52 protein-coding genes (2 of these 52 cut by a window edge) are annotated in these 56,822 nt (G+C 70.4%); 29 read left to right on the top strand and 23 right to left on the bottom strand.

The genetic code is table 11. The annotated features are described in order from the left end of the window. The 6 genes in view from E6A21_RS03135 to E6A21_RS03110 are tightly spaced (at most 48 nt apart) and all read left to right on the top strand, a layout consistent with a single transcriptional unit that may run on beyond the window. Positions 1-1,092, top strand: partial view of a fumarylacetoacetate hydrolase family protein gene (locus E6A21_RS03135; protein ID WP_171041232.1) — the 3' portion only. Its footprint begins 399 nt before the window's first position; 1,092 of the gene's 1,491 nt are visible here — the last part of the coding sequence; its start codon lies off the left edge, out of view; it ends in the stop codon at positions 1,090-1,092. Then, positions 1,089-1,799: a GntR family transcriptional regulator gene (locus E6A21_RS03130; RefSeq protein ID WP_138442632.1), complete on the top strand. Its 711-nt coding sequence runs from the start codon at positions 1,089-1,091 to the stop codon at positions 1,797-1,799. The genes E6A21_RS03135 and E6A21_RS03130 overlap by 4 nt, the downstream gene beginning before the upstream one ends. Before the next feature lie 48 nt (positions 1,800-1,847). Continuing rightward, on the top strand, positions 1,848-3,353 hold the full coding sequence (hpaE, locus tag E6A21_RS03125; RefSeq protein ID WP_138442631.1) for a 5-carboxymethyl-2-hydroxymuconate semialdehyde dehydrogenase: 1,506 nt from the start codon (positions 1,848-1,850) through the stop codon (positions 3,351-3,353). 38 nt (positions 3,354-3,391) lie between these two features. Continuing rightward, a complete protein-coding gene (gene hpaD / locus E6A21_RS03120) occupies positions 3,392-4,525 on the top strand; it encodes a 3,4-dihydroxyphenylacetate 2,3-dioxygenase (RefSeq protein ID WP_246036148.1) in 1,134 nt (377 codons plus the stop codon). Between the two features lie 3 nt (positions 4,526-4,528). Next, complete coding sequence (gene hpaH / locus E6A21_RS03115; protein WP_138442629.1) at positions 4,529-5,314, top strand: 2-oxo-hept-4-ene-1,7-dioate hydratase; 786 nt, start codon at positions 4,529-4,531, stop codon at positions 5,312-5,314. Beyond that, complete coding sequence (locus E6A21_RS03110; RefSeq protein WP_138442628.1) at positions 5,299-6,147, top strand: HpcH/HpaI aldolase family protein; 849 nt, start codon at positions 5,299-5,301, stop codon at positions 6,145-6,147. Before hpaH ends, E6A21_RS03110 begins: the two co-directional genes overlap by 16 nt. A 34-nt stretch (positions 6,148-6,181) precedes the next feature. On the opposite strand, the gene E6A21_RS03105 is transcribed toward E6A21_RS03110, so the two are convergent. Next, on the bottom strand, positions 6,182-6,793 hold the full coding sequence (locus tag E6A21_RS03105) for a DnaJ family domain-containing protein (protein WP_138442627.1): 612 nt from the start codon (positions 6,791-6,793) through the stop codon (positions 6,182-6,184). Between the two features lie 80 nt (positions 6,794-6,873). On the opposite strand from E6A21_RS03105, the gene E6A21_RS03100 reads away from it, so the two are divergent. Continuing rightward, positions 6,874-7,629 carry a phosphoribosyltransferase gene (locus tag E6A21_RS03100; protein ID WP_138442626.1) on the top strand — a complete coding sequence of 252 codons (756 nt, stop codon included), beginning with the start codon at positions 6,874-6,876 and terminating at the stop codon, positions 7,627-7,629. A 127-nt stretch (positions 7,630-7,756) separates the two neighbouring features. On the opposite strand, the gene E6A21_RS03095 is transcribed toward E6A21_RS03100, so the two are convergent. Further along, on the bottom strand, positions 7,757-9,268 hold the full coding sequence (locus tag E6A21_RS03095; RefSeq protein WP_138442625.1) for an APC family permease: 1,512 nt from the start codon (positions 9,266-9,268) through the stop codon (positions 7,757-7,759). 144 nt (positions 9,269-9,412) lie between these two features. Further along, positions 9,413-11,455: a primary-amine oxidase gene (locus tag E6A21_RS03090; protein WP_138442624.1), complete on the bottom strand. Its 2,043-nt coding sequence runs from the start codon at positions 11,453-11,455 to the stop codon at positions 9,413-9,415. A gap of 107 nt (positions 11,456-11,562) precedes the next feature. Here E6A21_RS03090 and E6A21_RS03085 point away from each other — a divergent pair, with 107 nt between their 5' ends. Continuing rightward, complete coding sequence (locus E6A21_RS03085) at positions 11,563-12,135, top strand: TetR/AcrR family transcriptional regulator (protein ID WP_138442623.1); 573 nt, start codon at positions 11,563-11,565, stop codon at positions 12,133-12,135. A 43-nt stretch (positions 12,136-12,178) separates the two neighbouring features. Then, positions 12,179-13,144, top strand: a complete 966-nt coding sequence (locus tag E6A21_RS03080; RefSeq protein WP_138442622.1) for an AraC-like ligand-binding domain-containing protein — start codon at positions 12,179-12,181, stop codon at positions 13,142-13,144. A gap of 13 nt (positions 13,145-13,157) precedes the next feature. Here E6A21_RS03080 and E6A21_RS03075 read toward each other — a convergent pair whose 3' ends face one another. Next, entirely contained in the window at positions 13,158-14,165 is a 1,008-nt protein-coding gene (locus E6A21_RS03075) for a squalene cyclase (protein WP_138442621.1), read from the bottom strand. A gap of 125 nt (positions 14,166-14,290) precedes the next feature. Between E6A21_RS03075 and E6A21_RS03070 the strand changes: the two genes are divergently transcribed. The 3 genes from E6A21_RS03070 to E6A21_RS03060 are packed head-to-tail and all read left to right on the top strand — an operon-like array spanning position 14,291 to position 18,362. Continuing rightward, entirely contained in the window at positions 14,291-15,631 is a 1,341-nt protein-coding gene (locus E6A21_RS03070; RefSeq protein WP_138442620.1) for an enolase C-terminal domain-like protein, read from the top strand. Next, the gene (locus E6A21_RS03065; RefSeq protein ID WP_138442619.1) at positions 15,628-17,142 is read left to right on the top strand and encodes an aldehyde dehydrogenase (NADP(+)); all 1,515 of its coding nucleotides are present in this window, start codon (positions 15,628-15,630) and stop codon (positions 17,140-17,142) included. Before E6A21_RS03070 ends, E6A21_RS03065 begins: the two co-directional genes overlap by 4 nt. Then, positions 17,139-18,362 carry a fumarylacetoacetate hydrolase family protein gene (locus E6A21_RS03060; RefSeq protein ID WP_138442618.1) on the top strand — a complete coding sequence of 408 codons (1,224 nt, stop codon included), beginning with the start codon at positions 17,139-17,141 and terminating at the stop codon, positions 18,360-18,362. Before E6A21_RS03065 ends, E6A21_RS03060 begins: the two co-directional genes overlap by 4 nt. On the opposite strand, the gene E6A21_RS03055 is transcribed toward E6A21_RS03060, so the two are convergent. After that, complete coding sequence (locus E6A21_RS03055) at positions 18,286-18,984, bottom strand: hypothetical protein (protein WP_138442617.1); 699 nt, start codon at positions 18,982-18,984, stop codon at positions 18,286-18,288. The two genes, E6A21_RS03060 and E6A21_RS03055, sit on opposite strands and share 77 nt — an antisense overlap. 159 nt (positions 18,985-19,143) lie before the next feature. Between E6A21_RS03055 and E6A21_RS03050 the strand changes: the two genes are divergently transcribed. From E6A21_RS03050 to E6A21_RS03005, 10 genes are all read left to right on the top strand, one after another. Continuing rightward, positions 19,144-20,886, top strand: a complete 1,743-nt coding sequence (locus E6A21_RS03050) for a dihydroxyacetone kinase family protein (RefSeq protein WP_138442616.1) — start codon at positions 19,144-19,146, stop codon at positions 20,884-20,886. Between the two features lie 83 nt (positions 20,887-20,969). Beyond that, positions 20,970-21,428 carry a ribose-5-phosphate isomerase gene (locus E6A21_RS03045; RefSeq protein WP_138442615.1) on the top strand — a complete coding sequence of 153 codons (459 nt, stop codon included), beginning with the start codon at positions 20,970-20,972 and terminating at the stop codon, positions 21,426-21,428. Between the two features lies 1 nt (position 21,429). Then, on the top strand, positions 21,430-22,206 hold the full coding sequence (locus E6A21_RS03040; protein ID WP_138442614.1) for a triose-phosphate isomerase family protein: 777 nt from the start codon (positions 21,430-21,432) through the stop codon (positions 22,204-22,206). A 41-nt stretch (positions 22,207-22,247) separates the two neighbouring features. Next, a complete protein-coding gene (locus tag E6A21_RS03035) occupies positions 22,248-23,816 on the top strand; it encodes a four-carbon acid sugar kinase family protein (protein ID WP_138442613.1) in 1,569 nt (522 codons plus the stop codon). Beyond that, a complete protein-coding gene (locus tag E6A21_RS03030) occupies positions 23,809-24,726 on the top strand; it encodes an NAD(P)-dependent oxidoreductase (RefSeq protein ID WP_138442612.1) in 918 nt (305 codons plus the stop codon). Before E6A21_RS03035 ends, E6A21_RS03030 begins: the two co-directional genes overlap by 8 nt. Positions 24,727-24,821: 95 nt before the next feature. Beyond that, entirely contained in the window at positions 24,822-25,757 is a 936-nt protein-coding gene (locus E6A21_RS03025; protein ID WP_138442611.1) for a sugar phosphate isomerase/epimerase family protein, read from the top strand. A 14-nt stretch (positions 25,758-25,771) separates the two neighbouring features. Further along, positions 25,772-26,794: a 3-hydroxyacyl-CoA dehydrogenase family protein gene (locus E6A21_RS03020; RefSeq protein ID WP_138442610.1), complete on the top strand. Its 1,023-nt coding sequence runs from the start codon at positions 25,772-25,774 to the stop codon at positions 26,792-26,794. 16 nt (positions 26,795-26,810) lie between these two features. After that, the gene (locus E6A21_RS03015; RefSeq protein ID WP_138442609.1) at positions 26,811-27,578 is read left to right on the top strand and encodes an SDR family NAD(P)-dependent oxidoreductase; all 768 of its coding nucleotides are present in this window, start codon (positions 26,811-26,813) and stop codon (positions 27,576-27,578) included. Positions 27,579-27,755: 177 nt separating this feature from the next. Then, positions 27,756-29,123: an MFS transporter gene (locus tag E6A21_RS03010; protein WP_138442704.1), complete on the top strand. Its 1,368-nt coding sequence runs from the start codon at positions 27,756-27,758 to the stop codon at positions 29,121-29,123. 51 nt (positions 29,124-29,174) lie between these two features. Beyond that, positions 29,175-29,867 (top strand): GntR family transcriptional regulator, encoded by a 693-nt coding sequence (locus E6A21_RS03005; protein WP_138442608.1) that lies wholly within the window; start codon positions 29,175-29,177, stop codon positions 29,865-29,867. Positions 29,868-29,938: 71 nt separating this feature from the next. On the opposite strand, the gene hpaB is transcribed toward E6A21_RS03005, so the two are convergent. After that, positions 29,939-31,390 carry a 4-hydroxyphenylacetate 3-monooxygenase, oxygenase component gene (gene hpaB, locus E6A21_RS03000; RefSeq protein ID WP_138442607.1) on the bottom strand — a complete coding sequence of 484 codons (1,452 nt, stop codon included), beginning with the start codon at positions 31,388-31,390 and terminating at the stop codon, positions 29,939-29,941. Between the two features lie 48 nt (positions 31,391-31,438). Further along, a complete protein-coding gene (locus E6A21_RS02995) occupies positions 31,439-31,969 on the bottom strand; it encodes a flavin reductase family protein (protein WP_138442703.1) in 531 nt (176 codons plus the stop codon). A 293-nt stretch (positions 31,970-32,262) separates the two neighbouring features. Here E6A21_RS02995 and E6A21_RS02990 point away from each other — a divergent pair, with 293 nt between their 5' ends. Further along, positions 32,263-32,973 (top strand): IclR family transcriptional regulator, encoded by a 711-nt coding sequence (locus tag E6A21_RS02990; protein WP_138442606.1) that lies wholly within the window; start codon positions 32,263-32,265, stop codon positions 32,971-32,973. Between the two features lie 14 nt (positions 32,974-32,987). On the opposite strand, the gene E6A21_RS02985 is transcribed toward E6A21_RS02990, so the two are convergent. From E6A21_RS02985 to E6A21_RS02970, 4 genes are all read right to left on the bottom strand, one after another. After that, positions 32,988-34,211: an MFS transporter gene (locus E6A21_RS02985; protein WP_425471502.1), complete on the bottom strand. Its 1,224-nt coding sequence runs from the start codon at positions 34,209-34,211 to the stop codon at positions 32,988-32,990. A 180-nt stretch (positions 34,212-34,391) separates the two neighbouring features. Continuing rightward, positions 34,392-37,610, bottom strand: a complete 3,219-nt coding sequence (locus tag E6A21_RS02980) for an AAA family ATPase (RefSeq protein ID WP_138442604.1) — start codon at positions 37,608-37,610, stop codon at positions 34,392-34,394. Then, positions 37,607-38,770: an exonuclease SbcCD subunit D gene (locus E6A21_RS02975; protein WP_138442603.1), complete on the bottom strand. Its 1,164-nt coding sequence runs from the start codon at positions 38,768-38,770 to the stop codon at positions 37,607-37,609. Before E6A21_RS02975 ends, E6A21_RS02980 begins: the two co-directional genes overlap by 4 nt. A gap of 64 nt (positions 38,771-38,834) precedes the next feature. Continuing rightward, positions 38,835-39,851, bottom strand: coding sequence for an aquaporin (locus E6A21_RS02970; protein WP_138442602.1), 1,017 nt, complete (start codon positions 39,849-39,851; stop codon positions 38,835-38,837). A 223-nt stretch (positions 39,852-40,074) separates the two neighbouring features. On the opposite strand from E6A21_RS02970, the gene E6A21_RS02965 reads away from it, so the two are divergent. Continuing rightward, positions 40,075-41,046 carry an ADP-ribosylglycohydrolase family protein gene (locus tag E6A21_RS02965; protein WP_171041231.1) on the top strand — a complete coding sequence of 324 codons (972 nt, stop codon included), beginning with the start codon at positions 40,075-40,077 and terminating at the stop codon, positions 41,044-41,046. Between the two features lie 56 nt (positions 41,047-41,102). On the opposite strand, the gene E6A21_RS02960 is transcribed toward E6A21_RS02965, so the two are convergent. Both E6A21_RS02960 and E6A21_RS02955 read right to left on the bottom strand, forming a co-directional pair. Beyond that, complete coding sequence (locus E6A21_RS02960; protein WP_138442600.1) at positions 41,103-41,630, bottom strand: DUF4395 domain-containing protein; 528 nt, start codon at positions 41,628-41,630, stop codon at positions 41,103-41,105. Between the two features lie 65 nt (positions 41,631-41,695). Next, positions 41,696-42,700: a 3'-5' exonuclease gene (locus E6A21_RS02955; protein ID WP_138442599.1), complete on the bottom strand. Its 1,005-nt coding sequence runs from the start codon at positions 42,698-42,700 to the stop codon at positions 41,696-41,698. A gap of 69 nt (positions 42,701-42,769) precedes the next feature. Here E6A21_RS02955 and E6A21_RS02950 point away from each other — a divergent pair, with 69 nt between their 5' ends. Beyond that, a complete protein-coding gene (locus E6A21_RS02950) occupies positions 42,770-43,522 on the top strand; it encodes a VTT domain-containing protein (RefSeq protein ID WP_138442598.1) in 753 nt (250 codons plus the stop codon). Then, positions 43,523-44,734 carry an MFS transporter gene (locus tag E6A21_RS02945; protein WP_138442597.1) on the top strand — a complete coding sequence of 404 codons (1,212 nt, stop codon included), beginning with the start codon at positions 43,523-43,525 and terminating at the stop codon, positions 44,732-44,734. It begins immediately after the preceding gene. Positions 44,735-44,750: 16 nt separating this feature from the next. On the opposite strand, the gene rdgB is transcribed toward E6A21_RS02945, so the two are convergent. Together rdgB and rph are read right to left on the bottom strand one after the other, a co-directional pair. Then, complete coding sequence (rdgB, locus tag E6A21_RS02940; RefSeq protein WP_138442596.1) at positions 44,751-45,389, bottom strand: RdgB/HAM1 family non-canonical purine NTP pyrophosphatase; 639 nt, start codon at positions 45,387-45,389, stop codon at positions 44,751-44,753. Beyond that, a complete protein-coding gene (rph, locus tag E6A21_RS02935; protein WP_138442595.1) occupies positions 45,386-46,156 on the bottom strand; it encodes a ribonuclease PH in 771 nt (256 codons plus the stop codon). The genes rdgB and rph overlap by 4 nt, the downstream gene beginning before the upstream one ends. A gap of 207 nt (positions 46,157-46,363) precedes the next feature. Here rph and lgt point away from each other — a divergent pair, with 207 nt between their 5' ends. After that, the gene (gene lgt, locus E6A21_RS02930; protein WP_246036147.1) at positions 46,364-47,266 is read left to right on the top strand and encodes a prolipoprotein diacylglyceryl transferase; all 903 of its coding nucleotides are present in this window, start codon (positions 46,364-46,366) and stop codon (positions 47,264-47,266) included. Here lgt and E6A21_RS02925 read toward each other — a convergent pair. Genes E6A21_RS02925 through clpS form a run of 4 tightly spaced genes read right to left on the bottom strand, consistent with a single transcriptional unit; the run spans position 47,231 to position 49,958 of the window. Beyond that, entirely contained in the window at positions 47,231-48,028 is a 798-nt protein-coding gene (locus E6A21_RS02925) for an MBL fold metallo-hydrolase (RefSeq protein WP_138442593.1), read from the bottom strand. The genes lgt and E6A21_RS02925 overlap by 36 nt on opposite strands. Then, positions 48,025-49,029: a glutamate racemase gene (gene murI, locus E6A21_RS02920; RefSeq protein ID WP_138442592.1), complete on the bottom strand. Its 1,005-nt coding sequence runs from the start codon at positions 49,027-49,029 to the stop codon at positions 48,025-48,027. Before murI ends, E6A21_RS02925 begins: the two co-directional genes overlap by 4 nt. Before the next feature lie 4 nt (positions 49,030-49,033). Beyond that, entirely contained in the window at positions 49,034-49,648 is a 615-nt protein-coding gene (locus tag E6A21_RS02915) for a DUF2017 domain-containing protein (RefSeq protein WP_138442591.1), read from the bottom strand. After that, on the bottom strand, positions 49,641-49,958 hold the full coding sequence (gene clpS / locus E6A21_RS02910; RefSeq protein ID WP_138442590.1) for an ATP-dependent Clp protease adapter ClpS: 318 nt from the start codon (positions 49,956-49,958) through the stop codon (positions 49,641-49,643). The genes E6A21_RS02915 and clpS overlap by 8 nt, the downstream gene beginning before the upstream one ends. 74 nt (positions 49,959-50,032) lie before the next feature. On the opposite strand from clpS, the gene E6A21_RS02905 reads away from it, so the two are divergent. Both E6A21_RS02905 and E6A21_RS02900 read left to right on the top strand, forming a co-directional pair. Then, positions 50,033-51,376 carry a nicotinate phosphoribosyltransferase gene (locus tag E6A21_RS02905; protein ID WP_138442589.1) on the top strand — a complete coding sequence of 448 codons (1,344 nt, stop codon included), beginning with the start codon at positions 50,033-50,035 and terminating at the stop codon, positions 51,374-51,376. A gap of 17 nt (positions 51,377-51,393) precedes the next feature. Next, positions 51,394-51,978, top strand: a complete 585-nt coding sequence (locus tag E6A21_RS02900; protein WP_138442588.1) for an isochorismatase family protein — start codon at positions 51,394-51,396, stop codon at positions 51,976-51,978. Between the two features lie 124 nt (positions 51,979-52,102). On the opposite strand, the gene E6A21_RS02895 is transcribed toward E6A21_RS02900, so the two are convergent. From E6A21_RS02895 to E6A21_RS02880, 4 genes are all read right to left on the bottom strand, one after another. Then, positions 52,103-53,893: a DEAD/DEAH box helicase gene (locus tag E6A21_RS02895; protein ID WP_138442587.1), complete on the bottom strand. Its 1,791-nt coding sequence runs from the start codon at positions 53,891-53,893 to the stop codon at positions 52,103-52,105. Beyond that, positions 53,890-55,308, bottom strand: coding sequence for an MFS transporter (locus E6A21_RS02890; RefSeq protein WP_138442586.1), 1,419 nt, complete (start codon positions 55,306-55,308; stop codon positions 53,890-53,892). The genes E6A21_RS02895 and E6A21_RS02890 overlap by 4 nt, the downstream gene beginning before the upstream one ends. Then, positions 55,309-55,626, bottom strand: a complete 318-nt coding sequence (locus tag E6A21_RS02885; protein WP_138442585.1) for a DUF3039 domain-containing protein — start codon at positions 55,624-55,626, stop codon at positions 55,309-55,311. Positions 55,627-55,689: 63 nt separating this feature from the next. After that, positions 55,690-56,822 carry the 3' portion of a transporter gene (locus E6A21_RS02880; protein ID WP_138442584.1) on the bottom strand. It continues 445 nt past the right edge of the window, so 1,133 of the gene's 1,578 nt are visible here — the last part of the coding sequence; its start codon lies beyond the right edge, outside the window; the stop codon is at positions 55,690-55,692.

Below are 56,822 nucleotides of genomic sequence, written 5' to 3'. Positions count from 1 at the left end.
GAGCTCGATCCGACGAACCTCCGCGTCCGCACCTGGCGGAACGGGGAGCTCGTGCAGGAGGACTCGACCTCGACCCTGCTCTTCCCGTTCGCCCACCTCATCGCGGACCTCTCGAGGCTCATGACCCTCCACCCAGGGGACATCATCCTCACCGGCACCCCCGCCGGCGCGACAGTGGCCCAGCCCGGCGACGTCCTCGAGGTCGAGGTGGACGGCGCAGCCTTGGACGGAACGCCGGTGAGCACCGGACGCCTCTCGAACAAGGTGGTCCAGTCCGATCTGGTCCTCTCCCCCATCGGCGCGATGCCGAAGGTGAACGACGCCGAGCGCATCGACGCGTGGGGCTCCGCCGAGGCCGCGGGCGTCGCCCCGCACGACAGCCGCCCGGCGAGCGTCCTCACCCCAGAACTCGAGGCGAGCCTCCGTTCCGTCGGGACCGCGACGCTGAGCGTCCAGCTCCGGAAGCGCGGCATGCAGAACTGCCACATCGAGGGCCTCACCCCGACCAAGCCCGGCGCGAAGATCGTGGGCACCGCCCGCACACTCCGCTATATTCCCGCCCGGGAGGACCTCTTCGTGGCGCACGGCGGCGGCTACAACGCGCAGAAGCGCGCGGTCGACTCCCTCCGCCCCGGCGACGTCCTCGTCATGGAGGCCCGCGGCGAGAAGGGATCGGGCACGCTCGGCGACGTCCTCGCCCTCCGCGCCCAGGTCCTCGGGGCCGAGGCGATCATCACGGACGGCGGCATCCGCGACTTCGGCCCCGTCTCCGGAATGGACATCCCCGCCTGGGGCGCGAACCCCCACCCAGCAGTCCTCGGCAGGAAGCACGTCCCGTGGGCCGTCGACGAGACGGTCGCATGCGGCGGCGCCGCCGTGCAGCCGGGCGACGTGATCGTGGGCGACGAGGACGGCATCGTCGTCATCCCGCCGCAGCTCGTCGAAGAGGTCGCGAACGACGCCGCCGCCCAGGAACGCGAGGAGGCGTGGGTCGCGGAGCGGGTCGCCGAAGGCTATCCGGTGGACGGCCTGTTCCCCATGAACGCCGGGTGGCGCGAGCGCTACGAGGCTGAAGCGGGGCGGCGGCCATGAGCGGGCAGGCCGGAGCGATGGCAGCCTCGCCCGCTGCAAGCAAGTCCCAGCTCGCCTACGAATGGATCCACGGCCGGATCGTCTCGGGAGCGCTCGGGCCGGGGTCCCGCCTCGTGCTCTCGCAGGTCGCGGCCGAGCTCGACATCTCGGTCGTGCCGGTCCGCGAAGCAGTCCGGCGACTCGAGGCCGAAGGCCTCATCACGTTCGAGAAGAACGTCGGGGCGACTGTCGCCGGCATCGACCCGGTCGAGTACCTCTACACGATGCAGACCCTGAGCCTCGTCGAAGGCGCGGCGACGGCCCTCTCCGCACCCTCCGTGCGACGGGCCGACCTCGACGCCGCACGGGAGGTGAACGGCCGCATGCACGCGATGCTGGCGGACTTCCCGGAGAACTTCGACCCGGTCAGGTTCACGCAGCTCAACCATGACTTCCACAGCGTGCTGTTCGAACACTGCCCGAACCCGCACATCCTGGACCTCGTCCACCGCGGCTGGAACCGGCTCACGGCCCTCCGCGGCTCGACGTTCAGCTTCGTCCCCGAGCGCGCACCCGAGTCGGTCGAGGAGCACGAGGTGCTCCTGCAGCTCATCGAGCGAGGGGCCCCGACGGCCGAGGTCGAACTTGCCGCCAGGCGCCACCGCTCGGCCACCCTCGACGCCTACCTCGCGCGGACCGACGCTCACCCAGCCTTCCCCGTCCTCTGACCAACCCGATCACCCTCGAGACCCCGCTCTAAACGCCTAAGGAGCACCATGAGCAAGCACTTCGTGCCGGAGAACCTGCCCACCCACCTGCAGCACTACATCGGCGGCAAGCGCGTCGACTCGATCGGCGCTGAGACATTCGAGGTCCTCGACCCCGTCACCAACACCACGTATGCGACCGCAGCGTCCGGCCAGAAGGCGGACATCGACGCTGCCGTCGCCGCCGCGACCGACGCATTCGAGCACGGTCCGTGGCCCCGCATGAAGCCGCGGGCCCGGGCACGGATCCTCAACGCGGTCGCCGACGCCGTCGAGGCGCAGGAAAGCCGGCTCGCCGAGATGGAGACCTTCGACACCGGGCTTCCGATCACGCAGGCGCGAGGCCAGGCGCAGCGCGCGGCCGAGAACTTCCGCTTCTTCGCGGACCTCATCGTCGCGCAGCAGGACAACGCCCTCAAGGTGCCCGGCAGCCAGCTCAACTACGTCAACCGCAAGCCCATCGGAGTGGCCGGCCTCATCACGCCGTGGAACACGCCGTTCATGCTCGAGTCCTGGAAGCTCGCGCCGTCGATCGCCTCCGGGTGCACCGTCGTGCTCAAGCCGGCCGAGTTCACGCCGCTCTCGGCGTCGCTGTGGGCAGGCATCTTCGAGGAGGCGGGCCTGCCCGAGGGCGTGTTCAACCTCGTCAACGGCTTCGGTGAGACCGCCGGCGACTCGCTCGTCAAGCACCCGGGCGTCCCGCTCATCTCGTTCACGGGCGAATCGTCGACCGGACAGCTGATCTTCCGCAACTGCGCGGAGAACCTCAAGGGAATGTCGATGGAGCTCGGCGGGAAGTCCCCCGCCGTCGTCTTCGCCGATGCGGACCTCGACGCCGCGATCGACTCCACGCTCTTCGGCGTCTTCTCCCTCAACGGCGAGCGCTGCACGGCCGGCTCGCGCATCCTCGTCGAGCGCAGCGTCTACGACGAATTCACCGAGCGGTACGCGGAGCGGGCCAAGAAGATCGTCGTCGGCGACCCGCACGATCCTAAGACCCAGGTCGGCGCGCTCGTGCACCCCGAGCACTACGAGAAGGTCATGAGCTACGTCGAGATCGGCAAGTCCGAGGGGCGCCTCCTGGCCGGCGGCGGCCGCCCCGAGCACCTTCCCGAGGGGCAGGAGGACGGCTCCTACGTCGCCCCGACAGTGTTCGCAGACGTGAAGCCCGACGCGCGGATCTTCCAGGAGGAGATCTTCGGCCCGGTCGTGGCGATCACACCGTTCGACGACGACGACGAGGCCCTTTCGCTCGCGAACAACACGAAGTACGGCCTCGCCGCCTACGTGTGGACGAACGACCTCAAGCGGGCCCACAACTTCGCCCAGTCGATCAACGCCGGCATGGTCTGGCTCAACTCGCACAACGTCCGCGACCTCCGCACGCCGTTCGGTGGCGTCAAGGCCTCCGGGCTCGGCCACGAGGGCGGCTACCGCTCGATCGACTTCTACACGGACCAGCAGGCCGTCCACATCACGCTCGGCGAGGTCCACACCCCGAAGTTCGGCGCCTGACGCCCACATCCCGAGAACGCTCAATGAGGAGAGACACCGTGACCGACAACACCGAATCCGCCCACCGTCCCACCAGCGACCCATCCGGCCTTGTGCCCTCCGTCCCCGCGCCCGATATTGTCCGCTGCGCCTACCTCGACCTCGTCGTCACCGACCTCAAGCGGTCCCGCGACTTCTACGTGGACCTCCTCGGCCTCCACGTGACGTACGAGGACGACGAGGCGATCTACCTGCGTTCCTTCGAGGAGTTCATCCACCACAACCTCGTGCTGCGCAAGGGACCGATCGCTGCCGCCGCGGCGTTCGCGTTCCGCGTGCGCACACCGGAGGACGTGGACCGCGCCGAGGCCTACTTCCGAGAACTCGGCTGCCGCACCGAACGCCGCAAGGAGGGCTTCGTCCGGGGCATCGGCGACGCCGTGCGCGTCGAGGATCCCCTGGGCTTCCCGTACGAGTTCTTCTACGAGGTCGAGCACGTGGAGCGCCTCCACATGCGCTATGACCTGTACTCGGCGGGCGAGCTCGTGCGCCTCGACCACTTCAACCAGGTCACTCCCGACGTGCCGCGGGGCCGCACCTACCTCGAGGGCCTCGGCTTCCGCGTCTCGGAGGACATCAAGGACTCCGAGGGCACCACGTACGCGGCCTGGCTGCACCGCAAGGAGACCGTCCACGACACCGCCCTCACCGGCGGCGACGGTCCGCGCCTGCACCACATCGCGTTCTCGACCCACGAGAAGCACAACATCATCCAGATCTGCGACAAGATGGGCGCGCTGCGCATGTCGGACCGGATCGAGCGCGGGCCCGGCCGCCACGGGGTGTCCAACGCGTTCTACCTCTACATCCTCGACCCGGACGGGCACCGTGTGGAGATCTACACGCAGGACTACTACACGGGCGACCCGGACAACCCCACCATCACGTGGGATGTCCACGACAACCAGCGCCGTGACTGGTGGGGCAACCCCGTGGTCCCCAGCTGGTACACGGAGGCCTCGCTCGTGCTCGACCTGGACGGGAACCCGCAGGAGGTCATCAAGCGCGAGGACAAGTCCGAGATGGCCGTGACGATCGGCGCCGACGGCTTCTCCTACACACGCGCGGGCGACGACGCGGGCTCCTACCGCGGCGAGGCCTCGAAGGGCTTCAAGCTGGGAAGCCAGGTCTGAGACGTGCTGGATCCCCAGACCATCGAGAAGATCGCCGACGAACTCGTCGAGGCCGGGCGGACCCGCACTCCCGTCGCACTCCTCCACACCCGGTACGAGGGCATGGACATCGAGGACTCGTACGCGGTGCAGAAGCTCTGGGCCTCTCGGCTCGAGGCTCAGGGCAAGCGTGTCGTCGGCCGCAAGATCGGGCTGACGTCCAAGGCGATGCAGGCCGCGACCGGGATCACGGAGCCGGACTACGGAGTCATCTTCGACGACATGGTCCTCGGGAACGCGGCAGTGGTCGAGTGGAAGCGTTACACGCATCCCAGGATCGAGGTCGAGCTCGCGTTCCGGCTCAGCCAGGACCTCAAGGGCCCGGGCGTCACGCTCTTCGACGTCCTCGACGCCACGGACTACGTGGTCCCGGCCCTCGAGATCCTCGACTCCCGCATCGAGATGCAGGGCCGCACCATTGTCGACACGATCTCGGACAACGCGGCGATGGGCGCCATGGTGGTCGGCGGGCGCCCGGTGCGGCCGCACGACGTCGACCTCCGCTGGGTCTCCGCTCTCCTCTACCAGAATCAGGAGATCGTCGAGACCGGGGTTGCTGCCGGCGTCCTCAACCACCCTGCGAGCGGGGTCGCGTGGCTCGCCGACAAGCTCGCCCAGCACGGGCAGTCCCTGAGGGCCGGCGACCTCGTCCTCGCCGGATCCTTCACTCGGCCCATGTGGGTGTACGAGGGAGACACCGTGTTCGCCGACTACGGACCCCTGGGGACAGTGACATGCCGTTTCGCCTAGAGCCCGAGCGGACGTTCCGGCACGCGCTCGCCCAGCCGGAGGGACAGGACAAGGCCCAGGGAGGCGGCGAAGCGCGAGCGAAGATCGGCCTCTGGGTCTGCTCCGGCAGCGCTCTCGTCGCCGAGATCATGGCGGGTTCCGGTGCGGACTGGATCCTCATCGACACCGAGCACAGCCCCAACTCGCTCGAGTCTGTCCTCGCGCAGCTTCAGGCCGTGCACGGCTACCCCGTCCTGCCCATGGTGCGCCTGCCGTGGAACGACGTCGTGCTGATCAAGCAATACCTCGACCTCGGCGCGCAGAACCTCCTCATCCCGATGGTCAACGACGCCGAGCAGGCGCGGGCCGCCGTCGCCGCCGTGCGGTACCCGCCGCACGGCGTGCGCGGGGTCGGGTCCGCGCTGGCGCGTGCGGCCCGCTGGAACCGGATCCCGGACTACCTCGCCCGGGCCGACGAGACCATCTCGCTCGCGGTGCAGATCGAGACGGCCGAGGCGGTGGGCAACGTCGACGAGATCCTCGCCGTCGACGGCGTCGACGCGATCTTCATCGGCCCGTCCGACCTCGCTGCGTCGATGGGCTACCTGGGCCAGCAGGAGCATCCCGAGGTGGTCTCCGCCGTCGAACGCTGCCTCGCCGCCGCGCAGACGGCGGGGAAGCCCGCAGGCGTCAACGCGTTCGTCGAGGCGACGGCACGCCGGTACATCGAGGCGGGCGCCCGCTTCGTCCTCGTGGGCGCGGACGTCGCCATCCTCGCGCGCTCGAGCGAGGAGCTCGCCGTCCGCTTCTCAGACCCGGGCACGGACGACGCCGAGCGGCCGGCGGGCTACTGACACCTCGCCTGGCGGGGGCGGCCAGGCACATGGCCTAGTGCTGCCCCCGCCAGAGCCGCCGCCACCATGTGCGCTGCTTCCTCCGCACCTCCTCCTCGGCCGCAGCCTCCTCCTCATCGCTCCGAGCCGCGGCCGACCGTTCTTCCCGCCGCTCGCGCCACCGCTGCACCTCGCCGTCGACGTCCCGGGTCTTCGTGATCACGGGCGGCCCGCCCTCGAGCTGCCGCCGCGCATCGATCACCCTCGCGTTGAAGTCCTCCACGGCCGCGCGCACCTCGCGCTCGCTCGAGAACGTGTCGAGGCGCTCGTCCATCTGCGCGTCCTCGACGCGCAGGAGCAAGGCCTTCGGCCCCAGGCCGGTCAGCTGCTCGCGCTGGATGAGGCCTTTGATCCACCAGTCGGGATCGTACGTCCCGCCCAGTCCCGGGATCGGCTTCCCGGCGTATTTGAGGTTGTCGAACTCGCCGCGCGCCATCGCGTCCCGCACGAGGTACTCCGCTCGGACCGCAGGGTCGAACTTCAGGCGCTTCTTGCGCAGCTCCTCCTCGGCGGCCTGCTCAGGATCGCTCTCCGCGTCCCCGGCCGCCCTGAGCTCGGCGGCGCGTTCAAGGCGCCGCCTCAGCTCGTCAGCTCCCCCAGGACTCACAGCTCATCACCTCGCACCACCAGAATCGACTGGAGCATCCTTACCCGGACGCCGGCGGCCTGAGCGCGCATACTGACATCATGGCCTCATCCCCGGGGGCTGGACCAGCGGATGAGGGCACGGGCCTCTACCTGGACCGCGCCCACGCGGGGCGCGTCCTTGCGTCGGCGCTCAGGGGCACCGTGTTCCGAGAGAGCCCGACCGGAGACAGCCTGCCGGGATCGGGGCACCTCCCCCTCGTCGTCGGCCTGAGCCGCGGCGGGGTCGCGGTGGCTGCCGAGGTGGCGCGTGCCCTTGGCCTGCCGTTCGACGTCGTGCCCGCCAGGAAGCTGGGCATCCCGGGCCACGAGGAGGTCGCCTTCGGGGCAATCGCCTCGTGCGACGGCGAGCGCTGCGCCGATGTGGACATGCCCCTGGTCCGCCGCCTCCTCGCTGCGGGATTCGCGAATGCGTCGCTCGAGAGGGGGCGCCAACGTGAGATCTCCGAGCTCGAGCGTCAGGAGGCCCTCTTCCTCGCTGGTCGCCGCCAGGGGGCGGCCGGTCGCACGGTCATCGTGTGCGACGACGGCGCCGCGACCGGGGACACCGCGAGGGCGGCGATCGCCGCAGTCCGGGCGGCGGGTGCGCGCGCCGTCGTCCTCGCCCTGCCGGTCGCTCCGCCGGGAGTCGTCGAGGATCTTGCCGAAGTGGCGGATCGGGTCGTGTGCCCGCACCAGCCTCCGGCCTTCCTCTCGGTCGGCGGGGCCTACAAGGGCTTCCCGCAGTGCAGCGACGACGAGGTCCGCGGATTGCTCGAGCACCGGGACGCGCCCCTGGACAGGCCAGCGCCCGGGTAGGCCAGCATGGGCACAGGCCAGCGTGGACTCGCCCGGCTGGGTACCGCTACCTACCCTGCACCGAGGCGAGCCCACGCCACTTCCAAACTGTCTCCTTCAGGGATGCATCGGCTAGGGCGTTCAGACCCTAGTCGTCCTCGCCCAGGTGGTGCGCCCTCGTCTCTTCCTCGCCATGCCCGATCCGCTGGTACACGGCCGGATCCACGCGGCGGATCCGGAGCGCCCAGAAGATCCCTGCCACCCCCGGGACGATGATCAGGGCCGGAAGGATGAAGCTCACGGGGCTGGACTCCGTCTGGCCGAGCAGCACGTCGAAGTTCGCGACGATGAAGCCGAAGATGACCGCGAGGGCGACCGCGCCGATGGCGGGGGCCACGACGGCCGACCACGCGCCCTGGGCGAGCCGACGGCGCCGCCGGAAGAAGCCGATGACGGCCACCGAGACGACCGCCATGAGCAGTACAAGGCCCATCGCGCCGGCGTTCGTGAGCCAGGTGAACATCGTGAGCACGGGATAGAGCGGGTCGGCTCCGTTCCCGGCGATCGCGAAGGCAACGGTCACGATGACGGCGATCCCGGTCTGGACGAGGGAGCCCGCCTTGGGCGCACCGTGGCGGCTCGTCGCCTCGAGCCATGCGGGGATGACGCGCTCGCGGCCGAGGGAGAAGAAGTAGCGCGCCACCGCGTTGTGGAAGCTCACGAGGGCCGCGAAGAGGCTCGTGCAGAACAGCACCTGTGCGATGTCCGCGACCAGCTGGCCGACGTGGCCGGAGAGGAAGCCGAAGACGAGGTCCGGCCCCTGCTTCCCTGCCGCGTCGAAGAGCTGCGACGGTCCCGTGCCCACGGCCATGGCCCACGAGGAGACGGCGTAGAAGACCGCGATGACGCCGACCGCGGTGTAGGTCGCGCGCGGGATGGTCCGCTGCGGGTCCTTGGCTTCCTCGCCATAGATCGCCGCGGACTCGAAGCCCATGAACGCGGCGACCCCGAACGAGAGGACCGCTCCCACGCCCGGGACGAACAGGCTGGCGGGCGAGAGCGGGGCCGCTGTGACACCCTCGGGGGCAACGGCGAATGAGACGACGTCGTACACGATGACGACGAGGAACTCGAGGGCGACAAGCCCACCCAGGACCTTGGCCGAGAGGTCGACGCGGTTGACGCCGAGCACTGCGACGACCGCGATGCAGATGATCACCGGAATCCACCACGGGACGCTGAGGCCGAACCTCGCGGACAGGAGCGAGGAGACCGTGAAGCCGAAGAGCCCGTAGATGCCGACCTGCATGAGGTTGTAGGCCATGAGCGCCACGAGCGAGGCCCCGACTCCGGCGGGGCGGGAGATGCCTTGGGAGACGTACGCGTAGAACGCGCCGGCGTTGGTGACGTGACGGCTCATCGCGGCGTAGCCCACCGCGAAGACGGCCAGCACGGCCCCCAGGATCAGATACGACAGGGGCACACCGAGGAGCCCTGTCACGGCGAAGGTCGTCGTCACGCCGCCGGCGAGGACAGTCAGCGGCGCGGAAGCGGCGATGATCATCATGGTCACCGACGCCACGCCGAGCCTACGCTCCCTTGCGTGTGCCACGGCTGGCGTGCCCCCCTTCGCGCGGTGCGAGCTCGTCTCGATGCTCATGGGTTCTCCAGTCTCAATAAGGATCGTTGGATGCGGCTGCGGCCGCAGCACCATCGTGCTGCGGCCGCGTGCCGTGTGACTTGTCCCACAGCGAACGCTTCTTGTCCTCGGGAGCGAGGCTCAGCGCGTGGGGCCAAGCCGCGACTAGGGGTGGCAGTGGCCGCCCTCGCGCGGGGCCGACGGGGGGACGTCGAGGACGGGGCTGCGGTCGAAGAATCCCTCTGGCCGGAGGCGGAACCCCACGTGGTCCACAGGCATGATGGGCCAGTCCTCAGTGCGGGGGAAATGGGTGAGGCCGAAGGTGTGCCAGACGACCAGCTGGGTGCCGTCGAGGTCGCGGTCCCGGGCCTGGAAGGCCGGGAGGCCTGCGCCGCCGGAGTGCTGGTTGACGAAGTCCCCTGTCGGATACCGCTCCGCCTCGTCATAGGCGGTGACCCACAGGTCCCTGATCGCGAACGCGGCGCGCCGAGCGACTGAGGAGGACGGGTCCGCGAGCAGCATGGGCTGCCCCTGCGGGTGCAGCTTGTAGCCGATCGGCTCCCCGAGCCTGTTGAGGGACTCGGGGTTGGACACGATCCACGTGCGGCCAGCCGCCATGTCGGCGCTGCGGGCCCCTTCGGACTCGCGGCGGATCACGGTGCGGCGGCGCGTGAACGCGTTGCCGCGCTCGTTGCCGGGACCAAGGGGGACGCGCACGGCGTCCTCCTCCTCGACCCGGTTCGGGCCGCCGTCGAGGGCGAAGTCGAGGCGTGCGCTGAACAGGTGCTGGTGGAAGGGCGCACCCAGGCCGGGGGCGAGCTCCGACGCGTACTCGTAGCCCTTGCCGGGGTACGCGCTCGTGAACACCACGCCGGTCGCCTTCGCCTCGAACTCGATCGTGCCGTCGAGGTAGAGGTACCAGTAGAAGCCGTAGTCGTAGTTTCCGATCGTGGTGAAGAAGCTGATGACGAGGCGACGGTTGCGCCGAACGTAGTCCACGCCCGCCCACAGGTCCGAGTGCTTGGCCAGGATCGACCAGTCCTCCTCGTGCATGCAGATGCCGTTGCGGATGGTCCTCGGGTTGCCGAACGAGTCGCTCACCACCGGGCTCAGGTACGTGATCTCGCCGAGGCAGTCGCAGCCCAGCTCGAGCGAGTTCGCGTACTGGCCGACGAGGTACTCGCCCGTGTCGAAGTAGTTCTGCCACGAGCGCACGGGCGACGGGTCCCCGTACGGGACGACCATCTCGGCGATCGAGGCCCGGTCCAGGATCCGCCGCCGACGCGGGGCGCTGGCCTTCCGCGGGGAGTCCGAGGCGACGTCGTCGAATGCGATGTTGTGCAGCACGAGGCCCTCGCGCACGTCGAAGCCGACATCGAGGCTCCACCGCTCCCACTCGACGTGGTTTCCCCCGGTGACCGTGAAGCTGGGCCCCTCGGGCTGTGTGATCTCGATCGGCCGCTGGCTTGTGCGCAGCGGACCGGTGAGCTCCGGGTCGGTGAAGTTGCCGTGCTCGGAAGGCACGGGGACGGGCCCGAAGTCCAGGATCTGGTCGACCGAGCGGTTGACGATGTCGACGTACGCGACGAGCCCGTCGACCGGGTGGGCCCAGGGAAGGTCCTCGGGGGACTCCTGGACGAACGCAAGCCCCCGAAGGATCCTGCGCCCCTTCTCCTCCGGGTACTCGAACACGCCCGCGGAGAGGGGCGCGACCCGGACCTTGGCGACGTCCAGCTCGCGGGCCGCGAGTGCCTCGAGCCAACGCCCATCCGCGTTGAGGATCTCCTCGACGGCCTCGAACTCCTCCGCCATGACCGGAAGCTCGCCCATGACGGCCGTGTCGAGTTCGACGTCGGAGACCAGGCTCCGGTGGGTCACGGAGACGACGACGTCGTGCGGCCGACCCCCGGAGATGTCGTGCACGAACGCCCGGAAGCGCCGGTCGACGGGAGCCTCGGCAGAAGCACCGTCGTGCTCGGCGTCGGCAGCCGAACGGCGCGGTGGGTCGACGAGCCCGAGGTACGCGATGCGGGTCGTCTCGCTCCATCGGCCCACCTCGGCGAGGACCTCGCGGACCGCGTTGATCTCCTCGGCGCTCGCCAGGGCGTAGGCGCTGCCTTCTGTCGCTTCCGCTGCCGCGCTGTGGCATGCGTGGCCGACTCCCTGGCTGGTCTCGTGGGTCTGGGACGTCGGCGTCTCGGTGCTCATGGTGCCTCCGGGCTGGAAGTCGGTTTTTTCTATAGACGTAGACAATAACCGCCTGTAAGCTGAATCACAACAGCCGTAGAAAAAAGATCGGGAGAAAGCGGAGGGCGATGCCGAAGATCGTGGACCACCACCAGCGCCGAGTGGAGCTCGTGGACGCGACCTGGCGGATCATCGCCGAGAAGGGCCTCGACGGCGCGACGATGCGGGACATCGCGGCCGCAGCCGGGTTCGCGAACGGTGCCCTCAAACCCTATTTCCCCACGAAGGACCACCTGCTCGACTTCGCGTTCGAGCACATCTTCGCCCAGACGAACCGGCGCATGAGGGAGGCCACCCAAGGCCTCTCGGGCCGGGCGGCCCTCCGCGCGTACTGCCACGAGATCCTGCCGCTCGACGACGAGCGGCTCAACGAGGCCCGGGTCGCCATCGCGTTCTGGCAGAAGGCCCTCCAGGACCCCGCGAAAGCCGCCGTGCACGACCGCGCCATGGAGCAGTGGCGCGAGTCCCTCAAGCTGCTGCTCGCCGACGCGGGCTACCGGGGCGACGACCCCGAGAACTCAGTCGGAGCCGTGATGGACCTCCTGCTCGGGGCGCAGATCACGGCCACCCTCTCCCCCGCCCACCACTCGCCCCAAAAGCTCGTCGCCCAGCTCGACACCCTTCTCGACGCCCTCGTCTAAAGACCCATCCAAGCTCGACGCCCTCACCCAAGGGAGGATCAGGATGACACCACCCACCACGTCCCCGGCGGCCGCCCTCGACCTCTCCGTCGCGCACGACGCCGACACGTGGCGCTGGGCGACCTCGGAGTCCTTTGTGCCGCTCAAGGTCACCGTCGACCGTCCCGCGGGCTTCCGAGGAACCATGCGGGGCAAGCGGCTCCTGCCCGACGACCTCGCCATGATCGAGGTCGACGCGAGCGGTCACGCCGTCCACCGGACCGAGGAGCTCATCGCCGCGTCCGAATTGAAGTACTTCAAGCTCGGCATCCAGCTCGCGGGCACGGGGCTCCTCCTCCAGGACGGCAGGGAAGCCGTGCTGCAGCCGGGAGACCTCGCGGTGTATTCGACTGACCGGCCGTACACGCTCGCGTTCGACGGCGACTTCCGCTCGCTCGTGCTCATGTTCCCGCACGCCGCGCTCGACCTTCCCGCGGAGGCCATGGCACAGGTGACCGCGACGGCCATCAGCGGCTCCAGTGGACTCGGGCTGCTCGTGAGCCCGTTCCTGATCCGCCTCGCGGAGAACCTCGAGGCGATCGCAGGGCCCAACGGCACCCGCCTCGTCCGCAACGCCCTCGACCTTGTGACCACACTGTTCAACGGCGAACTCGACATGCGGGCCGCTGCCTCGCGCGACCCGCACCAGATCCTCCTCGCGCGCATCCACGACTTCATCGAGGCCCGGCTCGGCGATCCCGAGCTCTCCCCCGGGTCGATCGCCGCGGCGCACTACATCTCGACCCGCCACCTGCACGACCTCTTCCGAGAGCTCGGCACGACCGTCGCGTCGTCGATCCGCGAGCGCCGGCTCGAGCGCTGCCGCCGCGACCTCCGGGACCCCGTGCTCGCCGACCGGCCAGTGACGGCGATCGCTGCGAGGTGGGGCTTCCTCGACTCCGCGCACTTCAGCCGCATCTTCCGGGCCGCGTTCGGCGAATCGCCCACGGGCTACAGGGCCAACGCGTAGACAGCGTCAACAGCTAGACCGCGTCAACAGGGCCAGGCCTCCGGGCCCCAGCCGCCCCGTCCCACCACTCGAGGACCCGAGAGCCGAAGAACGTCAGCCACTTCGACGGCTCGCCCTCCGGCACGTCGACTTCGAACCACACGCGGCCCGGGGTCACGCTCCCCTGGAGCCACGTCCCGTCGTTCCGCCGTTCGGCACGGACGACGGCGATCGCCTCCGCGAGGCGCTCATCGGGCGCGATGCCGTCGTGACGGGCGGCGCACCTGAAGTAGTCGAGGGCACGCAGCGCGCTGTACTGCCAGCGGAACGGGTAGGCGAAGCGCGTGGCCCAGGGACCGACGGTCTCGCCCGTCGTGAGCCTCCGGAGCAGGTGGCGCTCGAGGAGGTACTCCTCCCCCGCCTTGCGCGCGCTCCGGAGCGTTCGGGTGCCGCCCGTCGCGGCTTCGTAGTAGAGGAGACCCCGGAGGGCGTTGAGGGTCGAGTGGAATGAGGACCGCCTCGATCCGTTGACCCACTCGCAGTTCCACCCGCCGTCGTCCATCCTGTGCCCGAGGAACCAGTCGGCGATCCCACCGACATCCGCGCCGAGCCACGCGCCGTTGGCCAGGGTGTAGGCGTTGATGCAGCAGTCGACCTCGCCGCCCCAATACGGGAGGCCGCCGTAGTCCCAGCGGCTGTTGGCGGCGAGGCGCTCCGCGGTTCCGCTGAGCGCTGCCGCGTCGAGGCCCCAGTCGCGGAGCGCGTTGAGGCTCCACGTCGTTGCCGTCCACGGCTGCCCCGCACCCTCGGCGGCTTCCGGGCCGTGGAAGTCGAAGTCGCCGGGAAAGTAAGATCCCCCTGCCCACTGGCCGTCCGGCTCCTGGAGGGCGAGCAGGCGGCCGCCGAACCCCTCGTCGGCAACCCGGGCGCGCGTCGCGGCCCACGTACGACGAGGAGAGCCGAGGAGGTCCCGCTCGACCTGCCAGCGGAGAGCCGGGTCTGATTCCACGAGCCATGCGAGGACTGGGTCGGGAACCGCCATGGCCACAGGCTAGTCAGTGCTGGTCCGCTCGTAAACGGTCCCGCCCTAGCCCTCGGAGAGGCTATTCGATATCCTATAGGATCAGTAGCTGACAAGGATCAGCACCCCAACGACGAGGGAGTCCCATGGCCCGCATCTCCTCCATCACGACTCAGGACATCCGCTTCCCCACCTCGCTCGAGCTCGACGGCTCCGACGCCGTCAACGTCGACCCGGACTACTCGGCCGCCTACGTCGTCATCCGCACGGATGCAGGCGAAGAGGGCCATGGCTTCGTCTTCACGGGCGGTCGCGGCAACGAAATCGTGGTCAGAGCCATCCAGTCCTACGGCGAGCTGCTGACCGGCCTCGACGCCGACGCCCTCGTGGCCGACCTCGGCGAGGCGTCCCGACGCCTCGTCCACGATTCCCAGCTCCGCTGGCTCGGCCCGGAGAAGGGGGTGAGCCACATGGCATGCGGCGCACTCGTCAACGCGCTGTGGGACCTCAGGGCCCGCCGCGAGGGCAAGCCGCTCTGGCTTCTCCTGAGCGAGCTGAGCCCGGAGGAGATCGTCGACGTCATCGACTTCACCCACATCTCGGACGCCCTCTCCCCCGCCCAGGCACTCGACCTCCTGCGGGCCGGGCAGTCCGGCAAGGAAGAGCGGATCGCAGCGCTCCAGTCGGACGGCTACCCTGCCTACACGACCTCGCCGGGCTGGCTCGGCTACAGCGACGAGAAGCTCGTGCGGCTCAGCCGGGAAGCCGTCGCCGACGGCTTCTCCATGATCAAGCTCAAGGTCGGCGGAAGCGTCGAGGACGACCGCCGCCGCCTCGGCCTCGCGAGAGGGGCCGTGGGCACGCTGCCCATCGCCATCGACGCCAACCAGCGCTGGGACGTCCCCGAAGCCATCGAATGGGTCAAGGCGCTCGCGGAGTTCGAGCCGTACTGGATCGAAGAGCCGACGAGCACGGACGACATCCTCGGCCATGCCGCCATCCGGAAGGGCGTCTCCCCGATCCGGGTCGCGACCGGCGAGGCAGTGGCCAACAGGATCGTCGTGAAGCAGCTCCTGCAGGCCGGCGCGATCGACGTCCTCCAGATCGACTCCACGAGGGTCGCCGGCGTGAACGAGAACATCGCCAACGTCCTCCTCGCGGCCCAGTTCGGCGTGGCCGTCTGCCCGCACGCCGGCGGCGTCGGGCTCTGCGAGCTCGTCCAGCACTTCTCGTTCTTCGACTACGCGGCCGTCTCCGGAACCCAGGAGGACCGCATGATCGAGTACGTCGACCACCTCCACGAGCACTTTGCCGACCCCGTCCGGATCGACCGCGGCAGATACCTCGCGCCCCAGCGCCCAGGCACGGGGGCCGAGATCCTCGCAGCCTCCCGCGAGCGCTGGGAGTTCCCGTCCGGGCCAGGCTGGCTCGAGGTCGGGTCACGCGCTGCCGTCTCCTCCCCGAGCCTGGCGGGAGACGCGCGATGAGCCAGGGCGCGATCAGAGAGCAGACGACGGCGGCAGATCTCGCCGAGACCGTCGAGGCGGCCCACCGGGCCTTCCTCGAGGGCAGGAGCGCGGATCCGAGGACGAGGTCCGAGTGGCTCGATTCGGTGGCGTCCGCACTCGAGGCCGACGCGGAAGCGCTCGTCGAGGTCGCGTCACGGGAAACGCACCTCGCCGAGCAGAGGCTCACGGGTGAACTGCGCCGCAGCGTCTTCCAGCTGCGGCTCTTCGCAGCCGAGATCCGGGCCGGGGAACACCTGGACGCGACCATCGACCACGCCGATCCCCAGTGGGGCATGGGCCCCCGCCCCGACATCCGCCGGATGAATGTCCCGCTCGGAGTCGTCGGCGTGTTCGGGGCCTCCAACTTCCCGTTCGCGTTCAGCGTCGCCGGCGGCGACACCGCCTCGGCGCTCGCGGCCGGCTGCGCCGTCGTGCACAAGGGCCACGAAGCCCACCCCGAACTCGCCGTCCTGACGGCCGCCGCCGTCGTCCGCGGCCTCGAGGCGGCGGGTGCGCCGACGGGCCTCTTCGGCCTCGTCACGGGACGCGAAGCCGGCATTCAGCTCGTCCAGCATCCCCTCGTCAAGGCGATCGGCTTCACGGGCTCGACCGCAGGCGGACGCGCCCTCATGGACCTTGCGGCCAAGCGCCCCGAGCCCATCCCGTTCTACGGCGAGCTCGGCGGGATCAACGCCGTGGTCGTCACGCCCAGCGCGTGGCAGAAGCGCCGCAGCGAGGTGCTCTCCCAGTACGTGGGCTCCTTCACGTTGGGCATGGGGCAGTTCTGCACGAAGCCCGGCCTGCTGTTCGTCCCCGCCGGCGAGGACGAGGAGCTCGAACAGCCCCTCCGCGAGGCGCTTCGCGGGGTCACCCGCCACCCGCTCCTCAGCGAGCACCTGGCCGCCGGCTACGAGAAGGCTGTCGACGCCATGTCGTCGCTCGAGGGCGTTCGCACCCTGATCCCGGGCAGCTTCGGCCCGGCACCGGAGCCGACCGTCCTCGAGGCCGAGGCAGGCGCCGCCTTCGCCGACCCCGAACTGCTCCGCCGCGAGATGTTCGGGCCGGCCAGCCTCGTGGTGCGCTATTCCGACGACGACGAGCTCCTCCGGCTCGTCGGCCTGCTTGAAGGGCAGCTCACGACGGCGATCCAGGGAACGGCCGACGACGTCTCCCCCACGCCCGGCGAGCTCACGGGGCAGCTGGCCGAGAGGCTCGTCGAGCGCAGCGGGCGCGTCCTCTGGAACGAATGGCCCACGGGCGTGACCGTCAGCTACGCCCAGCATCACGGCGGCCCCTACCCCGCGACGTCGAGCAACACGACCTCGGTCGGGACTGCGGCCATCCGCCGCTTCCTGCGCGCCGTTGCCTTCCAGGGGTGGCCCGAGGATCGGCTGCCCGAGCCGCTGCGGGACGCCAACCCGTGGCGCGTCCCGCAAAGGGTCGACGGCGTATGGAAGCGGCCGGAGATAGGACAGGGAGAGGCAGAATGACGGAGCTCGAGAACATCCTGCCCGAGGACGCGGACGCCGCGGTCCTCGTCGGCCGAGTCTGGGATCCCGAGGCCGGCGGGCCGCGCGTCGTCGCGGTCCGGGGACGGGACGTCTACGACCTCCAGGAGGGGGCACCCACGGTGGCTGGCCTCCTCGCCACACCCGACCCGGCCGACGTCGTCCGCCGCGCCGTCGCCCGCCACGACGCACCGCGCTGGTCCACGGCCGAAGTGGTCGAGGCAGCCGAGGCGGGCGACCGCTCGCGCCCGCATGTGCTCGCACCGATCGACCTCCAAGTGGTCAAGGCGTGTGGCGTGACGTTCGTGGAGAGCATGATCGAGCGCGTCATCGAGGAGCGCGCCGCGGGCGACCCCGCTAGGGCGGCCCAGCTCCGCGAGCGGGTGGGCGCGGCACTGGGCGGCAGCCTCGACGGGGTGCGCCCGGGCAGCGCCGAGGCTGAGAAGGCGAAGGCCGTCCTCAAGGAGGAAGGCCTGTGGTCCCAGTACCTCGAAGTCGGCATCGGGAAGGATCCCGAGGTGTTCAGCAAGGCCCCGGTGCTCGCGTCCGTGGGCCACGGGGCGAAGATCGGGATCCTGGACGCGTCGGAGTGGAACAACCCGGAGCCCGAGCTCGTCCTCGTCGTCGCTCCTGACGGCCGCGCGGTGGGCGCCGCCTTGGGCAACGACGTCAACCTTCGCGACATCGAGGGGCGAAGCGCCCTCCTGCTCGGAAAGGCCAAGGACAACAACGCGTCCTGCGCCCTGGGCCCCTTCATCCGCCTCTTCGACGGCAGCTTCACGCTCGACTCACTGCGGAACGAGGAAATCCTGCTCGATGTGCTCGGCGCGGATGGCTTCCGCCTCGAAGGGCGGAACAGCCTCGCCCACATCAGCAGGCCGTTCGAGGAGCTCATCTCGGCCACGGTCGGCCGCCACCACCAGTACCCCGACGGCTTCGCGCTCTTCACCGGGACCCTCTTCGCACCCGTACAGGACCGCGGTGAACCGGGGAAGGGCTTCACCCATCAGGTCGGGGACCGCGTGGCGATCTCGAGCCCGAGGCTCGGGACGCTCGCCAACGTCGTGGGGCGGTGCGAGGACCTTCCGCCGTGGGAGTACGGCCTGGGCGAGTTCTTCGCCTATCTCACAAGGACGGCACTGCGCGGGAACGGCATGAGCTGGTCGAGCACGGCTCCCGCCGGCCGCGGCGTCGAGGCCTGAGGCTGGCCCCTCGGCCCTGGCCCTGAACTCGGGTCGTCGCGAGGGACGACGACCGCCGGATCCAGCTCGCAGCCAGCATGGCGGCCGCGAAGTCCGCGCCGACGACGGCAAGCATCGAGAGCTCGCCGTCGGCAGGATCCGAGGATCCGGGTCCGACGGCGGACGACGACGGTCCGGGGCTGGCGGACGGAACCGCCGTCTGCGCTGGGGCTGTTCCGGCGTGGCCGGACCCGGAGTGGGCCATCCCGGCTTGCCCCATCCCCGCGTGAGCCATCCCCGCGTGAGCCATCCCCGCCTGGGCCATCCCCGGCGTGACGCCGAGCAGCAGCGCTCCGTGCAGAAGGGCCATTCCGAGCGACATGCCCACGAGGATGCGGGCCGAGCGCAGCGACGGCGCGCGCCACATGCTCCAGGCGCAGGGGGCGCAGGCCGCTGCCATGACGACCGCGGCCCAAGCCATGAGGCCGCCCGAGGCCACCATCGCCAGGTGGGCGGCAACGCCGCCCCCGGCGGCCGCTGCGGCCCATCTGGCGTGGTGGCCCGCGGAACGGGACCGATCTGCTGTGCCGCGTGCCCGGAGGCGGAGGGTGGGAGGTGCGGCCCTGAAGGCGGTGTCAGCCATAGGTCCAGACTGGCCTCTCCGGATCGATGGCGCCTTCACAGGAGCGCACGGCGCTTGACGAGGAGAGAATGGTGGCGGATCTTCTCGGGCGAGCCTTTCCAAGTGTTCCTATATCCTATAGGATCGAGGGAAAGTGACTCAGAGTGGAGGCAGCAGCTCATGACACGGCTCTGGAACGACCCAGCCGATTTCGCAGATGACATGGTGGAGGGCTTCGTCCGCGCAAACAGCCGCTGGGTGCGCAAGGTCTACGGCGGCGTGACCCGCAGCACGCAGGCGGCGGAGCCCGAGGTTGCGCTCGTCATCGGCGGCGGGAGCGGCCACTACCCGGCCTTCGCCGGGCTCGTGGGCCCGGGCCTCGCCCACGGTGCCGCGATGGGGAACCTGTTCGCCTCACCGTCCGCACATCAGGTCGAGTCCGTTGCCCGGGCGAGCCACCGCGGTCGCGGCGTCCTGCTCAGCTACGGGAACTACGCGGGAGACGTCCTGCACTTCACGGAGGCGCAGGACGCACTGCGCGCAGACGGCATCGACTGCCGCACAGTCACCGTGACCGACGACATCTTCTCGGCCCCTCCCGAGGAGGCCGAGAAGCGCCGCGGCATCGCCGGGGACCTGACCGTCTTCAAGGTCGCGGGTGCTGCGGCGTCGCTCGGCTACGACCTCGACGGGGTCGAGCGCGTCGCACGGCTCGCCAACGACCGGACCCGTTCGCTCGGGGTCGCCTTCTCCGGCTGCACGATGCCGGGCGCCGCCGAGCCGCTCTTCACCGTTCCCGAGGGCCGCATGGCGGTTGGCCTCGGCATCCACGGTGAGCCGGGGCTCGACGAGACCGACATCCCGACGGCGGACGGCCTCGCCGAGCTGTTCGTCGGCCAGCTCCTTGCCGACGCCGAGGTTCCCACGGAAGCCGCCAAGGCAGGCGGGCGGGTCGTGCCCATCCTCAATGGACTCGGATCGGTCAAGTCCGAGGAGCTCTTCATCGTGTACGCCCGGGTGGCCGAGCTCCTCGAGTCCGCCGGCCTCACGATCGTCGACCCCCAGGTCGGCGAGTTCTGCACGAGCTTCGACATGGCGGGCGTCTCGCTCACGCTCCTGTGGCTCGACGACGAGCTCGAACGGCTCTGGCTCGCTCCCGCCGACACTCCCGCGTACCGGTGCGGCGCGGTGGACCACGCAGCGCTTTCACCGACGGCCGACGACGCCGATGCGGACGAGCGGGCGACCGTGCCTTCCGCATCGGCCGCCTCCAAGGAGGCATCGCGGCTCATCGCCGAACTGCTCAACGCGACCCGCGAGGTGATCGACGCCCACGCCGACGAGCTGGGCCGCATCGACGCCATCGCCGGCGACGGCGACCACGGCATCGGGATGCAGCGGGGAGCCCGGTCTGCAGCGGCCGAGGCTGCGGCCCTCGTCGACCTGGGAGCCGGAGCGGGCACGCTTCTCTCCCGTGCAGGCGATGCATGGGCCGACCACGCTGGAGGGACCTCCGGCGCCCTCTGGGGCGTCATCCTCCGGACCCTCGGAGCGCATCTGGGCGACACCGAGCCCGTCTCCGCCGAGGTCGTCAGCGCGGGGGTGCTCGCCGCCTCCGACGCCGTCCGGTCCTATGGCAAGGCCCGCGTGGGCGACAAGACGCTCGTCGACGCCCTCGTGCCCTTCGCCGACACTCTGGCCGCCCGGGTGAAGGGCGGATGCGGGCTCTCCGCGGCGTGGGAGGCCGCCGCGCAGGCGGCGAACACAGCAGCCGAGCGCACGTCGGACCTCATGCCCGGGCTCGGCCGGGCGCGGTCGCACGGCGAGAAGGCCCTCGGCGTCCCAGACCCCGGGGCCGTCTCGCTCGCACTCATCGTGACGACGGTCGGCTCGCGCCTCGGCACTGCAGACGTAGCCCAGTAGGGAACCGGCCGGCGCCAACAGGGAACCGGCGCCAACAGGGAACCGGCGCCAATAGGGAAGAAACCAACAGAAAAGGTGACACCATGCCACAGTGGCGAATCGTCGTCGGCTCCGATGATGCCGGCTTCGAATACAAGGAAGCCATCAAGAAGGACCTCGAGGGAAGCGACCTCGTCGTCTCGGTCACGGACGTGGGCGTGACCGCCGAGGGCCACACGAACTATCCGACCATCGCAACGACGGCGGCGGAGATCGTGGCCCGGGGCGAGGCGGACCGCGCGGTCCTCATCTGCGGAACGGGCCTCGGCGTCGCGATCGCCGCGAACAAGGTTCCGGGAATCCGCGCGGTCACCGCCCACGATTCCTTCTCGGTCGAGCGCTCGGTGCTCTCCAACAACGCGCAGGTGCTGTGCATGGGCCAGCGTGTGGTGGGGCTCGAACTCGCGCGGCGGAACGTGCGCGAATGGCTCACGTACGAATTCGACGAGTCAAGCCCCTCGAACGAGAAGGTCCAGGAGCTCTGCGCCTACGAGGGCGTCTGACTTGGCGCCGTACCTCGTCGGGGTGAGCCTCAAGATGTACTTCAGCCACGCGAGGACCGTCGAGTGGTGCAGTGAAGTCGCGGAGCTCGCCCGGTCGCACCGAGCCGTGCGTGAGGGCACGGTCGAACTGTTCGTCGTCCCCAGCTACCTCTCCGTGCCGGCCGCGGTGGGCATCCTCCGCGGCCTCGCCGCGGTCGGCGCCCAGGACCTCGCGGCAGCGGACGAGGGTGCGTTCACCGGCGAGGTCAGCGGCGCCGAAATAGCGGAGGTCGGGTGCCGCCTGGTCGAGGTCGGCCATGCCGAGCGCCGGCGACTCTTCGGGGAGACGGACGCCGTCGTCCGCGCCAAGACGGACGCCGCGCTCCGCAACGGGCTCACGCCGATCCTCTGCGTCGGCGAGGCGCAGCGCGGGGAGCCAGCCGCCGCGGTGCGCGAGTGCGTGCGCCAGGTGGACGATGCCCTCGCGTCGGCCCGTGAGGCTGGCCGCGAGGCCACCGTCACTGTCGCCTACGAGCCCCATTGGGCGATCGGCGCGGAAGCCCCAGCCGAGCCCGAGCACATCCGATCCGTCTGCGAGGGCCTTCGCCTCCATCTGAAGTCGTCCCCGCATTCCGCCGGCTCGCGTGTCATCTACGGCGGGAGCGCCCGGCCCGGGATGCTCAGCGAGATCGCGGACGACGTCGACGGGCTGTTCCTCGGCCGCTTCGCCCACCGCGTCGAGGCCCTGGGCGAGATCCTCGACGAGGTCCTTGCTGTCGAGGCCGCGAGGACGGCCTAGAACTGCTTCCTGTCAACCTTCCCCTTCACGATGAGGTGCCTGTGATCCTCGAAGAAGCGCTGCTCGCGAACTTCCCCGACGACGTCCCCGTGCCAGCCGGCCTGGTCGCGGATTCAGTCTCCGCCTCGAAGCGGGTCCTCGTCGTGCTCGACGACGACCCGACGGGAACGCAGTCCGTCGCCGACCTGCCCGTCCTCACAGCATGGGAGCCTGAGGACTTCCGCTGGGCCTTCGCGCTAGGAGTGTCCGAGCCCGCGCCCGCCGGCAACGGCAGGCACGACGGCGTACGCCGCCCGGCGGCGGTCTACGTGCTCACGAACACGCGCAGCCTCGATCCGGCGGAGGCGGCCGAGCGGAACCGCGCGGTTGTCACGAACGCCCTCGCCGCCGCCGAGGATCTGGATCTCGAACTCGCCTTCACGAGCCGCAGCGACTCGACCCTGCGCGGCCACTTTCCGCTCGAGACGGACACGATCGCCGAGACCCTCGAAGCGCAGGACGGGCGCGCGACCGACGGGGTGGTCATCGTCCCGGCCTTTCCCGACGCAGGCCGGGTGACCATCGGCGGCACGCACTACACCCGCAGCGGCTCCGGGGCGCTCACGCCCGTCGCCGAGACCGAGTTCGCCCGCGATGCGACCTTCGGCTACTCCAGCTCGAGCCTCGCCGAGTACGTCCAGGAGAAGTCGGGAGGACGCTATCCCGCAGGCACGGTCATCGTCCTCGATCTCGCGATCCTGCGCACCGGGACCCCGGAGCAGAGCGCGATCGCGATAGCCGATGCGCTGGAGCCTGCCGCGGAGCGCACCCCGATCGCCGTCGACATCGTGACCGAGAACGACTTCCGACGCCTCGCCCTCGGCCTCGCAGAGGCCGAGCGGCGCGGCAAGAAGCTCGTCTACCGTGTCGGCCCACCGTTCGTGCGGGGCCGGATCGGCCAAGAGGTCCGGGCGCCGCTCAGCTCGGATGAGGCCCTCGGCGGTGACGCCCCGGAGCACGGCGGCCTCGTCGTCGTCGGCTCCCACGTGGGTCAGACGACCCGCCAGCTCGAGGCCCTCCTGCAGCGGCTCCCGTCCGTGCAGGTCGTCGAGCTCGACGTCGAACGCGTCCTCTCGGACGACGGCGCCCACGTCGCAGAGACCGCAGGCCGCGTTGCCGCGGCGCTCGCGACGGGCGACGTCGTCGTGCACACGAGCCGCACCCTGGTCACGGCCGCCGACGCCGCGGGGAGCCTCGCGATTGCCCGCCGCGTCTCGGCGAGCCTCGTCGAGGTCGTACGCCAGACGATCGCGGCCGTGCGGCCCCGGTTCGTCGTGGCCAAGGGAGGCATCACGTCGTCGGACGTCGCCGCCCATGGGCTCGGGATCCGCCGCGCAATGGTCCGCGGCCCCATGCTCCCCGGAATCGTCTCGCTCTGGGAGCCCATGGACGGCCCCGCCCTCGGCATCCCCTACGTCGTCTTCGCGGGAAACGTCGGCGACGACGCGTCCCTCGCCGACGTGGTCGGCAAGCTCAGCGGGCGCATATCCGGTGCACACGGCATATCCGGCGCAGACGGCACAGACGCAGACGGCACACCCAGCAGCCAGAAGGAACTCATCGATGACTGACTCCAGCAACTTCACGGTCGCGGTCCTCGGGCTCGGCGCCATGGGCCTTCCCATGGCCACCCGGCTCGCGACCCGCCTCGACGTCCGGGGCTTCGACATCTCCGAGGAACGCCTCGCCCTTGCGCGCGAGGCCGGCATCGAGACGTTCGGTTCGGCGGGGGAAGCAGCCAAGGGGGCGGACGGCGTCCTGCTCGCGGTCCGCAACGGCGCGCAGCTCGAGGATGCCCTGTTCGGCGAGGCGGGCATAGCCCCCGGGCTCGCACGCGGCGCCGTCGTGATCCTCACGAGCACGGTCGGAACCGAAGCCGTGGCCGGCGCCTCCGAGCGCCTGGCCGAATCCGGAGTCGAGCTCGTGGATGCTCCGCTCTCGGGCGGTCCGGTCCGCGCAGGGAACGGAGACCTCCTCGTCGTCGTGGGGGCGCCCCCGTCTGCTCTCGCCCGTGCCCGCCCCGTGCTCGACCTGCTGGCCTCGACGCTCTCGGTCGTCGGCGACCGCGCAGGGGACGGCCAGGCGCTCAAGACGGTCAACCAGCTCCTGTGCGGCGTGCACATCGCGGCGGCGGCCGAGGCGCTCGCCCTCGCGGACGCGCTCGGGCTCGACCGGGCACGCACCCTCGACGCCCTCACGGCGGGTGCCGCGAACTCGTTCATGCTGGAAGATCGCGGCCGCCGGATGCTCGATGCGTACGACGACGGGGGCGCGGCCGTGCTGAGCCGCCTCGACATCTTCGTGAAGGACCTGGGCATCGTGGGCGACGCCGCGCGGGCTGCCGGGCTCCCGACACCCGTCGCCGCGGCGGCAGAGCAGCTGTTCCTCGTAGGCCGGTCGATGGGGCTCGAGGCGGAGGACGATTCCGCCGTCATCCGGGTCCTCGCACCGGAGCTGCGGGGAACCGACCTTATAGTCTGAAACGTCACCTTGACTTCCCGGGTGACTTAGTTCACTCTATATCCTATAGGATCTACGATCAGGGAAGATCGACTTCCCCTACGCAACGGAGCATCATGCCGGAGAATCCTCACTACACCGCCGAAACCTGGCCGATTGCGACCTGCCTCCACGGCTTCCCCGCAGCCGATGCCAACGGCGTCAGAATGCACGACGCCGAGCCCGAGGTCTGGGACGACATGTTCGCCCAGATCGAGGAGGTCGGCTTCAACCTCGCCGAACTCGCCGACAGCCACGTCCGACCGGCGGACCTCTCGCCATCACGCCGCGACGAGTTCCTCCAGATCGCCGCGTCCCACGGCGTCGGCATCCCCTCCGTCCACCTGCAGCGGCAGAGCGTCATCATGCCCGGCCACGAGGAGCGGAACCTCGAGTACGCCCACCGGACCATCGACGCGGCCGCCGAGTGGGGCATGAAGGTCTTCTCGACCGGCCTGCACCAGCCTTTCAGCGAAGCCCAGCGCAGAGCCCTGTGGTTCTGGACTGCCGAGGGGCCCAAGGATCCAGACGACCGCGAGACGTGGGAACTCGCCGTCCGCCGCATCCGCGAACTCGGCAAGCACGCGGCCGAAGTCGGGCTGCCCGTCTCCCTCGAGCTCTACGAGGACACCTACCTCGGCACGGCAGACAGCGCTGTGCGGTTCGTCGAAGAGGTCGGCCTGGACAATGTCGGCCTGAACCCTGACGTCGCGAACCTCATCCGCCTCCACCGCCCCGTGGAGGACTGGCGCGAGCTGTACGCGAAGACGCTCCCCTACGCCAACTACTGGCACGTCAAGAACTACACCCGCGACGAGGCGGCCGACGGCAGCTGGGCGACCTCCGTGCCCTCGACCATGGAGGCCGGCCTCATCAACTACCGCCAGGTGTTCCGCGACGCCGTGAAGCTCGGCTTCAACGGGATCATCCTCACCGAGCAGTACGGCGGGGACAGCCTGGGCGTGTGCGCCACGAATCAGAAGTACATCCGCTCGCTGCTGCCCAAGGCCTAGGAAGGAACCCCAGCATGACAACGAACCCTGAGGCCCAGCCCCAAGCGGTCCAGACACAGTCGGCGCAGCACCGGATCGCCGTCGTCGGCTCCGGCTACATGGGAGGGGGCATCGCGCAGTCCCTCGCCCTTGCCGGCTCGACCGTCAAGATCGCGGACATCTCCGAGGAGATCGCCCGGAAGAACTACGACCGCCTCCTCGCCGAGGCAGCCGAGTTCGCCGAGCAGGGCCTCTTCCCGGCAGACGCCGTCGAGCGCATCCGTGCGAACGTCTCCCCCGCGCCGTCCATCGAGGACGCTGTCGCGGACGCTGACTTCATCGAGGAGGCCGTCCCCGAGAAGATCGAGATCAAGCACGAGACGCTCCGGCGGATCAGCGCCGCCGCCCGTCCCGACGCCGTGATCGGCTCCAACACGTCCACCATCCGCATCGCCGAGCTCGCGACTGCCGTCGAGCGGCCCGAGCGCTTCCTGGGCGTCCATTTCTCCAACCCGGCCCCGTTCATCCCGGGCGTCGAGCTCATCCCGCACGCCACGACCGATGAGGCCGTCATCCCGCTCGTAGAAGCGCTCGTTGCCTCTACGGGCAAGGAGAGCGCGCGCGTCAAGGATGCGACGGGCTTCGTGCTCAACCGGCTCCAGTACGCGCTGTTCCACGAGGCGACCCAGATCGTCGAGGAGGGCATCGCGACGCCCGAGGACATCGACACGATCGTCCGCACCACGTTCGGCTTCCGCCTCCCCGCCTTCGGTCCGTTCGCGATCGCGGACATGGCCGGCCTCGACGTCTATGCCTTCTGCTACGCCTCGCTCCAGACCCGCTGGCCCGAGCGCTTCGCGACTCCCGAGTCGCTGCGCAAGCTCGTCGACGCCGGCAAGTTCGGGACGAAGTCCGGAGCCGGCTACCTCGACGTCCCCGCCGAGCGGATCCCCGAGCTGGTCGCCTACCGCAACAAGGCCTACGTCGCCATCAAGAAGCTCATGGACGAGCTGGGGCCGGCGCCCATCCACGCCGATTCCGCAGAATCCGGAAACTGACCAAGGAGAGTCCGCTATGACAGCATTCCCCGAAGCCCGCACTGCGATCCTCACGGGTGCAGCCTCCCCGCGGGGCATCGGCCGCGCGACTGCCCACTACCTCGCCGAGCGCGGGTGGAACATCGGCATCATCGACATCGACGCCGAGGCCGCGAAGCGCGTCGCCGAGGAAATCGCCCTCGAACACGGCGTCCAGGCCGCCGGCGCGGGCGCGGACGTCTCGAACGAAGAGCAGGTTCGGGCGGCGTTCGACGAGCTCGAGGGCACCCTCCCCCAGGTGGTCGCGCTCGTGAACCTCGCGGGCGTCTCCTCGCCGGTCCCGTACCTCGAGGTCACCCCCGAGGAGTGGAACCGGGTGATCAACATCAACCTCAACGGCGTGCACTATGCGACCCACCGAGCGGTCGAGTCCATGGTCAAGCACGGCGTCGGCCGGGTTGTGAGCCTCTCGTCCGTCTCGGCGCAGCGCGGCGGCGGCACCTACAGCAAGACGGTCTATTCGGCTGCGAAGGCCGGCATCATCGGCTTCTCGCGGAGCGTGGCCCGCGAGCTCGGCCAGGACGGCATCACGGTCAACGTGATCTCGCCCGGCCCTATCGACACCGACATCATGGGCGGCACCCTCACCGAGGAGCGCAAGGCGAAGATGGCGGCCGACGGCGTCCTGCCGCGGATCGGGACCCCGCGCGACATCGCGGCGGCCATCGCGTACCTCATCAGCGAGGACGCCGGATTCGTGACCGGTCAGACGCTCAACGTCGACGGCGGCCTCTACATGCACTGACCTTCGTCATGCACTGGCTTCCCTCATAGCCAGGTCCCTGGCGAGAAGCCGGGCTCGAAGGAGCCCGGCTTGAAGAAGCACGTCCCGACGAAGCACGTCCCGACGAAGTCCAAATCAACGAAACCAACCCAAGAAGCACGGCCCAGAAGTTCAACTCGAAGGAGAGCTGAAGTGTCCATGCCCGCTGATGTGTCCTTGACCGCGCCGTCGACCCACGACGCGAAGCTCAAGTCCGCCATCTCCAAGGCCGCCCGGCATCTCATGCCGATGCTCGTCATCCTCTATTTCGTCGCGTTCCTCGACCGCACCAACGTCGGCTTCGCGCAGGCTGCACTGAAGGCCGACCGCGGCGTCGGCGACGCTGCCTTCGCCCTCGGGGCCGGCATCTTCTTCATCGGCTACGCCATCTTCGAGGTGCCGAGCAACCTCCTGCTCAAGCGGTTCGGGGCACGGTTCTGGCTCGCCCGCATCTCGATCACCTGGGGCATCGTGGCGGCGTGCTTCGCGTTCACGACCAACGACGTCATGTTCAACGTCCTGCGCTTCCTGCTCGGCGTGACCGAGGCCGGCCTGTTCCCCGGGGTCATCATGTACCTCTCGGAGTGGTTCCCGAACAAGGTGCGCGTGCAGATGTTCGCGATCTTCTACCTCGCCCAGCCGTTCTCGCAGATGATCGGCGCCCCGCTCAGCGGCGGCCTCATCAGCTTCGGCGACTCCCTGGGCTTCGCCCGCGGGTGGCAGGTCATGTTCCTCGGCGAGGGCCTCCTCGCCGTCGTCGCCGGAATCGCCGCCCTGTTCCTCCTCACCAACAGCCCGTCGAAGGCGAAGTTCCTCGACGACGGCGAGAAGCTCGCGCTCTCCGATGCGATGGCCCTCGAGGACCGCGCCCGCAGCCAGGACGGCCCGAAGGGCATCTGGGCGGCCATGGCGAACTGGAAGGTCTGGTACTTCACCGTCATCTACTTCGCCCTCCAGATCGCGGTGTACGGGACGACGTTCTACCTCCCCCAAGAGGTCGCGGGCCTTCTCGGCAAGAAGGTCGGCTGGGAGGTCGGCCTCGTCTCTGCCATCCCGTGGCTCGTCGGCCTGTTCGCCTGCTACTACCTCGGCCGCGCGGCCAACACCATCGCCCGCCGCCGCAACTGGGGAACGCTCCTCTACATCGGAACAGGGCTCTTCATCGTGGCGTCGGCGTGGGCCGGCGTAAGCGGGCAGCCGCTGCTCGGCATCGTGTTCATCACCCTCGCCGTCGCGAGCTTCCTCTCGGTTGGCCCCATCACGTGGGCGTACCCGACGTCGTTCCTCACGGGCGCTGCGGCGGCCGCAGGCATCGGGCTCATCAATTCGCTCGGCAACCTCGGCGGCTTCGTCGCTCCGCTCATGCGCACGGCCATCAACGCAGCCGTTCCCACCGCCAGCGGCGAGTGGGGCGTGGTCTCGCTCGGCGTCTTCGCATTCGTCGCCGCGGCGATGGTCTTCCTCACCAAGTTCTTCCGCGCTCCGAAGTCCGACGAGCTGCTGGAGGAACCCGTGATGCACCACTAGCCAGAGCTCTTCCGCCCGAGTCTTCGAGCCCATATCCGATAGGATTCGACCATGCCCGCCGTTTCGAGTAGCCGCCGGCCCGCCAACCGGCAGCTCCTGGCCGACTACGTGTACCAGGAACTCCTCGCGTCCCTCATGGACGGCCGGCTCGAGCCGGGCCAGGCCATCGGCATCGACCGGACGGCCCTGGAACTCGAAGTCTCCCAGACCCCGATCCGGGAAGCGCTCGCCCGGCTCGAGGCGACCGGGCTGGTCCGGCGGGAGGCGCTCAAAGGCTACCGGGTCGCACCCCTGTTCACCGCTGAGGAGCTCGACGAGCTCATGGCAGCGCGCGCCGTCATCGAACCGGCGATCGCCGAGCGTGCGTGCGCGCACGTCACCCCGGAGCTCCGGGCGCAGCTCGAGCAGGCCGTCGACGACCTCCGGGGCGCCCCCACCGGGCCGACCTTCGCCGAGTACGGAGCGTACTGGGAGGCGGACGAGCGCTTCCACCGCCTGATCGCCGAGAATGGGCAGAATCGCTTCATGCTCAATGCCTACAACGCCCTCGGCGGCCAGGTTCAGCGCTTCCGCTTCTTCGGGAACCTGGGCGTGACGGACGCGGAGAACGCGATCGACGAGCACACGAAGATCCTTGAGGCGTTCGAGTCGGGCGACCCCCGGCGCGCGCACGACGCGATGCTCGAGCACATCTCGCTCGTGCGGGACCGCGCCGTCAGGGACGCCGTCTCGACGCGCGGCTGAAGGCTCGACGCGCGGCTGAAGGGCAGCCCTTCCACCTTGGGGAGGGCTGCCCTTCAGCCTGTGGAGGCTCCTCAGTCCTCGCGGTGAAGCAGTTCCCGGACGCGGGCGCGCAGTGGTTCGCGGTCGTAGCTGTTCACGAGCGCGCTTGCCATGCGCACCGGGTCGCCGAAGAAGAAGTACTCGTAGAGTGCCTGCCGCCCGGCAAAGCCCGAGATCGACGCGTCGTAGGCGAGCTTGAAGAGGCGGATCCGTTCGGGGCCGGTCAGCGATTTGCCTTGGAGGTACTGCTCAATATCCTCGCGGGCCACGTCGAGGTCCGCCTCGCCGGGGAGGGCCATGAGACCCGAGGCGCAGAATTTGCGGATGATCTCCGGGTAGCGCTGCGACGCCTTCGGGTACCAGTTCCGGGCCGCGTTGAGCGTCGGCCAGTGCGGGAGCATGACGTCGTCGTCGCTCAGCTGGGCCTGGGCCTCAGAGGCGACGGCGAGCGCCTTCCCTATCTCGACGTTGCGGACGAGCTCTGCGAGGTCCTCCTGGATGTGCTGGAAGCCGTCGATCCCGATCGCCGCCGCGATCTCGGAGGCAAGCCCGAGGAAGAACTCGCTCTTCGCGACCGTGCGGGTCACGACCTGATGCGTCATGAGCGCCGCAGCGCCGGTCTCCGAGTACCACTGGTTGCACAGCTGGGGGTGGCCGAGCATGAACAGCCGCTCATCGGGGACGAAGACGTCGTCGAACACCACGACGGCGTCCACCTCCTCGAAGCGGCTCGCTAGCGGCTCGTCGTGGTGGCTCCCCCCGTGATGCAGTCCCGTACGGCACAGGTACCGCAGGCCGGGCGCGTCGTTCTGGATCGCGAAGGCGAAGGAGTAGGGCGCGTCTTCGGGCGCGCCGCGGAGCACGGTCGACGGGAAGACCAGCAGCTCGTCCGCGATGGGCGCGATTGTCGCGAGCATCCGCGCGCCCCGGATGACAACGCCGTCGTCGCGCTCCTCGACGACGCGGGCCGCAAGCTGGCCGCCGAGCTGTTCGGAGCCCGACACCGAGCGGTTGGCCTGGGGAGGGATGAGGGTGTGGGTCGCGAGGAGGTCGTTCTCCCTCGCCATCTCGTAGTAGGCCTCGATGCGCTCCCCGAAGGCAGGGTCGGCCCGCGCGAAGAACTTCTTCGCCGCGCTGAGCGCGGTGAGTGCCGAGTTCATGTAGTCGCCGGTGCGGCCGAGGAAGCCGTTGGAGTACTCGGCCCACACGGACATCGCGTCCCGCCGTCTCGCGAGGTCCTCCTTCGAGCGCGGGACGAGGAACGAGGCGTTGACCGGCTCGCCGGTGGTGGGCGACGGGTAGGTCAGGCGGTCCCGGAACTGCGGATCGTGCTGCATGTCGAAGAGCTTCGCGTAGGTGTGCGCGAGGCCCCTGAACGCGGGGTGTTCGGTGAGGTTCTCCGAGACCACCTCGCCGTCGATCACGAGGTGCGGCCGCATCGAGTCGAGCTTGTCCAGGAACTGCTGGCCGGTACGGATGCCCATGGTGCTTCTCCCGTCGTCGGATGGTTGGACCTGGAGGATCGTCGGGGGCTAGAGCAAGTCCTCCACCCCGAGCTGGCTCTCGGGGATCGTGGTGAAGCGTCCGCTCGCAAACGCGAGCGCGTCCCCGGACCGGTAGTTGAAATCGACGACCTCGCCCAGATACAGCGTGTGGTCTCCGCCGTCGTAGGCCGCCCAGGGCTTGCATTCGAAATAGGCGAGGACGCGGCTGAGGCGGGGAGCCACGGTCCCCTCGACCCATTGGGGCTCGGCCCCGGGAGTGCCGGCGAAGTGCATGGCCAGGGCCTTCTGTTCCGCCCCGAGGATGTTCACCGTGAAGGGACGCCCGGCAAGCTCGTCGTGCGCCCTCGTGCTGCGGGCGATGCTCACGAGGACGAGCGGAGGATCGAGGGAGACGGAGGTGAAGGAGTTGACGGTGATGCCGTGGCGTGTTGTCGACCCGTCGAAGGTCACGATCGCCACTCCGGTTGCGAAGCGGCCGAGGCTGCCGCGGAAATGGTGGGCGCGGCCGCTCACGGTCCGTCCCCTCTTCTCCGGCCCAGCACCGGGCTCACGGATCATCGTCACACCTCCTGGGCCTTCCTCTGCGCGTCCTGTGCCGTAGGACGCTTCAGGTCGCTTCCTCTGCGATCGGGCAGGACGTCACACTGAGCGCAGCCTCTGTCACGGCACCCCAGCCGGTTCTATAATCGGAAAAGACGTCCTTTTATCGAACACTCATCGAACACCCACTGAAGGATCCGCTGTGGGGCCTGCATAAGACTCTACGACGCCGAAGCCCTCGCTGGCCCCCCGCTACAACGCCTCCGTCGGATCGATCCTCTCGAACCAGACGCGCCCTCGGAAGGAACAGCATGCCGCAGTCAACCGAGACAGCTGCCCACTCCCAGACCCTCTCGCGGGGGATCCGCGCGCTCGAGGTTCTAGCAGACGCGCGTTCACCCCTGACCATCGCGGAGCTCGCAGAGTCCCTCGGAGTGCACCGCTCGATCGCCTATCGCATCATCCGCACGCTCGAGGACCACTCGCTCGTCGAACGCGACGACTCGGGACGCCTCCAGCCCGGCGCCGGCCTGGCCGTCCTCGCGCGCGGCGTCGCCCGCGACCTGCAGTCCGCCGCCGCTCCGGAGCTGGGACGCCTCGCGGAGGAGCTCGGGATGACCGCCTTCGTCGTCGTGTGGGACCACGCCGACTGCGTCACACTCGCCACCGTCGAGCCCCGGCACAACGGCACGACCATCGCGCAACGCCCGGGCACCCGGCACAGCGTCGCGTCGGGAGCCCCCGGAATCGCGATCCAGTCCGCACTCGGGCGCGCCGAGTGGGAGCGGCGGATGCCCGAGGTGCCGTATCGCGCGGAGGCAGACGAAGCCCGCGAACGCGGGTACGCGGTGAGCCACGACGAGGTGATCCCGGGTGTCTTCGCCATCGCAGCCCCCATACTGACCCCGCGCCAGCGGCCGTCCGCACTCGCCGTCGTGCACTTGGGCGGGAACATCGAGATCGAACCGGTCGGCGGGGCACTCAAGGAGTCCGCCCGCCGGATTGCCGCTGCGGTCGGCTGAGACGGGCTTTCAGGTCAGCGGCGGCGGACGACGGCGACTGCAGCCCCGAGCGCAAGCAGCGCGCCCGCCGCTGCGCTCGGCGCCACGAACGCAGCGGCAGATCCGCCTCCCGCGGCGAGCTGTCCGCCGAGGGCCGAGCCGAGCGCGGTGCCCGCGACGATCCCGCTCGCAAGCATCGTCATGACAGTGCCCGTCCGACCGTGGGGGGCCACGCGTCCGCCGATGCCGAAGACGGTCACCATGATCGGGCCAACCGGGATCCCCACGAGCAGCAGCGCAGCCGTCATCGACGGCAGCCCGTCCGGGATGAACAGGACGAGGCTGAAGACGAGCATGCACCCCGCGCACACGATCCAACGGGATGCGAGGCTGAAGGCCGGCGGCCAGACCGCGACACTGAGGGCCGCGATGGCGGACGTGAGGCCGACGGCGGCGTACAGCAGGCCGCCCAGGTCTGGGGAGCCGTGCTCGGCGGCGAACGCCGTCAGTGCCGCCTGAGTGCTTCCGAAGAACGTCCCCATTGCGATCATGGCCGCGACAGGAACGAGCACGATGGCCCACTCGCGGAGGCTCACGGGCGGGAGTTCGTGGCGCGCGATCGGGCGGACCGCCCTGGCCGTCGGGTGGAGGGCGAACGCCGTCACGGAAATGGCTGTGAGGAGGGCGGCGGCCGAGAGGGGCAGCCACGGCGCGACTCCCGCCCCCAGGAGGCCAACGAGGGCGGGCCCGAGCACGAACGTCAGCTCGTCTGCGGTGCCCTCGTACGAGAGGGCAGCGTCGAGCTCCAGGGCCCGCAGGGTCCGCCCCTCGGTGAGTCCCATCCACCGGGCGCGGGCGAACGGCCCGACCTGCGGCGTCGTCAGCCCGGAGAGCAGCGCCGAAACGACGACGGGGGCGCGGGCACCGCCGTCCGCATCCCCCAAGGTGAGGGCGGTGAGGACCAGAGCTGTCACGGCGACCGTGTTGAGGGCCGCGGCCGCGAGGAGCACCCGGGTCTGCCCGGCCCGGTCCGCGAGAGCACCGAGGATCGGCGCCCCGATCGCCGAGCCGATTCCGACGGCACCCGCGGCCATGCCCGCGAGGGCGTACGACTTGGACTCGACGGCGATGAGCGTGAGCGTCCCGACGGTGAGCATCGCGAGGGGGAGGCGGGCGAAGAGGCCCAGGGGTAGGAAGGCCGCGCCGGCGAGGTCAGGGAGGACCTTGTAACGCGACAGGACGGAGACTCGGATTGGCACGGGCACGCCTCAGCTCGTGCACGACGTCCCTGCCTCCCGTCGTGCGGTACCCGGATGCGCTCCCCATCGTAGCGGCTGGCTGGTCGTTGCGGGCTGGTCGTCGTTGCGGGCTGGTCGTTGCGGGGTGGTCGTTGCGGGCTGGTCGTCGTTGCGGGCTGGTCGTTGCGGGGGCTGCTCTGGTCAGATGGCGCCCGCGCGGACAGGCGAGTCGGTCGCGACAGGCGAGTCGACAGCGACCAACGCGTCCCCGCCCGCCACGACCTCGAGTTTCGAGCCCGAGCGTCCCTTCGTGACCCTAATCTGAGCGGGAATCCTCTGCTTGAGTTCGGCGACGTGGCTCACGAGACCCACGGTTCGCCCGCCGTCCCGCAGCCCCTCGATGGCCTCCATGACCTGTTCGAGCGTCTGCTCGTCCAGGCTGCCGAACCCCTCGTCGACGAACAGCGTCTCGATATCGATGCCCCCCGCCTCATGCTGCACGACGTCCGCGAGTCCGAGCGCGAGCGCGAGCGACGCCATGAAGGACTCTCCCCCCGACAGGGTCGAGGGGTCCCGCCGCTGGCCCGTCCACGCATCGAAGACCTCGAGCCCGAGGCCGGACGCCGCCCCCCGAGCGGCCAGGGCGTCACTGTGCTCGAGGCTGAACCGCGCGTCGCTCATGACGGCGAGCCGCTCGGTCGCGGCGAGAGCCACCTGCTCGAGCCGGGCAGCGAGGACATACCGGTGAAGCGACATCCTGAGGCGGTTCTCGCCGGACCCCCGGGCCGTCCGCTGGAGTTCGCCGAGCAGATCGGCCCTGGAGCGGGTCGTCTGCACGACGGGGAGGATGCGGGCGAACTCCTCGTGCAGTCGCTCGCAGCGTGCCCGCGCGGCCGACGCCGCGTGCTCGGCCGCGTGGGCCGAGGCGAGGCCTGCCTCCGCCTCGGCCAGCCCGTGCCGGCAGTCTTCGAGCCGCTGGGCGGCACTTTGACCCGGGTCGGAGCCGGCTGCCCTCTCGGCACCGAGGGCGCGGGTGGCGGCGGCGGACGAAAGCAGCCCCGCGATGGCCTGTTCCTCCGCGACGTGGGAGTCGACGGCCGACTGCAGGACCTCGGCTTCAACCTTCGTCAGGAGAGCGTCCCGGGCAGCCCGCGCATCCGGGAAGGGGCTGTTTCGAAGGGCTGCCGCGAGGGCCTCCGCCGCGACTTTGGCGTGGGCCCGCTCGGCGGCGGCAGCAGCGGCTGCATCCGCGAGCGGCTCGAGGGCGCGGACGAGGGCGCTCAGGGCGCGGTGTCTCGCGCCGAGGCTCGGCCAGCCGGCCCGCCATTCGACCAGATCGTTCTGGCACTGCTCGATCTCGCTGGCGAGTCGCGCGAGCGCCGCCTCGGCAACCGCGAGCGCGCTCGCCGCGGCCTCCCGCTCGGTCGCCGCGTCCCGCCGCCGCGCTTCGATCGCTGCAAGCCGCTGCGCGACGCTTCGCAGCCGTTCCTCGGCTCGACGCGCATCCTTCAGCCGGGCAGCAGCCTCGTCGAGGGCTCGGGCCGCCTTGTCGGGATCGGCGTCCCCGCCACGCGCCACGAGCGCGGACACCGCCGACTTGGCGTCCGCGACGGCCGCGGCGGCGGCACGCTCGCGCTCGACAGCTGCGTCCGCCTCGGCTGCGGCATCCTTCTCGCGATCCACGAGCCGCAATGGGTCGTCCGCGCCGATCGCGGGCCTCGGGTGGTCCGGGGAACCGCAGACGGGGCAGGCGACGCCGTCCTCGAGCCGGGCCGCCAGCTCGAAGGCCGTGTGGTCGAGGCGTTCCTGGCGCAGGTCGAGCCAGCGCTCCCGGAGCTCGAGCGCCTGCTTCCGGCACTTGAGCAGAAGCTGTTCCGCGGCCTCGAGCTGCGCGGCTGCGACCCCATACTCCTGGACCGCGTCGAGTACGGCGCGGGCCGCCTGCTCGTCTCGTTCATCCGCTGCTCGGGCCGCCGCGAGGGGCTGGATCCGCTCCCGCTCCGCCTCGAGTTCGGCCTCGAGCCGCTCGGCCTCGGAGCGCTCGGAATCGAGGTGGGAGAGAGCCTCGCGCCCGCGCTGGGCCGCGGACTGCGATTCCCGCTGCTGCACGATGAGCCTGTCGAGCTCGTCCTCGAGCGGAATGCGTTCGGCGAGCACCGCCGTCTGGGCACGCGTATCCCCTGCCTCGGCACGGAGCTCGTTCGGCGAGAGCACGGCCTCGTCGGCGCCGGTCCACCCTGCGGCTGTCGCGGCGCTCAGTGCAGCTCGGAGTTCCTCCTCGGCGCCAGCCCAAGCTGCCGCGGCCCGACGATCCTCCTCGAGCTCGGGTCGCAGCGCGGCTGCCGCCCGTGCTCGCTGCAGCCTTTCGAGCCGCGCCTCGTGCTCCGCGGCCTTGGCCTCCCAGCGGGCCCTGCGCTCCCGTGCGGCGGCGAGCTCCGCGGCGTCGTCCGCCGCACGCCGGCACTCCTCCTCGGCGAGGCGAGCGACTGCGACCTCGCGGCGGGCGCGCTCGATCGCAGTCCCCGCCTGCTCAGCGAGCCTTTCGAAGCGGGCGTCCGCAAGCCGGAACCACTCCTCGGCCTCGGCGAGGACCAGCCCGTCGGGCACGGTATCCCCCAAGGCCAAGGACCCGCTGAGTCGCTTCGCCTCGTCTCCCCCGGCGAGCTCGACGACGCTCTCACCGGGCTCGCCGTGGCCGGCCGGCTCGCCGTGGCCGGCGGACTCGTAGTGGCCGGCGGACTCGTGGTGGGCGGCGAGCTCGGCCGCGAGCTGTCGGAGGGGTATCCGCATGGAGTTCTCGGCTTCGGCGGCGCGCGCCTCCGCTTCCTGCGCCATCGCCGCAAGCTGAGCCTCGACGTCCGCGTAGCGCCCGGTCGCAAAGAGGCTTTCGAGGAGCTTCTCGCGGTCTTTGGGGTCTGCCCGCAGGAACGCAGCGAACTCGCCCTGTGGGAGCATCGCGACACGGGTGAACTGCTCGCGGTCCATTCCGAGCACCTCGCGGAGCAGGGCGGCTGCCTCGTCATTCCGAGTCGAGACCGCGTACCACTCGCCATCGACCAGCTCGCGCAGCTGGGTGCTTGCCTGCTGGGACGTGAAGCCGTTCTTGGAGCGCGCACTCGGCCTGTCCCAGGCGGGACTGCGGCGGACTTCGAACCGCCGGCCCTGTGCGCTGAACTCGAGCTCCACGAACGGCTCGGCCGAGGCGTCTGCGTGATGGCTCTTGAGGGATTTGCTCCCCTGCCGGGCGCCCGGCAGCCCGCCGTACAGGGCGAAGCACACGGCGTCGAGGACGCTCGTCTTGCCTGCCCCGGTGGCCCCGTTGAGGAGGAAGAGTCCGTGCTCGGCGAGTGCGTCGAAGTCGACGCACTGCCGTGTGGCGAACGGACCGAAGGCGGCCAGCTCGAGACGGTGGAGCCTCATTGGGCGGCCTCCGTGAGCCGCACCCTCTCGAGGGCCTCGGTGACGGCAGAGCTTTCGGGCCCGTCCAGGCCTCGGCCACGCACGTGCTCGAAGAACCCGCAGCACACGTCGAGCTCGTCGCGAGCGGCGGCGAGGCGGCCGCTGTAGGTGGACGAGGCGCGGGAAGCCGCGCCTTCCGGGTCGAACTGGAGCGAGAGTGCGAGCGGGAAGCGGGCCCGCAGCCTTTCCATCGCCCGCTGCGGCCGCTCGGCGTCGGTGAGGGTGATGTGGCAGCAGGCTTCCTCCGCGTCGCCGAGCCCCGCGTCGGCAAGGAGTTCCTCCAGCTTCCCCCGCAGGACGGCGAGCCGATGGGTCGTCGGCCAGCCCACCTCCGTCACCGACTCCAGGCCGGAGGGCGAGAAGTCGAGCAGCCACGCGCCCTTGGACTGCTTGGCCTCGCCGAAGGAGTAGGCGAGCGGGGAGCCCGAGTAGCGGACGGTATCGGTGAGGCGCTGACGACCGTGCAGATGGCCGAGCGCCGCATAGTCGAAGCCTTCGAAGAGCTCGGCCGGGACGACGTCAAGGCCGCCCACTGCGAGAGCACGTTCGCTCTCGGCGGGCACGCCGCCCGAGGCGAAGGTATGGGCCATGACGACCGAATGGATGGTGCCACCGGCCCGACGCTTCTCGAGGTCCGCGCGGACTCGGTCGAGGGCCGCCCGCGTCACGGGGACATGCCCCGAGCCCTCAGCCTCGAGCTCCGCCGCGACAAGCCTGGGCTCGAGATACGGCAGTCCGTAGACGGCCACCTCAGTCCCGTCCGCTCCCTTGAGCAGCACAGGGACGTCGATTTCCGGGATGCGCGTGCGCACGTGCACGCCGGCGCGCTCCAGGAGCCGGGAGCCGAAGCCCAGTCGGACCGCCGAGTCATGGTTCCCGCTTGTGAGCACCACCTGCGCGCCGGCCTGCGTGAGCCGCACGAGCACCTGATCGAGCACAGCGACGACGTCCACGGCCGGGAGCGCCCTGTCGTACACGTCGCCGGAGACGAGCACGGCGTCGATCCTCTCGGCCGCGACGAAGTCCACGAGGCCGTCGAGCCATTCGCCCTGCGCGGCGAGCAGTCCGAGCCCATGGAACGAACGCCCCAGGTGCCAGTCGGAGGTGTGCAGGATCTTCATGCTGGGAGGCTAACGGGTGGCACCGACAATTCCCGGTGCCACCCGCGCAGATGCATCAAACGGCTTACTTGTTCTGGTCGAAGAAGTTCTTCGCGTCATTCTCGTCGGAACGCGGAGCCTCGGCGGTGGGGGGAACTTCCGCCCCCTCGCCCAGCGCTCCCGCGCCGATCGAACCCTCGGCCTCGTCTCGCGCGTCGAAGGAAGCGTCGTCTTCCGTGGTCGCGCTGTGCTTGCGGTGCTCGGCCTCTTCGACCTGCTCGACGGACGCACCGGAGGTGGATGCGCCCTCAACCGTCGTGAAGGACGGAGCACCCGGGGCACCCGTCACGATGACGTCCTCGGGCGAGCCGAAGCCGCGGAAGATGAGGCCCGTGATGGCAGCGCCGAGGAGCGGCGCGACCCAGAAGATCCACAGCTGTCCGATCGCCGAGGGCTCGGCGAAGATCACGGTCGCGGTGGACCGGGCTGGGTTGAGCGATGCGTTCGTGATGGGGGCGATTGCCTGGACGAGGATTGCGAGGCCGAGGCCGATCGCCCAAGGGGCCACGCCCCTCGCGGCACGCTTCGACGTCGCGCCCAGGATGATCGCGAGGAACGCCGCCGTCGCGACGACCTCGGCGAGAAGGCCCGCCGCCATCGGGAACTTGTTCGGCGAGAGGTCGTCGACGCCGTTCGAAAGCTGCGTGAAGATCGTCTGGACGTTCGAGAGGTTCGGGAGGGTGCGCACCGCGATCCACAGGATCAGTGCGCCCGCGGCGCCGCCGACGAGCTGGGCGAGGACGTAGCCGGGGACCCGCCTCCAGGGGGTGCGCCCGGCCACGGCAGTGCCGAGCGTCACGGCGGGGTTGAAGTGGCCGCCCGAGATGTGGCCGAACGCGGCGATGCCGACGCCGATGCTCAGGCCGATGGCGAGCGGAGCGGGCAGCGGAGCCGAGGAGGGGTTGCTGAAGAGCGCAACGCCGAGGCCGCCGAAGACCAGAAGGAACGTGCCGAATGCCTCGGCCGCGAGCTTCGCGACGATGCCGAACTCCTTCGTATCCGAAGGAACGGCCTCAGCGGTGGTGACCGCAGGGGTGGTCATGGGATTCCTCTTTCGAGTCGTCGGTGGGACGGCGGCGTGCCGCCAGATGGCCAAGGTCGTCTCGCAGCACCCGCCACGGCGTGGCCGGGCGCCTGACCGCCCCTCATGCTACCTGCCTTGGCAATGTGCGCGGTGTGGGCCGAGACATAGCCCCGCGACAGGGAACCACCTGAGGGCGCGCAGCGGAACGGGATGGGGAAGCGGTCAGAGGTAGATTGCTGGGGTGACGAGCACCCCAAGCATCCGAGCCCGCATCCACGGCTGTCTGTTGGGCCTTGCAACGGCGGAGGCCGTGGTTCTCGAGGAGGCAGGATCGGCCCACGGTCGCACTGATGACGGCAGGCTCGCGCTCGGCGTGTCAGGCCAGCTTGCGCTGTACACGGCCGACGCCCTCGTCGAAGTGCTCGAGTGGGCCAACAGGGGCGTCTACGCCGACCAGGCAGCGACCTTGTGGCTCGCCGCGCTGCGGTGGGCGGCGGGCCAAGGCGTGCCCCTTCCGCCGTCCGCGCCGCCCGCGCAGCCCCGCTGGATCGACTCCGAGCCCGCGGCGGTCCGCCCCCTTCCCGTACGCCCCTCGTGGGTGGCCTCCCTGGCGTCCGGAGAGATGGGAACCGCGGGCCGCCCGCTCGGGCCCGCGTTCGACGACGCTGCCGCCGCCGCGCGGACGGCGCCGCTCGGCCTCATCCCCGGGACCCCGTCGTCGGCCGTCCTGACAATGGCCGCAGAGGGGGCTTCCCTCACCCACGGGCACCCCGATGCCGTCCAAGCCTCGGTCGCGGTGGCGAGCGCCGTGCACGCGGCGCTCGGCGGCTCTGATGTCTCCGAGGCCGTCGACGCCGCCAAAGCAGCCGTTGCCGGTCTTCGCTCTCCCGAGCAGGACATTGTCGATGCCCTCGCCGGCGCATCGACGTCGGACACCGCCCCGCCCGCCGCTGCGCGGGCCTCGCAGTCGCTCGCGGCTGCGGTCCGGGCAGCGTTGGGCGCGGGCGAGGTCGGGGGCCCGGAGGCCTTCCGCCGGGCCGTCCTGAAGACCTCCGACGCCGGTGCGGAGGCCGCGGCGATCACAGGGGCACTGCTCGGGACGGCATGGGGAAACGAGATCGTTCCCTCGGACTGGGCGGAGCGCCTCGACGCGTCCGCCGTCATCGGCCGGATGGCCACAATGCTCGCGGACGCTGCCGGCGCGCTCGAGTGAGTCGTCTGCCCGGCGGGCCGGGCCCGCGTCCTGCTATCGGGAGGTCGACGGTCGGTTCAGCCGCGGCTGAGGGCGATGTTGCTGCAGGCCTCGCACACGCTCTCGGGAATGATTCCGGCGTTCTGGAGGCGGCCGAAGATCCAGCAGCCGAGGCAGAAGCCGGCAAATGATTCGAGCGAGGCCGCGACAATGAGGAGGCCGAGGAGGACCCAGGCCGCGGGTGCGAGCCCAACGGTCCACAGCACGGCCGCGGGGGTTGAGAGGACGGCGCCGATCGTCTGGGCGAAGCGCTTGGGCGGCCCGGCGACGAGCCGGCGCTTCCCCAGCCGCGGGACGATGACATGGACCGCGAGGCGGCCGGCGGGCGAATACCGCGGTCCGCCGGCGACGCGGAGCCAGAACCCGAGCGCGATGAGCCACAGCGGCCAGCCCCAGCCGGTCGCGAGTCCGACGACGAGCACCACAGCGCTCAGGACGACGATGATCCCCGCCGTGCTGCGCGCGGCGTACTCGTTCACGGGGTTCGGGAACTCGAACGCCCTGCGGAGCGCGCTGCGGGGGGCTTTGCCGGTGGAAGTCGTCACCCTTCCAGCGTAGGAAGCTGACGCGTCATCGAAAAGGAATGTTGCGCAGTGCGTCGTCGCGTCGCTCAGGCGCTGCGAGCGGGCCACGCGCCGCCCAGCATCTGCAGGAACTCGCCCTCGGACAGGACCTCCACGCGGTACCCGGCGGAGCGCAGCTCGAGGGCCCTCCGCGCCTTCGACGTCACCCGCCCAGTCCCGCGGCCCGCGCGCAGATCCGATGCCACGAACCCGTCGCCCACCACGAGGAGGGTCGTCGCGCGCGTGACCGAGCTCGCAGGCTGGGCTCCATAGGCGGCCGCCCGCGACTTCGCTTCGGCGCGAGGGATGCCGAGAGTGCCAGTGAAAACAATGCGGTGGCCGAAGAGGGGATGCCCCGGATCAGCGCCCTCGTTCGCTGCGGGATTCGCCCCTTCCTCCGGCCAGCCCGCCCATTGGCGCGGCGAGGCGGTGGACCGAAGGGCCTTCGTTGTCGCCGCTGAGAGGGCGTCCCGCCCCGGCACGAACTCGGGATGCCGCGGAAGGGAGAGGTGCAGCGCATCGTAGAGCTGCGCGACGTCGGACGCTCCGTGCCGCTGCGCGATGTCGACCAGGATTCCCGCGCAGGCCGCGGCGTCCTCGCTCGCGTCGTGGTGGTTGACGAGCGGGACGCCAGCAGCCTCCGCTACAAAGGGAAGCGAATGGGACGGCAGGTCGTAGGTCCGCCGCGACAGGACGACGGTGCACGCATAGTCATAGGCGGGGGCCGGGAGCCCGGACACCTCGAGCGCGGAGCGGATGACGCCGAGATCGAAGGCTGCGTTGTGCGCGACGAGCACGTCGTCGCCGATGAACCCGCCGATCTCCGCGAAGAGCTCGCCGAAGCGCGGCTGCCCGACGACGTCGTCGGGCCTGATGCCGTGGATGGCGACATTCCGCGGGTCGAAGACGTCGTGTCCGTGCGGCGGCCGCATGAGCCACGTCTTGGTCTCGACCGGGCGGCCGTCCCTCACCCTGACGAGCCCGACCGCACAGGGAGAGCTCCGAAATCCATTGGCGGTCTCGAAGTCGATCGCGGTGAAGTCCAGGGCCACGGTGGCGAGTCTAGCCACGCGAACCGCCCTCTCCCGGGACCGCCACGGCCCCTCCGGTACGCTGGACGAGTGATCCGTGCCGCGCTGACCCATCTCGCCGCCGCCGTGCCCGCGGCCGTCCAGCCGAGGGCCTCCATCCTCCCGGACTGGCTCAACCCGGACGTCTTCCTCCGCGACTCGCCTCTCGGTCCGTGGATCGTTCTCGTGGTGTGCGTCATCATCTTCGCCGAGACGGGGCTCCTCATCGGGTTCTTCCTGCCCGGTGACTCGATGCTGTTCACGGCGGGCCTCCTCGTCGCGACCGGCGCAATCCAGTTCAACATCTGGCTCCTCGCGCTGTTCGTGGTGATCGCGGCGATCATCGGCAACCAGGTGGGCTTCCTCATCGGCGCGAAGATCGGTCCTGCCCTCTTCAGCCGCCCCGACTCTCGGCTTTTCAAGCAGGAGAACGTGCGCAAGGCCCACGAATTCTTCGAGCGCCACGGCGGCCAGTCGCTCATCCTCGCGCGCTTCGTGCCGATCATCCGCACGTTCGTCCCCGTCATCGCCGGCGTTGCCCGCATGGAGCGGCGCAAGTTCTTCCTCTACAACGTGCTCGGGGCGATCCCGTGGGCAGCGGGCGTCACGCTGCTCGGTGCGTGGCTCGGGCATTACACGTGGGTCGGCCAGAACATCGACCTCATCTTCCTCGTCATCGTGCTCGTCTCCCTCATCCCGATCTTCGTGGAGTTTGCGAAGGCGCGGGCGGCGAGGCGGCGCGGCGCCGTCTCCGGGACGCCCGTCAGCGAGGACACCGAGACGGAGCGTCCCGAGGGGCGCTGAGTGTCGCGGAGGCAGAGGCTCGCAGCCCTCGGACTGTGCCTGATCCTCGTAGGCCTCAACCTCCGTACCGTCTTCTCGAGCTTCTCGGCCATCCTTGACGAGGTGCAGCGGGCGGCAGCAGTTCCCGCCTGGGCCGTCACAGTCCTCACCACTGCCCCCGTCGCGTGCCTCGGCGTCTTCGCGCCGCTCGCTCCCCCGCTGGCCCGGCGCTTCGGCGCGGAGCGGGTGCTCCTCGCCGCAATGGGCGTGCTCACCTTGGGCCTCCTCGTGCGTCCGACGACGATTCCCGGCTGGGGTGCCCTGCCTTCCCTCCTCTTCGGCACGGCAGCCTGCGGCTTCGCCATTGCACTCGGGAACGTCCTGCTGCCGGGGCTCGTGAAGAGGGACTTTCCGCACCTGCTCGGGCCCATGAGCGGGCTCTACACGACGGCAATTGTCGCCTCGGCAGCGCTCGCGGCAGGCTTCACCTATCCCCTGCTCGAGGCGACAGGCTCGTGGCAGCTCGCGCTCGGCGCCTGGGCGGTGCCTGCCGCCGTCGTCGCCCTCGTCTTCGCCCCGATCGCCTGGAACGGCCGGGATCCGCTGCACACCGCGGAAGGCCAGGGTCCTCGCCTCGCCCGGGATCCCGTCGCGTGGCAGGTCACCCTCTTCATGGTCGCGCAGGCCATGATGTCCTTCAGCGTCTTCGCGTGGCTGGCCCCGATCCTCCGCGACCGCGGCGTCGACGGCGCAACTGCGGGTCTGCTGGCCTCGTTCTCGATCGTCCTGCAGATGGCCGGCTCCCTCGTGGCGCCTGCCCTCGCGACCCGGCTCAGGCAGCAGAGCGCGCTCAACGTCGTCGCAGCCCTGCTCACGGGCTGCGGGTTCGCGCTCTGCATCGTGGGGCCCCTCGGCGGCATCTGGGCATGGGCCGCGATGCTCGGGCTCGGCCAAGGGAGCCTCACGGCGCTCGCCCTCACGATGGCGATGCTGCGGACGCACGACGCCGGGACCGCAGCCCGGCTGTCAGGGATGATGCAGGGCTTCGGCTACGGGCTCGGGTCGACCGGAACGCTCCTCGTGGCCCAGCTGCGGGCGGCAACGGGGTCCTTCACCGCCGTCGCGGTGCTCTTCGCCGCCGTCGGCTGCTTGGCGGCCGTCTTCGGCGCGCTGTCCGGGCGACGCCTCTACGTAGGTTCCGACGAGCGCGTAGGAGCCAGCGGACAGCGGTAGGTTGCGGCGGGCAGGGCTAGGACAGGGCGCTCACGATCGCGGGGAGGAGCGCGCGGAATGCCTGCCCACGATGGCTGATGGCATTCTTCTCCTCACGGCTCAGCTCGGCGCAGCTCCGGTCGAGCCCTTCGGGGAGCAGGATCGGGTCATAGCCGAAGCCCCCTGCCCCGCGGGGCGCGCGCAGGAGGGTTCCCCTGAGTTCGCCGTATTCGACGTGCTCATACGGGTCCCCGCCGTCCTCCGCCGGGGCCACGAGGGCCGCGGCGCACACGAAGGCGGCGCCCCGGTGCTCGTCGCGGACGTCGGAGAGCTGTGCGAGGAGGAGCTCGAGGTTGGCCTGGTCGTCCCCATGGCGTCCAGCCCAACGGGCCGAGAAGATGCCGGGTGCGCCGCCGAGCACGTCGACGGCGAGGCCCGAATCGTCCGCGATCGCGACGAGGCCCGTGGCCGCCGAGACGGCCCGTGCCTTGAGCAGCGAATTCTCGGCGAACGAGACTCCGTCCTCGACGACGTCCGGGCCGCCGACTGCTGCGGCGTCCACGACCTGGGTGTCGACGTCGAGACCCTGCACCTGCCCTCGGAGCAGCTCTCGCAGCTCACGGACTTTGCCCTGGTTGTGCGTCGCGAGGACGAGGCGGGGCTGCGCGTTGCTCACGGAGCCGTCCTCAGCGCCTCCGCGAGCGTCTCGCGCTGGATGTCCGCGAGCTGCGCGGTGCCGATGAGGGCCAGGTCCAGGAGCCGGTTGAGCTCGTCCCGGTCGAAAGGCGCACCCTCGGCGGTGCCCTGTACTTCGACGAACTTGCCCGAACCCGTCACGACGACGTTCATGTCCGTCTCCGCGCGCACGTCCTCGACGTAGGGGAGATCGAGCATCGGCACGCCGTCGATGATGCCGACCGAGACGGCGGACACGGTATCCGTGAGCGGCTCGGCGCCAGGCTCGATGAGGCCCTTGTCCTTCGCCCAGCGCACGGCCTCCGCGAGGGCAACGAACGCTCCGGTGATGGCCGCGGTACGGGTCCCGCCGTCGGCCTGCAGGACGTCGCAGTCCAGCACAATCGTGTTCTCGCCGAGGGCCTTCGTGTCGATGATCGAGCGGAGCGAGCGGCCGATGAGCCGGGAGATCTCGTGCGTGCGCCCGCCGATCCGGCCCTTGACCGACTCACGGTCCGAGCGCGTGTTGGTCGCGCGCGGCAGCATCGCATACTCGGCCGTGACCCACCCACGGCCCTCGCCCTTGAGCCAGCGCGGCACGCCCTCGGTGAAGGACGCCGTGCACAGCACACGGGTGTTCCCGAATTCGATGAGCGCGGAGCCCTCGGCCTGCTTCGACCAGCCTCGCGTGATGCTGATGGGACGCAGCTCGTCGGGGGTGCGCCCGTCGGCGCGCACAGAGGGACTCGTCGGGGTGCTCGGGGTCATGGCACCAGCTTAGCGGCCGCCCGTCGTCGATCGCTGGCGCCCTGACGACGGCGTCCCGTGCGGGCCCGGATGCTGCAGGTTCAGGCTCCCCCTCGACCATCAGGCTCCCCTCCGATCCCTAGGCTCCCCACCGACCTCCAGACTCCCCTCCCACCTCTAGACTCCCTCCCACCTCTAGACTCCCCTCCCACCTCTAGACTGGGGAACGTGCTCCCCGCCTACATTCCGTCTCCCACGGTCAACGCGATCAAGGTCGGCCCGCTCTCGGTCCACTTCTATGCACTGTGCATCCTCGCGGGCATCGCCGTGGCGCTCTGGCTCACGAGCCGCCGTTGGGTGAACCGGGGAGGCAAGCCGGGCGAGGTCCTCGACATCGCGCTCTGGGCTGTCCCGTTCGGCATCATCGGCGGCCGCATCTACCACGTCATCACCGATCCCGAGCTCTACTTCCTGCCCGGCAAGGACCCTTGGAACGCGTTCGCGATCTGGGACGGCGGGCTCGGGATCTGGGGGGCCATCGCCCTCGGGGGCCTGGGAGCATGGATCGGCTGCCGCCGTGCGAAGGCGAGCCTGCCCGCGTTCGCGGACGCGTTGGCCCCGGGCCTCCTGTTCGCACAGGCGCTCGGCCGCCTCGGCAACTGGTTCAACAACGAGCTCTACGGGGACCCGACGACGCTTCCGTGGGGCCTGCAGATCCACCAGATGGACCCCTCCAGCGGCGGGGCCGCCGTGGGCACGGACGGCTCCCCCATCGTGATCGGCTACTTCCAGCCCACATTCCTCTACGAGGCACTGTGGTGCACCCTCGGCGGTTTCGCGATCATCGTCGCGTCCCGCCGCTTCCGGCTCCCCCGCGGGGCCGAGTTCTCCCTCTACGTGATGATCTACACCGCCGGTCGCTTCGTCATCGAGCTGATGCGCTCGGACTACGCCAACCTGATCCTGGGGCTGCGGGTCAACACGTGGGTCGCCGGGCTGGTCTTCCTCGGGGGCGCCGTCGCGTTCGCCCTCGTGATGCTGCGCGCGAGGCGCCGAGCAGAGCCCGACGGCAAGAACACGCCGAGCTCCGACGGTTCAGACGATGTAGTGGACGCCCGCGACAGCGACTGAGATCGGGCCCGCATACGCGCGCTGAGCCTCGGCGACCGTACGGTTTGCGTCGTTCCACACCGGAAGGTGCGTGAGGAGCAGACGCTTCGCCCCGGCGTCGGCGGCCGCCTGGCCAGCCCGGAGACCCGTGAGGTGCACGCCGTCGATCGCGTCGTCCCGCCCCTCGTGGTACGCGGCCTCGCACAGGAACATGTCGGCGTCGCGGGCGGCGTCGAGCAGGCCTGGGCACGAGTCCGTGTCCCCTGAATACGCGAGGATCCGCCGCTCGGGCCTGCCGTCCCGCCCCGGCTCGACGGCCTCGATCCGCATGGCATACGCCTCCGCGATCGGGTGGCGCGCAGCGTGGACGCCGAAGCGGAAGGGTCCCAGTTCGACGGTCTCGCCGACTGTCCACGTGTGGAACTCGAAGTCCTCGTGGAGATCTGCGGCAGGCTCCATGTCCAGCGCGATGGAGATGCGCCGTGCCGTCGCCTCCGGCCCCCAGACCGGGACCCGACCGGACTTCCAGCCCTTCGGGTCCCAGTGGATCGCGACCTGGAGGCCCGTGAGGTCCATGCAGTGGTCAGGGTGGAGGTGGCTGAGCAGCACGCCGTCGATGTCCTCGAGGTCCATGTACCGCTGGAGGGTGCCCAGCGCGCCCGAGCCGAGGTCGAGGAGGACGCGCCAGTCGCGCTCGCCGTCGTTCGCGGTCAGCAGGTAGCAGCTCGCCGGCGAACTCGGACCCGGGAAGGAACCGCTGCAACCGACGATAGTGAGCTTCACGGGTGCATCCTATCCGCGGCCGGGTCTGTCGCCGCCGAGGGCTCCACGAAATACGAGACGCGCCCGAAGCCGGCCGCCCCCGCGTCTCCGCGCGCTGCCTCGATCATCTCGGGCGTGATGCGGGCGAGGCTGCCCGTCGGATAGTGGGCCGCAACGTGCTCGGCGTGCTCGACGCGCTGCACCTCGGGCCCGAGGAAGCGCCGGGCAAGGACCTCGAACTGCGCGGCATCGCCCGTGGCGAGGAACGTGTGGGTGGGTGCCTCCGAGGAGCGGCGTTCCAGGCCGTGGCTCACGAGCGCGCGGTAGACGTCCTTCGCGGTCTCCTCCGCGCTCGAGACGAGCGTCACGCCGTCCCCCATGACATAGCTGATGACGCCGGTGAGCAGCGGATAGTGCGTGCAGCCCAGCACCAGGGTGTCGACGCCCGCTTCCCGGAGCGGTGCGAGGTAGCGCTCCGCCGCCTTGAGCAGCTCGGGGCCGGTGGTCACCCCTGCCTCGACATACGGGACGAAGTCGGGGCACGCCGCGGACGAGATGCTGAGGTCGGGAGCGGCCGCGAACGTGTCCTCGTAGGCTCGCGAGCCGACCGTCGCGCTCGTGCCGATGACGCCGACCCGGCCGTTGCGGGTCGCGACGACGGCGCGGCGCACGGCGGGCTGGATGACCTCGATGACGGGGATCCCGTAGCGCGCCGTGTAGCGTTCCCGGGCGTCGCGCAGGACAGCGGCCGAGGCGGAGTTGCACGCGATCGTCAGGAGCTTGACGCCCGAATCGACGAGTTCGTCCATGACTCCGAGGGCGTTGGCGCGGACCTCGGCGATGGGGAGGGGCCCGTACGGACCGTGCGCTGTGTCTCCCACATACAGGACGGACTCATTCGGCAGCTGGTCGATGACCGCGCGTGCGACCGTGAGGCCGCCGACCCCCGAATCGAAGATCCCGATCGGCCTTTCCGAACGCTCGAGCATCGGGTCCTCTCCGCGGTCAGCCGTTCTCGTCATCCACCTAGCCCTTTCCGGCGCCCGGGGCGTTGCCACCGCGCGTCCGACCTGCCTGTGCCCTGTGGGCCGCCATCATCGCGTCGACGAGCGTGGTCTGGAGCCACGTCACGAAGTTGTAGACGAGCGCGAGGTACGCGTCGACGTCGTCGTCCCCCACGTCGGACCAGTCCGCCACCGCGTGGACGCGCTCGGCGTCCTCTTCCGTGCGGATGCCCAGCCGCTCGGCGAGGACGAGGCGCACGTCGGTGAGCGCCGTCGCCCAGTGCGCGGCCGCCGCCCCATCGAGGACGACGTCGCGCGCCTCGAGCCCGAGCGCGGCGGCCCGGAGCGCACCCGCCTTCGTCTCCCTGAGCGAGCGCTCGGTGAACCGCCGGAACTCGAGCGAGGCCTCGGCGTCGTCCCTGGAGACGTTCGGGAGGAGGCGCCTGACGGCCGGGTCCTCGGGCTCCGAGGCGTCCGGGCTGATCCCGACGAGCGCCGCCAGCGGATCCTCGTCGGGCCGCTCGTCCGGCTCGAGGAGGGCGACGACATCCCGGAAGAGCCCACGCAGGAGCTCCCGCTCGGCGTCCTCGAAGCGCGCGCTGATGCCCTTCCGCCCGTAGGTGAACGGCTCAGCCATCCTCGCCAGCCCTCTCGACCGTGGCCCACAGACCGTAGTTGTGCATCGCTACCGCCTGCCGCTCGACCGTCTCCTTGGAACCGTGGGAGACGATCGAGCGCCCCTCGGTGTGGACCTGCATCATGAGGGCGTCCGCCTTCGCCTCGGTGTAGCCGAAATAGGTCTGGAACACGTAGCTCACGTAGCTCATGAGGTTCACCGGGTCGTTCCACACGACGAGATTCCACGGGACGAGGTGCGCGGTGTCCGTTCCCGCCGTCGTCTGTTCTCGGAGGCCAGGACTCGGTTCCGTGGCGACGCTCAGGCTCATGGCCTCCATTCTAGGCAGGCCACTCGCCCGCTCCGCGGCAGCCCGCTCCCGGTCCCCGCGGATAGAGTGAAGCCGTGACCCCTTCGAGCGCCAAGGAATACTCCCGGCAGGAACCGCCCCGCACGTCGCTGTTCACCGACCACTACGAGCTCACCATGCTCCAGGCCTCGCTGCACTCGGGGGCAGCCCACCGCAGCGCGGTGTTCGAGGTCTTCGCGCGTCGGCTTCCCGACGGGCGGCGGTACGGCGTGGTCGCCGGGACCGGGCGGCTCCTCGAGGGCATCGCCGGCTTCCGCTTCGGGGACGAGGAACTCGCGTTCCTCGAGCGCACGCGCGTCGTGAACCGCGAGACGCTCGACTACCTCGCCGACTATCGCTTCTCCGGGGACGTGTGGGGCTACGCCGAGGGCGAGGCGTACTTCCCGAACTCCCCCATCCTCATCGTCGAGTCCACCTTCGCCGAGGCCTGCATCCTCGAGACGTACCTCCTCTCGGTCCTCAACCACGATTCCGCCATCGCCTCGGCGGCGTCGCGCATGACGGTTGCCGCGAACGGGCGCCCCTGCATCGAGATGGGCTCGCGCCGCACCCAGGAGGAGTCCGCCGTCGCGGCGGCGCGCGCCGCCGTCGTCGCCGGCTTCTCGAGCACCTCGAACCTCGAGGCCGGGCTCAGGTACGGCATCCGCACCGTCGGCACCGCGGCGCACTCGTTCACGCTCCTCCACGACACCGAGCGTGCCGCCTTCGAGGCGCAGGTCGCCTCGATGGGGGCGGATACCACGCTGCTCGTCGACACGTACGACGTCGAGACCGCCGTGCGGACGGCTGTCGAGATCGCGGGCGAGCGGCTCGGCGCCGTCCGCCTCGACTCCGGGGACCTCATCGGCCAGGCCCATGCGGTGCGACGGCTCCTCGACGAGCTCGGCAACGTCAACACGAGGATCGTCGTGACGTCGGATCTCGACGAATTCGCCATCGCGGCCCTCGCGGCCGCACCGGTGGACTCGTACGGGGTGGGGACCGCCCTCGTCACGGGTTCCGGCGCCCCGACGGCGTCGATGGTCTACAAGCTCGTGAGCAGGACCGACGACGCCGGAGAGTTCGTCTCCGTCGCGAAGGCGGCCAAGAACAAGCAGTCCGTGGGCGGGCGGAAGTACGCGCTCCGACGCCTCGACGAGGACGGCACGGCAACCGCGGAGGTGGTCGGCGTCGGCCGGCCCCCCGAGGGGGACAACAACGACCGCCCCCTGCTCGAGCACTTCATCGCCAAGGGCGAGCTCCAGCCGGGGTGGACCGGGGCGGAAGGCGTCGAACGGGCCAGGGCCCGTCACGAGGCCTCTCTGGCGGAGCTGCCCGCCGCGGCTAGGCGGATGCACCGCGGCGAAGCCGCCATTCCGACCCTGTATCTCGAAGACTGAGAAAAGAAAATAGGACCATGAAGCGAGCACTCATCATCGTCGACGTGCAGAACGACTTCTGCGAGGGCGGATCCCTCGCAGTCGACGGCGGCGCGGGCGTCGCCGCGCGGCTCACCGAGCATGTCGCCCGAAATGGACACGAGTACGGCGCGATCGTGACCACGCAGGACTGGCACATCAAGCCTGGCTCGCACTTCTCGGAGACGCCGGACTTCGTGGACTCGTGGCCTCCCCATTGCGTCGCCGGGACGCCGGGGGCCTCCTTCCATCCGGACCTCGACGTCTCGAGCGTCGATGCGATGTTCCGCAAGGGCCAGTACGCTGCCGCCTATTCGGGGTTCGAGGGCCGCCTCGCACAGGCGGGCGACGCGGAGGGCTCCTCCGACGACTCCCCCGGACTCGAGGAGTGGCTCGCGGGGCACGAGGTGACCGAGGTCGATGTCGCGGGCATCGCGACCGACTACTGCGTCCGGGCAACCGCCCTCGACGCGGCCCGCGCCGGCTACCGCACGCGCGTGCTCTCCCACCTCTGCGCCGGAATTGCTCCCGACCTCTCCCCGACCTTCCGTGAGCTCGAGGAAGCAGGCGTCGACGTCGTCTGACGGCCCCCGTAGTCCGACGGCCCCCGTAGTCCGACGGCCCCCGTAGTCCGACGGCCCCGGTAGTCCGACGGCCCCCGTAGTCCGACGGCCCCGGTAGTCCGACGGCCCCCTCGTTCGGCAGGCCCTAGGACCGCCCGATGAACCACTCCTGGAGCTTCTTGAGGCGCGCGCGCAGCTGCTCCTCGCTCGCCTGCGCGACGGCCGGGCCCCCGCACACCTCGCGCAGCTTGGTGTGGACGACGCCGTGCGGGGTCCCCGTACGCGCGCTCCACGCGGAGACGTTCTTGGCCAGCTCGTTGCGGAGGTCCATGAGGAGCCTGTGGTCCGGGACGCCCGGAGGGGCCGAGGACGCCGCAGGCCTGCCCTTCCGCCGCGACACCTGCTCCTGCTGACGCTGCCGCAGGAGCGTGGCAACCTGGTCCGCGTCGAGCAGGCCGGGGATCCCGAGGAAGTCGAGTTCCTCATCCGACCCGATCTCGCCCCCCGTGCCGAACTCGCCGCCGTCGAACAGCACCCTGTCGAACGCCGCCTGCGACTCCAGCGCCTCGTACTTGCCCTTCGTGAGCGTGTCGGAAGCCTTCTCCTCGCGGTTGGCCTCGTCGACGAGCGACTCCTCGAGATCCATGATCCCGTCCTCGTCCGAGGTCGGCCGGTCGAGCGCGTGGTCACGCTCGGCCTCCATGGAGTTCGCCAGCGCCATGAGCTGGGGCACGGAGGGCAGGAACACGGACGCGGTCTCGCCCCGCCGTCGTGCGCGCACGAAGCGCCCCACGGCCTGGGCGAAGAACAGCGGCGTCGACGTCGAGGTCGCATAGACGCCGACCGCGAGGCGAGGCACGTCGACGCCCTCGGACACCATGCGCACGGCGACCATCCACCGAGAGCCGTCGGCGGCGAACTCCTCGATCCGACTCGAGGCCTTCGCATCGTCGGAAAGGATGATGGCGGGAGACTCGCCGGTGATCTTCTTGAGCTGGCCCGCGTACGCCCGCGCGTCCTCGTGGTCGGTCGCGATCACGAGCCCTCCCGCGTCGGGCACGGTGCGGCGTACCTCGGTGAGCCGCCGGTCGGCGGCTGCGAGGACCGCCGGGATCCACTCGCCCTGGGGGTTGAGCGCCGTGCGCCAGGCCTGGGCGGTGATGTCCTTGGTGACTGCGGCCTCGCCGAGCGACGCCGCCATCTCCTCGCCGGCACTCGTGCGCCATCGCATCTGCCCGGAGTAGGCCATGAAGATGACCGGCCGCACCACGTTGTCGCGAAGAGCTTGGCCGTAGCCGTAGGTGTAGTCGGCCTTCGACCGCCGGATGCCGTCGGCGTCCTCGACATAGTCCACGAAGGGGATCGGCGACGTGTCGGAACGGAACGGGGTGCCCGTGAGGGCGAGCCGCCGGACGGCCGGGTCGAACGCCTCGCGGAGGCCGTCGCCCCATGAGAGCGACTCGCCGCCGTGGTGGATCTCGTCGAGGATGACGAGGGTCCGGGCGGCCTCGGTCTTGGCCCGGTGCAGGAGAGGCTTGCTCGCCACCTGCGCGTAGGTGACCGCGACGCCGATGAAGTCGCGCCCGTGCTGCCCGTCGGAGTTCCTGAAGTTGGGGTCGATCGCGATTCCGACCCGCGCAGCGGCGTCGGCCCACTGGCGCTTGAGGTGATCCGTCGGCGCGACGATCGTGATGCGGTTGACGAGGCCGCGGTCGATCAGCGTCGATGCGACGCGGAGCGCGAACGTCGTCTTGCCGGCGCCGGGAGTCGCGACGGCGAGGTAGTCCCGCGGCCCGAGCTCGAGGTACCTGTCGAGGGCTTCCTGCTGCCAGGCGCGCAGCTTGGGCGCCGTGCCCCATGCGGCGCGCTCGGGGTAGGCCGGGGAGAGGGCGCGCGAGGACTCTTGGCCGTGGCCACCGAAGAGCGTGTCCGTCACGCCCGATCCGCCTCGCGGACGGCGGGCGACGGCGTGCTGGTCCTGAAGCCCGCTGCAGCGCCGAACAGGGCGGATACGGCGAGGGCGCCGACGAGGAGGGCGAAGGCACCGGGGCCGGGGGCCCTGTCCGGGGTCAGCATCAGGGAGTACAGCGTTCCTGCTCCGGCGGTTCCAATCACTCCACCGAGCATATCGGCCAACTGGAGCGAGGCCGAATTCCTCCCCCGCTCGGCCGCGCTGCTCAGCTCGAGCACGAGCACCGATGTCGTCGACGTCGCGAGGCCCATCCCGATCCCGGCGACGGCCCAGGCCGACGCGAGCAGGAGGGGTGCGCCCTGCGCGAGGACGACGAGTGCGACGCCGCCCATCGACGCCCCCACCGTCCCAGGCCCGACGATGAGGAACGCCGGGCGCGGAAGCCATCCCTTCGCCTGGGCGAAGGATCCGATCGTCCACCCGAGCGCACCGCCCGTGAGCGCCAGCCCCGCGAGGGACGGTTCGAGCCCGTAGCGGTCCACGAGCATGAGCGGCACGAATGCCTCGGCTCCAAAGAACGCGAGCGTCAGCAGGCCCCGCACGACGATGACGGCCGGCAGCCCGCGCGCGAGCCGGAAGGAGCCAGGGGGCAGCAGTCGGGGAACGGTCAGGACGACGGCGGCGACCCCCGCGAGCGCGAGGAGGGCGAGCACTGCCGGCGCGACGGCCTCCCGGATCCCGGGATCGGCCGAGGACTGGGCCGTCCACTGGGCGACGGCGACGCCAGCAGCGAGGGCGGCACCGAGGAGCGCACGACGCCGTCCTTCGCCCGCCGCCAGGGACTTCTCCCCGGGCGCCCCAAGGGCCCTGATGCGGGGCCACATGAGCAGCACCGCGACGACGACGATGGGGGCCACCCCGAAGAAGGCCCAGCGCCAGCTCGCGTGCTCCGCCAGGAGCCCCGAGACGTAGGGACCGACGAGCGACGGGACGACCCATGCGGCACTGAACCAGCCGAACAGGATGGGCTGGAGAGCAGGCGGGAGGGCCTGGCCGATGATGACGTACACGGGCACGATCATGAAGCCCGCGCCCGCCCCCGAGACCATGCGCCCGACCGTGAAGGCCGTGAAGTCCCACGCGCCGCCGCACAGGAGGAGGCCGGCGCACATGAGGAGCAGGCCCGTGAGGAGGGAAGGACGCGCGCCCCACCGGTCGCACCAGGGACCGGCGGCCGCTGTGGCAGCCAGAGACGCCGTGAGGTACAGCGAGAACGCCAGGCCGTAGGACCGCTGGCCCCCGAGGTCGGCAGCGACGACGGGCATCGCCGTCGTGACCGCCATGGCCTCGAAGGCACTGCACGTGACAATCGCGAGGAGCCCTACGACGAGGCCACGGTAGGCCCGGGACATGAGGCCCCGGGCCTCGCCCGCGGCCACTTACGCGTCGTCGCCGCTGTTGCCGCCGTCCTTGCCGGGGCGCAGTCCCTCGTAGATCTCCTTGCACGTGGGGCAGATCGGGAACTTCTGGGGGTCTCGGCCGGGAGTCCAGACCTTGCCGCACAGGGCGATCACGGGCTCACCGGTCAGGGCGGACTCCATGATCTTCTCTTTGCGGACGTAGTGCGAGAACCGCTCGCGGTCGCCCGGCTCGAGTTCCTCGCGGACCTCCTCACGCTCGATGGTCGCCGTCGAACCGGCGGCCGAGGGGTCCCGCGGGTCTTTCTCGTACGGGTCGAAGGGGTCAGCTGTGCTCATTGCTCCATGCTAGCAACGGGCCCCAACAGTTCACCGGGCCGAGGGCGTCCAGAAGAAGACCGCTCAGCCCGACCGCACGAGCGATGCGTAGACCTCCGGGCCGCGGCGGTCCAGCCACATCCCACCAAGGGTTATTCCGAGGACGAAGAGCGCGCTCCCGAGCACGATCCCGACGAGTAGCGAGACCCAGCCGTAGCCCGCCTGCCCCGTCGAGGCCGAGAATGCTACGAGCACGATCTCGGGCAGGACGAGCAGCCCGAGCGTCACGAGCCCCCCGATCTGGACCAGGAACGTCTGCGTGGTGTTGCCCGGAGGCCGTTTGAACGGGCTCTCGCCCGGGAGCGGAACGGTCACGGTGAACCTCGCCGAGACGACCGAGGCGAGCCCGCTGCCGCTCAGCAGGACGCCGAGCGCAAGCCCCAGGTATCCGGGCAGGAGGTCCCACCGTCCGGAGACGGCGAACGGCACGAGGGTGATCACGACGGCGCCCGGCAGGGCGAACGTCATGAGCGCGAGTGCACGTCCCCAACGGTCCGCACGGCCGCGGACGCCGGCCGTCAGGTGGAGGGAGAAGGCGGTCGAGTCGTAGGAGACGTCCGTCGCGAGGGACCACGCGAGGAGGAACGCGGCGAGTGGACCGGAGAGGAGGAACAGGTTGGACTGGTGCTGCTGTGCCGAGGAGAAGAACAGGATCACCGGGACGAGCGGGACGATGATGAGCGCGGTCCCGTACCGCGGGTCGCGGACCCAGTAGGTCAGTGCCCTTGCTGCGATCGCGCCACCCGGACTCGCGGGCATCCAGCCGAACGGCCCGAGGCCCCTCCGCCCGGCCCTGCTGCCCGACGACGCTCGGCTGGCGGGCGTCACGAGCGCCCGGGCGAGCGCGCGCGACCACGCCCACGCCGCGAGGACCAGGGACGCGGCCGCGATCAGGAGCTTCACGAACGCCTCGGGCAGGTGCCCCTCCGCGACGGCCGCGGGCACTCCGAGCGGGGCCCCAAAGGGTGTCCATGCGAGCACCTGCGCGAGGGCCCGCATGGCGTCGAGGTTCGTCTCCATTCCGCGGATGGCGAGGCCGACGATAGGACCGAGCAGGACGATCGGAACCATCATGACCATGCGGCTTCCCTCCCGGAAGCGCCGCGAGGTAGCCAGGTCCGTCACCGCACTCGCGACGAGCCGGCTCACGACGACGC

It is taken from the genome of Sinomonas susongensis (genome assembly GCF_005877005.1).
Lineage (GTDB): Bacteria > Actinomycetota > Actinomycetes > Actinomycetales > Micrococcaceae > Sinomonas > Sinomonas susongensis.
This window is presented reverse-complemented; position numbering and strand designations above follow the sequence as displayed.

Excerpts from the sequence above, each read along its gene's own strand:
- E6A21_RS03060 (WP_138442618.1), top strand. The coding sequence starts at position 17,139 with ATGACGGAGCTCGAGAACATCCTGCCCGAGGACGCGGACGCCGCGGTC.
- clpS (WP_138442590.1), bottom strand. The coding sequence starts at position 49,958 with ATGAGCCTGAGCGTCGCCACGGAACCGAGTCCTGGCCTCCGAGAACAG.
- E6A21_RS02885 (WP_138442585.1), bottom strand. The coding sequence starts at position 55,626 with ATGAGCACAGCTGACCCCTTCGACCCGTACGAGAAAGACCCGCGGGAC.
- E6A21_RS03130 (WP_138442632.1), top strand. The coding sequence starts at position 1,089 with ATGAGCGGGCAGGCCGGAGCGATGGCAGCCTCGCCCGCTGCAAGCAAG.
- E6A21_RS03065 (WP_138442619.1), top strand. The coding sequence starts at position 15,628 with ATGAGCCAGGGCGCGATCAGAGAGCAGACGACGGCGGCAGATCTCGCC.
- murI (WP_138442592.1), bottom strand. The coding sequence starts at position 49,029 with ATGACGAGAACGGCTGACCGCGGAGAGGACCCGATGCTCGAGCGTTCG.
- E6A21_RS03080 (WP_138442622.1), top strand. The coding sequence starts at position 12,179 with ATGACACCACCCACCACGTCCCCGGCGGCCGCCCTCGACCTCTCCGTC.
- E6A21_RS03090 (WP_138442624.1), bottom strand. The coding sequence starts at position 11,455 with ATGAGCACCGAGACGCCGACGTCCCAGACCCACGAGACCAGCCAGGGA.
- E6A21_RS02980 (WP_138442604.1), bottom strand. The coding sequence starts at position 37,610 with ATGAGGCTCCACCGTCTCGAGCTGGCCGCCTTCGGTCCGTTCGCCACA.
- E6A21_RS03025 (WP_138442611.1), top strand. The coding sequence starts at position 24,822 with ATGCCGGAGAATCCTCACTACACCGCCGAAACCTGGCCGATTGCGACC.
- E6A21_RS02995 (WP_138442703.1), bottom strand. The coding sequence starts at position 31,969 with ATGATCCGTGAGCCCGGTGCTGGGCCGGAGAAGAGGGGACGGACCGTG.
- E6A21_RS02915 (WP_138442591.1), bottom strand. The coding sequence starts at position 49,648 with ATGGCTGAGCCGTTCACCTACGGGCGGAAGGGCATCAGCGCGCGCTTC.
- E6A21_RS03100 (WP_138442626.1), top strand. The coding sequence starts at position 6,874 with ATGGCCTCATCCCCGGGGGCTGGACCAGCGGATGAGGGCACGGGCCTC.
- E6A21_RS03070 (WP_138442620.1), top strand. The coding sequence starts at position 14,291 with ATGGCCCGCATCTCCTCCATCACGACTCAGGACATCCGCTTCCCCACC.
- rph (WP_138442595.1), bottom strand. The coding sequence starts at position 46,156 with ATGACCCCGAGCACCCCGACGAGTCCCTCTGTGCGCGCCGACGGGCGC.
- E6A21_RS03110 (WP_138442628.1), top strand. The coding sequence starts at position 5,299 with ATGCCGTTTCGCCTAGAGCCCGAGCGGACGTTCCGGCACGCGCTCGCC.
- E6A21_RS03020 (WP_138442610.1), top strand. The coding sequence starts at position 25,772 with ATGACAACGAACCCTGAGGCCCAGCCCCAAGCGGTCCAGACACAGTCG.
- E6A21_RS03030 (WP_138442612.1), top strand. The coding sequence starts at position 23,809 with ATGACTGACTCCAGCAACTTCACGGTCGCGGTCCTCGGGCTCGGCGCC.
- E6A21_RS03010 (WP_138442704.1), top strand. The coding sequence starts at position 27,756 with ATGCCCGCTGATGTGTCCTTGACCGCGCCGTCGACCCACGACGCGAAG.
- hpaE (WP_138442631.1), top strand. The coding sequence starts at position 1,848 with ATGAGCAAGCACTTCGTGCCGGAGAACCTGCCCACCCACCTGCAGCAC.
- E6A21_RS03050 (WP_138442616.1), top strand. The coding sequence starts at position 19,144 with ATGACACGGCTCTGGAACGACCCAGCCGATTTCGCAGATGACATGGTG.
- E6A21_RS03075 (WP_138442621.1), bottom strand. The coding sequence starts at position 14,165 with ATGGCGGTTCCCGACCCAGTCCTCGCATGGCTCGTGGAATCAGACCCG.
- E6A21_RS02990 (WP_138442606.1), top strand. The coding sequence starts at position 32,263 with ATGCCGCAGTCAACCGAGACAGCTGCCCACTCCCAGACCCTCTCGCGG.
- hpaB (WP_138442607.1), bottom strand. The coding sequence starts at position 31,390 with ATGGGCATCCGTACCGGCCAGCAGTTCCTGGACAAGCTCGACTCGATG.
- E6A21_RS02970 (WP_138442602.1), bottom strand. The coding sequence starts at position 39,851 with ATGACCACCCCTGCGGTCACCACCGCTGAGGCCGTTCCTTCGGATACG.
- E6A21_RS02900 (WP_138442588.1), top strand. The coding sequence starts at position 51,394 with ATGAAGCGAGCACTCATCATCGTCGACGTGCAGAACGACTTCTGCGAG.
- E6A21_RS03005 (WP_138442608.1), top strand. The coding sequence starts at position 29,175 with ATGCCCGCCGTTTCGAGTAGCCGCCGGCCCGCCAACCGGCAGCTCCTG.
- E6A21_RS03085 (WP_138442623.1), top strand. The coding sequence starts at position 11,563 with ATGCCGAAGATCGTGGACCACCACCAGCGCCGAGTGGAGCTCGTGGAC.
- E6A21_RS03055 (WP_138442617.1), bottom strand. The coding sequence starts at position 18,984 with ATGGCTGACACCGCCTTCAGGGCCGCACCTCCCACCCTCCGCCTCCGG.
- E6A21_RS03045 (WP_138442615.1), top strand. The coding sequence starts at position 20,970 with ATGCCACAGTGGCGAATCGTCGTCGGCTCCGATGATGCCGGCTTCGAA.
- E6A21_RS03015 (WP_138442609.1), top strand. The coding sequence starts at position 26,811 with ATGACAGCATTCCCCGAAGCCCGCACTGCGATCCTCACGGGTGCAGCC.
- E6A21_RS03095 (WP_138442625.1), bottom strand. The coding sequence starts at position 9,268 with ATGAGCATCGAGACGAGCTCGCACCGCGCGAAGGGGGGCACGCCAGCC.
- E6A21_RS02975 (WP_138442603.1), bottom strand. The coding sequence starts at position 38,770 with ATGAAGATCCTGCACACCTCCGACTGGCACCTGGGGCGTTCGTTCCAT.